Source organism: Idiomarina baltica OS145, from assembly GCF_000152885.1.
In the GTDB taxonomy this organism is placed as follows: domain Bacteria; phylum Pseudomonadota; class Gammaproteobacteria; order Enterobacterales; family Alteromonadaceae; genus Idiomarina; species Idiomarina baltica.
This window is the reverse complement of record NZ_CH672410.1, coordinates 1-56,374: the sequence shown is the minus strand read 5'-3', so window position 1 is coordinate 56,374 and position 56,374 is coordinate 1. Positions and strand designations below refer to the sequence as shown.

46 protein-coding genes and 1 pseudogene are annotated in these 56,374 nt (G+C 49.0%); 10 read left to right on the top strand and 37 right to left on the bottom strand.

The genetic code is table 11. From position 1 onward, the window contains the following. Positions 1–2,890 (top strand): zinc-dependent metalloprotease family protein (locus OS145_RS12540; RefSeq protein ID WP_006956895.1); only part of this gene is annotated, 2,890 nt, incomplete at its 5' end. Positions 2,891–2,923: 33 nt separating this feature from the next. Here the strand turns inward: OS145_RS12540 and OS145_RS12535 are convergent. Beyond that, positions 2,924–3,427, bottom strand: a complete 504-nt coding sequence (locus OS145_RS12535) for a porin family protein (protein WP_242603679.1) — start codon at positions 3,425–3,427, stop codon at positions 2,924–2,926. Positions 3,428–3,561: 134 nt separating this feature from the next. Then, entirely contained in the window at positions 3,562–7,452 is a 3,891-nt protein-coding gene (purL, locus tag OS145_RS12530) for a phosphoribosylformylglycinamidine synthase (protein ID WP_006956897.1), read from the bottom strand. A 146-nt stretch (positions 7,453–7,598) separates the two neighbouring features. On the opposite strand from purL, the gene OS145_RS13450 reads away from it, so the two are divergent. After that, positions 7,599–7,742 (top strand): hypothetical protein, encoded by a 144-nt coding sequence (locus OS145_RS13450; protein ID WP_006956898.1) that lies wholly within the window; start codon positions 7,599–7,601, stop codon positions 7,740–7,742. A 203-nt stretch (positions 7,743–7,945) separates the two neighbouring features. Beyond that, a complete protein-coding gene (rfaH, locus tag OS145_RS12525) occupies positions 7,946–8,443 on the top strand; it encodes a transcription/translation regulatory transformer protein RfaH (protein WP_006956899.1) in 498 nt (165 codons plus the stop codon). Positions 8,444–8,449: 6 nt separating this feature from the next. Here rfaH and mltF read toward each other — a convergent pair whose 3' ends face one another. After that, a complete protein-coding gene (gene mltF / locus OS145_RS12520) occupies positions 8,450–9,823 on the bottom strand; it encodes a membrane-bound lytic murein transglycosylase MltF (RefSeq protein ID WP_006956900.1) in 1,374 nt (457 codons plus the stop codon). Next, complete coding sequence (locus OS145_RS12515; RefSeq protein WP_050750018.1) at positions 9,824–11,086, bottom strand: amidohydrolase; 1,263 nt, start codon at positions 11,084–11,086, stop codon at positions 9,824–9,826. It lies immediately after the preceding gene. A gap of 115 nt (positions 11,087–11,201) precedes the next feature. Between OS145_RS12515 and tadA the strand changes: the two genes are divergently transcribed. Further along, positions 11,202–11,699, top strand: a complete 498-nt coding sequence (tadA, locus tag OS145_RS12510; protein ID WP_207328228.1) for a tRNA adenosine(34) deaminase TadA — start codon at positions 11,202–11,204, stop codon at positions 11,697–11,699. Here the strand turns inward: tadA and OS145_RS12505 are convergent. The 3 genes from OS145_RS12505 to OS145_RS12495 all read right to left on the bottom strand — a co-directional run bounded on the left by OS145_RS12505 (position 11,658) and on the right by OS145_RS12495 (position 19,656). Then, entirely contained in the window at positions 11,658–13,049 is a 1,392-nt protein-coding gene (locus OS145_RS12505; RefSeq protein WP_006956903.1) for a Na+/H+ antiporter NhaC family protein, read from the bottom strand. The genes tadA and OS145_RS12505 overlap by 42 nt on opposite strands. Positions 13,050–13,167: 118 nt before the next feature. Beyond that, positions 13,168–16,323: a TonB-dependent receptor gene (locus OS145_RS12500; protein ID WP_006956904.1), complete on the bottom strand. Its 3,156-nt coding sequence runs from the start codon at positions 16,321–16,323 to the stop codon at positions 13,168–13,170. A gap of 129 nt (positions 16,324–16,452) precedes the next feature. After that, positions 16,453–19,656 (bottom strand): TonB-dependent receptor, encoded by a 3,204-nt coding sequence (locus tag OS145_RS12495; RefSeq protein WP_006956905.1) that lies wholly within the window; start codon positions 19,654–19,656, stop codon positions 16,453–16,455. A gap of 429 nt (positions 19,657–20,085) precedes the next feature. Here OS145_RS12495 and OS145_RS12490 point away from each other — a divergent pair, with 429 nt between their 5' ends. Beyond that, complete coding sequence (locus OS145_RS12490) at positions 20,086–21,279, top strand: endonuclease/exonuclease/phosphatase family protein (RefSeq protein ID WP_006956906.1); 1,194 nt, start codon at positions 20,086–20,088, stop codon at positions 21,277–21,279. 31 nt (positions 21,280–21,310) lie between these two features. Here OS145_RS12490 and OS145_RS12485 read toward each other — a convergent pair whose 3' ends face one another. From OS145_RS12485 to xseA, 5 genes are all read right to left on the bottom strand, one after another. Further along, positions 21,311–21,688 carry a response regulator gene (locus OS145_RS12485; RefSeq protein WP_006956907.1) on the bottom strand — a complete coding sequence of 126 codons (378 nt, stop codon included), beginning with the start codon at positions 21,686–21,688 and terminating at the stop codon, positions 21,311–21,313. 6 nt (positions 21,689–21,694) lie between these two features. Next, a complete protein-coding gene (locus OS145_RS12480) occupies positions 21,695–24,151 on the bottom strand; it encodes an ATP-binding protein (protein ID WP_006956908.1) in 2,457 nt (818 codons plus the stop codon). A 107-nt stretch (positions 24,152–24,258) separates the two neighbouring features. Then, a complete protein-coding gene (gene guaA, locus OS145_RS12475) occupies positions 24,259–25,836 on the bottom strand; it encodes a glutamine-hydrolyzing GMP synthase (protein WP_006956909.1) in 1,578 nt (525 codons plus the stop codon). Positions 25,837–25,905: 69 nt separating this feature from the next. After that, positions 25,906–27,375: an IMP dehydrogenase gene (gene guaB / locus OS145_RS12470; RefSeq protein ID WP_006956910.1), complete on the bottom strand. Its 1,470-nt coding sequence runs from the start codon at positions 27,373–27,375 to the stop codon at positions 25,906–25,908. 67 nt (positions 27,376–27,442) lie between these two features. Continuing rightward, positions 27,443–28,762, bottom strand: coding sequence for an exodeoxyribonuclease VII large subunit (gene xseA / locus OS145_RS12465; protein ID WP_006956911.1), 1,320 nt, complete (start codon positions 28,760–28,762; stop codon positions 27,443–27,445). A gap of 123 nt (positions 28,763–28,885) precedes the next feature. On the opposite strand from xseA, the gene OS145_RS12460 reads away from it, so the two are divergent. Next, a complete protein-coding gene (locus tag OS145_RS12460) occupies positions 28,886–29,836 on the top strand; it encodes an alpha/beta fold hydrolase (protein ID WP_006956912.1) in 951 nt (316 codons plus the stop codon). After that, complete coding sequence (locus OS145_RS12455) at positions 29,833–31,107, top strand: O-acetylhomoserine aminocarboxypropyltransferase/cysteine synthase family protein (protein ID WP_006956913.1); 1,275 nt, start codon at positions 29,833–29,835, stop codon at positions 31,105–31,107. Before OS145_RS12460 ends, OS145_RS12455 begins: the two co-directional genes overlap by 4 nt. Before the next feature lie 30 nt (positions 31,108–31,137). On the opposite strand, the gene OS145_RS12450 is transcribed toward OS145_RS12455, so the two are convergent. The 13 genes from OS145_RS12450 to gspC form a co-directional block, all read right to left on the bottom strand. Continuing rightward, a complete protein-coding gene (locus OS145_RS12450) occupies positions 31,138–31,962 on the bottom strand; it encodes a mechanosensitive ion channel family protein (RefSeq protein WP_006956914.1) in 825 nt (274 codons plus the stop codon). 105 nt (positions 31,963–32,067) lie between these two features. Then, the gene (locus tag OS145_RS12445; RefSeq protein WP_006956915.1) at positions 32,068–32,805 is read right to left on the bottom strand and encodes a type II secretion system protein N; all 738 of its coding nucleotides are present in this window, start codon (positions 32,803–32,805) and stop codon (positions 32,068–32,070) included. Continuing rightward, positions 32,802–33,332 (bottom strand): type II secretion system protein M, encoded by a 531-nt coding sequence (gene gspM / locus OS145_RS12440; RefSeq protein ID WP_006956916.1) that lies wholly within the window; start codon positions 33,330–33,332, stop codon positions 32,802–32,804. The genes OS145_RS12445 and gspM overlap by 4 nt, the downstream gene beginning before the upstream one ends. Next, positions 33,329–34,546, bottom strand: a complete 1,218-nt coding sequence (gene gspL / locus OS145_RS12435; RefSeq protein WP_006956917.1) for a type II secretion system protein GspL — start codon at positions 34,544–34,546, stop codon at positions 33,329–33,331. The genes gspM and gspL overlap by 4 nt, the downstream gene beginning before the upstream one ends. Position 34,547: 1 nt before the next feature. After that, complete coding sequence (gene gspK / locus OS145_RS12430) at positions 34,548–35,516, bottom strand: type II secretion system minor pseudopilin GspK (RefSeq protein WP_006956918.1); 969 nt, start codon at positions 35,514–35,516, stop codon at positions 34,548–34,550. Then, positions 35,509–36,177 carry a type II secretion system minor pseudopilin GspJ gene (gene gspJ / locus OS145_RS12425; RefSeq protein WP_006956919.1) on the bottom strand — a complete coding sequence of 223 codons (669 nt, stop codon included), beginning with the start codon at positions 36,175–36,177 and terminating at the stop codon, positions 35,509–35,511. Before gspJ ends, gspK begins: the two co-directional genes overlap by 8 nt. After that, a complete protein-coding gene (gene gspI / locus OS145_RS12420) occupies positions 36,167–36,568 on the bottom strand; it encodes a type II secretion system minor pseudopilin GspI (RefSeq protein ID WP_006956920.1) in 402 nt (133 codons plus the stop codon). The genes gspJ and gspI overlap by 11 nt, the downstream gene beginning before the upstream one ends. Further along, positions 36,555–37,133, bottom strand: a complete 579-nt coding sequence (gene gspH, locus OS145_RS12415; RefSeq protein ID WP_006956921.1) for a type II secretion system minor pseudopilin GspH — start codon at positions 37,131–37,133, stop codon at positions 36,555–36,557. Before gspH ends, gspI begins: the two co-directional genes overlap by 14 nt. Positions 37,134–37,136: 3 nt before the next feature. Then, complete coding sequence (gene gspG, locus OS145_RS12410) at positions 37,137–37,574, bottom strand: type II secretion system major pseudopilin GspG (protein WP_006956922.1); 438 nt, start codon at positions 37,572–37,574, stop codon at positions 37,137–37,139. A gap of 2 nt (positions 37,575–37,576) precedes the next feature. Then, positions 37,577–38,803 carry a type II secretion system inner membrane protein GspF gene (gspF, locus tag OS145_RS12405; protein ID WP_006956923.1) on the bottom strand — a complete coding sequence of 409 codons (1,227 nt, stop codon included), beginning with the start codon at positions 38,801–38,803 and terminating at the stop codon, positions 37,577–37,579. 3 nt (positions 38,804–38,806) lie between these two features. Further along, positions 38,807–40,288: a type II secretion system ATPase GspE gene (gspE, locus tag OS145_RS12400; RefSeq protein ID WP_006956924.1), complete on the bottom strand. Its 1,482-nt coding sequence runs from the start codon at positions 40,286–40,288 to the stop codon at positions 38,807–38,809. Beyond that, on the bottom strand, positions 40,281–42,368 hold the full coding sequence (gspD, locus tag OS145_RS12395; protein WP_006956925.1) for a type II secretion system secretin GspD: 2,088 nt from the start codon (positions 42,366–42,368) through the stop codon (positions 40,281–40,283). The genes gspE and gspD overlap by 8 nt, the downstream gene beginning before the upstream one ends. Positions 42,369–42,373: 5 nt before the next feature. Continuing rightward, positions 42,374–43,255: a type II secretion system protein GspC gene (gene gspC, locus OS145_RS12390; protein ID WP_165477460.1), complete on the bottom strand. Its 882-nt coding sequence runs from the start codon at positions 43,253–43,255 to the stop codon at positions 42,374–42,376. Between the two features lie 203 nt (positions 43,256–43,458). Between gspC and hslR the strand changes: the two genes are divergently transcribed. Further along, entirely contained in the window at positions 43,459–43,854 is a 396-nt protein-coding gene (gene hslR / locus OS145_RS12385) for a ribosome-associated heat shock protein Hsp15 (protein WP_006956928.1), read from the top strand. Further along, on the top strand, positions 43,851–44,687 hold the full coding sequence (gene hslO / locus OS145_RS12380; RefSeq protein ID WP_006956931.1) for an Hsp33 family molecular chaperone HslO: 837 nt from the start codon (positions 43,851–43,853) through the stop codon (positions 44,685–44,687). The genes hslR and hslO overlap by 4 nt, the downstream gene beginning before the upstream one ends. Before the next feature lie 52 nt (positions 44,688–44,739). Here the strand turns inward: hslO and der are convergent, their stop codons facing one another. The 9 genes from der to ndk all read right to left on the bottom strand — a co-directional run bounded on the left by der (position 44,740) and on the right by ndk (position 53,860). Further along, positions 44,740–46,179 carry a ribosome biogenesis GTPase Der gene (der, locus tag OS145_RS12375; RefSeq protein ID WP_006956933.1) on the bottom strand — a complete coding sequence of 480 codons (1,440 nt, stop codon included), beginning with the start codon at positions 46,177–46,179 and terminating at the stop codon, positions 44,740–44,742. Between the two features lie 13 nt (positions 46,180–46,192). Next, the gene (gene bamB / locus OS145_RS12370; protein ID WP_006956935.1) at positions 46,193–47,431 is read right to left on the bottom strand and encodes an outer membrane protein assembly factor BamB; all 1,239 of its coding nucleotides are present in this window, start codon (positions 47,429–47,431) and stop codon (positions 46,193–46,195) included. Beyond that, on the bottom strand, positions 47,431–48,048 hold the full coding sequence (locus OS145_RS12365; protein ID WP_006956937.1) for a YfgM family protein: 618 nt from the start codon (positions 48,046–48,048) through the stop codon (positions 47,431–47,433). The genes bamB and OS145_RS12365 overlap by 1 nt, the downstream gene beginning before the upstream one ends. Positions 48,049–48,057: 9 nt before the next feature. Beyond that, positions 48,058–49,335: a histidine--tRNA ligase gene (gene hisS, locus OS145_RS12360; protein WP_040488231.1), complete on the bottom strand. Its 1,278-nt coding sequence runs from the start codon at positions 49,333–49,335 to the stop codon at positions 48,058–48,060. 66 nt (positions 49,336–49,401) lie between these two features. Further along, positions 49,402–50,520, bottom strand: coding sequence for a flavodoxin-dependent (E)-4-hydroxy-3-methylbut-2-enyl-diphosphate synthase (gene ispG / locus OS145_RS12355; protein ID WP_040488229.1), 1,119 nt, complete (start codon positions 50,518–50,520; stop codon positions 49,402–49,404). Between the two features lie 20 nt (positions 50,521–50,540). Further along, a complete protein-coding gene (locus OS145_RS12350; protein WP_006956942.1) occupies positions 50,541–51,704 on the bottom strand; it encodes a RodZ domain-containing protein in 1,164 nt (387 codons plus the stop codon). Positions 51,705–51,752: 48 nt separating this feature from the next. Continuing rightward, the gene (locus tag OS145_RS12345; protein WP_116287568.1) at positions 51,753–52,163 is read right to left on the bottom strand and encodes a tetratricopeptide repeat protein; all 411 of its coding nucleotides are present in this window, start codon (positions 52,161–52,163) and stop codon (positions 51,753–51,755) included. A 49-nt stretch (positions 52,164–52,212) separates the two neighbouring features. Then, the gene (gene rlmN, locus OS145_RS12340; protein WP_006956946.1) at positions 52,213–53,349 is read right to left on the bottom strand and encodes a dual-specificity RNA methyltransferase RlmN; all 1,137 of its coding nucleotides are present in this window, start codon (positions 53,347–53,349) and stop codon (positions 52,213–52,215) included. 79 nt (positions 53,350–53,428) lie between these two features. Continuing rightward, a complete protein-coding gene (gene ndk / locus OS145_RS12335; RefSeq protein ID WP_006956949.1) occupies positions 53,429–53,860 on the bottom strand; it encodes a nucleoside-diphosphate kinase in 432 nt (143 codons plus the stop codon). Between the two features lie 164 nt (positions 53,861–54,024). Between ndk and msrA the strand changes: the two genes are divergently transcribed. Continuing rightward, positions 54,025–54,573 (top strand): peptide-methionine (S)-S-oxide reductase MsrA, encoded by a 549-nt coding sequence (gene msrA / locus OS145_RS12330; protein WP_006956951.1) that lies wholly within the window; start codon positions 54,025–54,027, stop codon positions 54,571–54,573. On the opposite strand, the gene OS145_RS12325 is transcribed toward msrA, so the two are convergent. The 3 genes and pseudogenes from OS145_RS12325 to OS145_RS13615 form a co-directional block, all read right to left on the bottom strand. Next, positions 54,559–55,710 carry an IscS subfamily cysteine desulfurase gene (locus tag OS145_RS12325; protein WP_006956953.1) on the bottom strand — a complete coding sequence of 384 codons (1,152 nt, stop codon included), beginning with the start codon at positions 55,708–55,710 and terminating at the stop codon, positions 54,559–54,561. The genes msrA and OS145_RS12325 overlap by 15 nt on opposite strands. Before the next feature lie 15 nt (positions 55,711–55,725). After that, the gene (iscR, locus tag OS145_RS12320; RefSeq protein WP_006956955.1) at positions 55,726–56,193 is read right to left on the bottom strand and encodes a Fe-S cluster assembly transcriptional regulator IscR; all 468 of its coding nucleotides are present in this window, start codon (positions 56,191–56,193) and stop codon (positions 55,726–55,728) included. A gap of 76 nt (positions 56,194–56,269) precedes the next feature. After that, a pseudogene (locus OS145_RS13615) lies at positions 56,270–56,374 on the bottom strand (tRNA (cytosine(32)/uridine(32)-2'-O)-methyltransferase TrmJ); the annotation flags it as partial.

Genomic DNA, 56,374 nt, shown 5'->3' with positions numbered 1-56,374 from the left:
TTTCAGCGTACTATATTACTCGACGGTGGGCGCTCAAGAACACGCGTCTCCCCCCCTTCATACGCGTCTTGCTCAGCAACAACTATCGATTGGCAGTACACTGTCGTTAGATTCGCCCGATCTGACTGGACGACTCGTTGTTGCTGAAGGAAGTCATCCTCAACGAGGCTTTTATGTGCTGAGTAAACACACACGTGATGGAAGGCTTATCCCTTTTGCAGGTACGTTATACCACACTGCCGAACAAACCCTTTACACGGTGCAAAATGATGCCGGGACTTGGATAAAGGTATACCAGTCGGCTAAGGGCACGCACCGAGAAATACTGAATCAGGGGTATCCAGAACCACTACGCATGCCGACAAACACTGCTCAACGGCGCTCCCTCGATACGATTAATTGGCAAAGCGCCGCCTCGGATGAACGTCTTCAACCGACGGCTATCAGTACTGAAGCGCCATCCGACAGTAGTATCGACACACTCATTTTGTTCGATCCTCGCTTACCTGCTTATATGGCAGACAACAATGCGGCATTTGATGCTGACATCGAATATGCGGATGCCGTTACAAACTTCGTTTTTGAACAATCTGAACTTAGTTTAAGTCACCGTATTGTCGGCGCACACCCTATCGTCTTGCCTGCGACTCGCGATGACTTTGTCGGTGCGGCTTCCGAAGACATACTCGATCAGTTGGTCAATAGCGGCGCAGCAAAGCGGCTTCGCGATCAATACAATGCAGACGTTATTCATTATATTGGCGTCAGTGATGCGGTCTGTGGTCAAGCCTATGTTGCTACCGACATTGCCGCCGATAATACGTTTTTTGGTGTATCGCCTGACTTCCATGTGGCATTTACAACATACCAATGCCTAGGTTCGGGCACGTTCCCTCATGAGTTAGGTCATAATATCGGTCTCCTCCATGATCGCTACACGCTCGATAATAATGAGCAGGGCGCCGGGACTCAAATCGACAATCATATACCTTATGGCTATGTTGATCCCGAAGGAGAGTTTTACACCATCATGGCCTACGGCTCGAGCTGTCGAGATATTGCCCCTAACGGAACTTGTAACCGCGAAGCGCTATACTCGAGCCCCGACCTAGATGTTAACGGTACACCCGCCGGCAAATCAGATGCTAACGTTGATGCAGCCAATGCAGCTCACGCCACGACATTAACGACCCCATGGACGCGCCGGTTTCAACAGTGGGACGATTATCGTAATATTGGGCTGAGCGTTGATGGTTCAGCCCTCCAATTACAGTTGCCATCCCAGTCAAACGGTGACTATGTTGTGTTAAACCGCAACTGTTACAGCAACCGCTACTTTACTCAGCAGCAAATTGACAATGGCCAAGTCATAAGTGAATCAACACTTACCGGCACCATTCAACCGGGTAATCTAGGCCTCTGTGTGTTAGCGCCCTCAACCAATAATGGCTATCAATTGATGGGCGAGTTTTCTGCCTCGGTGTTATCTAACGGTTCAAGTAACGAATTTATTTTTACCAACGATAACGTACTCTTTGCAGGCGTCGAACAGACACAATCGTTTACCGTACTATTAAGCGACGACAGTATTCTTAACGCAAATATCGAGCTCGCGACTTACTTTGACGAATCCATGGGTCGTCCGAGTATCAGTGAAGGCATCGCCCAAGCGCGTGAGTGGTTTGACTTCTCGGTATCGGGGAGTGGTGCTGAGCGGACGCTGACTATTACGCCGAAGCGTTCCCAGGCAGCGATTGCGGCTGAATTGGCGGATACCGACCAACGTAATGTGTTTCAGATGCCACTGCGCTTAGTAAACACTAACTTCTCTGAATACAGCGTATCGAGCATGATTTGGTGGGAAGGTCCTACGAGCAACGACACCCCCGTCACAGGTTACCTAACACAAGGCTATGAGATTGTATCGGACGAAGCGGTTAGCCTATCTGCTGAGTTAGTCAATGTACCTACGGATATTACGCCAACCTATTCTATCGGCGGTGATGTCAGCATTGATAACCTAACGGTGACTCAAACCAACCGCACCACCACACCACAAGGTGACGTCATTACTCTCAGCGTTGAAGGTGATGCAACTCGTATCGCCGATACAGGTACAGTAACTATTGTTGCTGACTTAGGTGTTCAAGGTGCACCCGATGTGACGATTCCGATTCGTGCATATAGTAACAACCAGCCTGCGATTTTAAGCTTTACCGCAAGTAGCGACACCATTCTCGAGGATGAGCAGTTTACTTTGACCGTCACGCTGAATGAGCCGAGCGATACTTCGTTCTACGATACCCTGACCGTTGAGCAACGCTTACCAGGCCGCGACAACGTGGTGTTTGAGCCAGCGCGTAGCAATGGCAACGTGTTTGAGTTTGATATTCCGGGGCAAGCGCCAGGTATATATGACTTTGTGGCGACTATTAACGACGGCAACGCCAATTCCGTTATGGAAACCCTGAGTGTCTCCATTGAGGCGATTGAACCGATTGCTGTCGATGCGATGAGCTTCTCGCCTTCCAACGTTCGCGCCGGCGGTGCAACGACTGCAACGATTACAACCTCGGGTACCTTAACGATCGATACAACGGAATGGGCCGTTAGTGATAGCTCCGTCACTATTAGTAACGAGGATCTGACCTCTGCGCGCTTAAGCTTTAGTGAGCAAGGCACTTATACCGTGTCGGTCACCGTCACTGATACTGCCGGTAATACGGATACCTTAGAGGAAACTATCGATGTTGCGGCGGCACCAACGACCACAACGGGTGGTAGTTCAGATGGCGGCAGTAGTGGTGGTAGTACAGGTTGGTTGATGCTGCTGTTACTGGCAGGCTTGGGTGGAGTCAAGCAAGGTTGGATAAAAAAGCGGGGCCGTTAAGCCCCGCAAACCACCTTGCTCGGAGTGGAAACCTTAGAATTTGTAGGTGATACCCACGCGGAATTCGTTGTCGATATCGTCGAAATTGCCACGGAAACCGATATCGGCAGCGAAACGCTGATCGAAGTTGTAACGCACTTTGGCGCCCACTGACGCATAACCGTCTAGTGCTGAGTCGTAGGTTGCATCAAACATGGCTGTTGCTTGCGTGCTTAAGCCGATTTCAGTACCGATACCCACGTAGCCACCCGTGTCATCGGTATTACCAAAATCGTAATGGCTCATGCCGCCTTTCAAGAACAACGGGCTGTTGCTCAACAAATATTGGCCGCCTAAACGCGTACCAAAATCACCAATATCAAACGCCTCACCTTCAATCACCCAATGTGAATCGATTTGACGTGATGCTTTAATATAAAAGTCTGAATCACCAAAATCGTTGTAACCACCGCTGACATAGTTACGGTCTTCTGCGTGTGCAGTGAGCGCAACCGATGCGGCTAAGATACCTGTGAGTGCTATAATACGTTTCATCATACTGCCTCCTGTTGAGTCTTAATTCTATTATGCGGTTCCTCAGATATTTGGCTAGGCTCGCAGGCGTAAATGTTTTGAAAAGGCAAAAAAAAGAGCAAGCTCAATGGCTTGCTCTTTTTTTATTCACCCGCTTGTTAGAAACGCGTACGTGCGTTACGGAACATGCGCATCCATGGGCTATCCTCACCCCACTCATCGGGATGCCAGCTGTTCGCGACAGTGCGGAATACACGCTCGGGGTGCGGCATCATAGCCGTCACCCGGCCATCGCGACTGCTGACCGCGGTAATGCCATTAGGCGAGCCGTTAGGATTGGCAGGGTATTGCTCTGCCACGTCGCCCCAGTTGTCGATATAGCGTAATGCTACCTGACCCGCCTGCTCAAGTTGTGCTTGTTGATCGGCTGCGGCAAATTCGGCACGCCCTTCACCATGAGATACGGCAATCGGCATTTTCGAGCCTTGCATACCGTCAAAGAACGCCGAATTTGTCGCTTGTACTTCAACCAAACTAAAGCGCGCTTCAAACCGTTCGCTGCGGTTGGTGACAAAACGCGGCCAATGTTCAGTACCCGGAATCAGGCTTTTCAGTGTTGAAAGCATCTGACAACCGTTACACACGCCTAACGCTAACGTATTGTCGCGGTTAAAGAACGCTTCGAACTGATCACGAGCGCGTTGATTAAATAAGATGGATTTGGCCCAACCTTCACCGGCACCCAGTACATCGCCGTATGAGAAGCCACCGCAGGCAGCGAGTGCTTGCATCTCATCAAGGGTGACACGCCCTGTTAAAATATCACTCATGTGCACATCGACGGCTTCAAAACCTGCACGGTCAAAGGCGGCGGCCATTTCGTAATGCGAGTTCACACCTTGCTCACGCAAGATAGCCACTTTCGGTGCGCTGCCTTTAGCAATGTAGGGGGCTGCGATATCTTCATGCACATCAAAGCTTAAATCGGCTTGCAAGCCTGGGTCGTCTACCCGTTGTTTCAGCTGAAACTCCTCATCGGCGCAGACTGGGTTATCACGTAACCGCTGCATTTGATGCGTGGTTTCGGCCCACAACGTACGGTAATGCGTGCGCGATGAATCAATAACGGTGTCACCATTAAAGGTCAGTTTAATCTCGTCTCGCTCGGTGGGCTGACCAATGATATGGACCGCGTTCTCAAGCCCTGCTTTTTGGAATGCAGAGAGTACGTGTTCACGCTGATCGGCCGTCACTTGTATGACCGCACCGAGCTCCTCGCTGAACAGTGCCGCTAAGGCTTCATCACCCAAATCGCTCAAGTCGGCTTGGACACCACAGTGACCGGCAAACGCCATCTCAGCCAAGGTCGTCATTAAACCGCCATCGGAGCGGTCGTGATACGCAAGAATACGCCCTTCGGCTATCAGCTGTTGCAGTGTTTCGAAAAATGCTTTGAACTGCGCTGCGTCGTCTAAGTCGGGGGTTTGTTCACCCAGTTGCTTGTACACTTGTGCCAACGCTGAACCACCTAACCGGTTCTTACCTTGACCTAAATCGATAGCAATCAGGTGGGTATCACCTTTATCCAGACGCAGTTGCGGTGTCACGGTGTTACGTACATCGTTGACCCGTGCAAAGGCGGTAATCACCAATGACAGTGGTGCGGTTACGGCTTTGTCTTCGCCTTCCTCTTGCCACTGGGTTTTCATCGACATGGAGTCTTTACCTACCGGAATGGTGATTTCCAATGCAGGGCATAGTTCTTCACCGATGGCTTTTACCGCCTCGTATAAGCCAGCATCCTCACCGGGGTGACCGGCGGCGGCCATCCAGTTTGCGGACAATTTAACGCGTTTTAATTCACCGACATCAGCAGCGGCAAGGTTAGTCAAAGCCTCAGCCACTGCCATGCGCGCAGAAGCGCCATAGTTTAGCAAGGCTAATGGCGTGCGCTCGCCCATCGCCATGGCTTCACCATGATAGGTGTCGTACGAGGCGGCGGTGACCGCCACATCGGCGACCGGTACCTGCCACGGACCGACCATTTGATCGCGCGCGACCAAGCCGGTGACCGAGCGGTCACCAATAGTAATTAAGAACGTCTTCTCGGCGATGCTTGGTAAGCGCATCAAGCGTTCTGCAGCTTCGTTGGCATCGATGCTGTTGAGTTTAAGCGCTTCGCCAGCCGCTTGTTGACGTTTGACATCACGGTGCATTTTGGGTGGCTTACCGAGTAGCACGTCGAGCGGTAGATCAATCGGCTGGTTATTGAATTTCGCATCATTTAATAAGATGGTGAGTTCTTCGGTCGCTTCACCAATTACGGCGTACTCGGCACGCTCGCGCTCACAAATTTGCTCGAAACGCGCCATGTTTTCTGGAGCGATGGCAATCACGTAGCGCTCTTGTGATTCGTTACACCAGATTTCCAGCGGTGTCATACCGGGTTCGTCGTTGGGTATGTCACGTAGTTCGAAGCGGCCGCCCCGCCCCCCGTCGCTGACGAGCTCTGGCATGGCATTGGATAAACCACCCGCGCCTACGTCGTGAATAAAGGCAATGGGGTTATCTGAACCGAGCTGCCAACAGCGATCGATGACCTCTTGGCAACGCCGCTCCATTTCTGGGTTGTCGCGCTGAACGGAAGCAAAATCAAGGTCTTCTGCTGACTCGCCCGATGCCATTGACGACGCAGCGCCGCCCCCCAGACCGATGTTCATCGCAGGACCACCCAGTACCACCAGTTTGGCACCCACGGGGATGTCGTCTTTTTGTACGTGGGCCTCGCGGATATTACCCAAACCACCGGCAATCATAATGGGTTTATGATAACCGCGCACCTCACGACCATTATGACTATTCACGGTTTGCTCATAAGTACGGAAGTAACCGGTTAGCGCTGGGCGACCAAACTCATTGTTAAATGCGGCACCACCGAGCGGACCTTCGAGCATGATATCGAGTGCGCTTACGATACGCGCAGGCTTGCCGTAGTTTTCTTCCCACGGTTGTTTGAAGCCAGGAATGTTTAAGTTAGATACGCTAAAGCCAACCAAACCTGCTTTGGGCTTTGAGCCGATACCGGTGGCGCCTTCATCACGGATTTCACCCCCTGATCCCGTTGCGGCACCGGCGTAAGGAGCAATCGCTGTCGGGTGATTGTGGGTCTCGACCTTCATTAAGATATGAATCGGTTCGTGATTATAACTGTAGGAGGTCGATTCAGGCGCTGGATAAAAGCGCCCTGCTTCATGTCCTTCCATCACCGCGGCGTTGTCTTTGTATGCCGACAACACATAGTCTGGCGTGACCTCAAAGGTGTTTTTGATCATTTTGAAGAGCGATTTAGGCTGTGCCTCGCCATCAATGGTCCAATCCGCGTTGAAGATTTTGTGACGACAGTGTTCAGAGTTTGCCTGCGCAAACATGTACAGCTCGATATCGTTTGGATTACGCCCTAACTTTTTGAAGTTTTCTAATAGATAATCGATTTCGTCATCAGCAAGCGCTAGACCGAGCGATACGTTGGCGTATTCTAGCGCTGAGCGGCCCTCGGCAAGAATATCGACGTTGGATAATGGGGCTGGCTCGGCTTGTTGAAACAGCTTTTCTGCATCACTCATGTGATACAGCACGCTCTCAGTCATGCGATCATGCAAAAGGAGTGCAGCTTGTTTTTGCTCCTCGGCGGATAAGTCACCGTCTAGATAATACGCAACGCCGCGTTCAATACGATGGACTTCTTTAATGTCGCAGTTATGGGCAATGTTGGTTGCTTTTGATGCCCAAGGCGAAATAGTGCCAAGGCGTGGGACGACCAAAATAAGCGTACTGGATTCGCTGGGTGATTGTTGTTGAGCGGTGGGGCCGTAGGTTAGCAGTTGCTTGAGAATGTCGTGATGCGCGTCGGAGAGTGTGTTGCGAAGGTGAATAAAGTGCTGATACTCCGCATATAAACTCTTTATGGGGATCCCCGCATGTTTGAGTTGTTCAAGCTTTTTTGTAATTTTGAACGCCGATAAGGCAGGTGAACCACGAAAGATTTCCACGACAACAGTCTCCAACGCTTGTGTAAAATTTGCGCGGCGATTATATCGAAAAATCCCTCTGCCTGCCATGTTTGACTTTGGCTTTTTAAGTGACAGCTTAGGAAGTGATCTGCTAGGATCAAGTTCCACCTGCAAAGGAGTCTTGTATGTCACAACGCCGAATTAATAAGACCGCCAATGATGCTCGCCGCCGTGCTGTTGTCCGCGCTCGTCGTAAACGAATTATTGAGCGCAGAGAAAAGTGGTTTCGTTTAGTCAAAAAAGAAGGCACACCTAAAATCGAGCGTTAATGTCTCAAGAGCATTAGCATTATCGTAGTGGCTTGATGGATTCAATATGAGCCTTTTAGAATCAATGCTATATTCTAGATGCATTTTTCACGATTTTTGACGTCAACTTTTTACGTTAACTAATATAATCTTTAAAGTTTTGTAAATTTGCTTGTAGTAGCGATAGACTTTTTTGGTCAGATGAAACACATAGGGTTTTGCGTATGGATTCAATGGCAAACGATGGCTGGTATGTTCTAAAGACAAAGCCGCGTCAGGAAGACCGCGCTTTAGAAAACCTAGCTCGTCAAGGGTTCAACAGCTTTGGACCCAAGCTTGCTGTCGAACGTATATTGCGCGGGAAGCGTACTGTTCGCACCGAACCCATGTTTCCTGGGTACATTTTTGTACAATCTGATGAATTAGCGACGCAGTTTTACAAATTGCGAAGCACTTATGGCGTTCATTCGGTCGTACGTTTTGGCGATCGAATACCAAAGCTTCCGCAGTCATGGATAGACTCAATACGGGGCATGGAGGCCTCAGCGGAAACTCAAGCCCCCGAAGTGGGTGACCAGGTCGAGATTACCGAAGGACCGTTCAAGGGTTTTCTTGCGAAAGTCGTTGCGCTTGATGGAGAGTCTCGTTGCTTTGTGCTGCTAGAGTGGATGCAAAAAGAGGTTAAAGCGTCCATGTCGTATAGCGAACTGCAAATTCAGTGAACCCATTCACAATCGTCCTTGCTTATCTAACCATTTTAGCGTGTCATAGAAACGCCTAATGTTACCGACATAGGTGACGGGTTCATCACCGCGTGCAAACCCAAATTTAGTTTGACGATAAAACTGCTTTTGACGCAACAGTGGCAACCGCTTCTTCACATCCAGCCAACGATCGGGGTTGCCCCCTTGCCGCTGTGTTAATACACGCGCATCCTCTAAATGCCCAAAACCAATATTATAGGCAGCTAAGGCGAACCACGTGCGATCGGGCTCGGGGATACGAGCGGGGATACGTTGCAGCATACGTTCAAAGTAGCGCGCGCCACCACGGATACTCTGCTCGGCATTCAAACGACTCTGTACGCCCATCGCTTTAGCTGTTGGTAGAGTCAACATCATCATACCGCGAACGCCCGTCGGTGATACGGCGCGAGGATTCCATAATGACTCCTGATATGAAATAGCGGCAAGTAGACGCCAATCAAGCTTGCCCGAGTGTTGTTTAAATAAATTAATATATTTAGGAAGTTGTTGCTCGACCGCATCAATAAACAACCGCGTCGTGACATAGTTAAACTGTTTGACGTGACCGAAGTGCTTTTCTTTGATGTAAGCTAAGCGACCACTTTCTCGAACTTCGCCAAAATATTCGATAACCGCCGCATACAAAGAGTCATCCGGCATATCTTTCATTGCCCACGCGACTGCCAACTCACGTTGGGCTGTAAAAGCAACACTGAGCCCCGGGTGAGCTCGCCGTTGGATTTCCAATTGATTGCTATCTGCAATGGTATAGTCGATTTCTTCGCGATCGACCATTCGCATTAACTCAACAGCATCATGTTCGCTGGTTGAACGCCATTTTAACTTGGGGAATTCATCCTCAATTGAACGTAAAAACTCTTCATGTGAGCTACCCGTCACGACGACAACTTCACCATCATCGACTTGTGCCCAGTCTCTAGGTCGTTGCCTGGACCCCTGTTTAAAAATAAGCTTGTGGCTTATCTCATCGTAAGGAGGACCAAATCGAAATAAAGCGCGCCGCTGGGCGGTTTCATCGAGCCCCGCAGCAACGATATCAATTTCTCCCCGTTGCAATAGCGTAAAAAGATCGGCGACATCAAAGCGAGGTACTATCTGCAGTTCGACACCCATACGGTTCGCGAAACGCTGCGCTAACTCATACTCAAAGCCTTGCTCGCGCTCATGGTCATAGAAAAAACTCGTCGGATTCATCAGTGTCCCGACACGGATCACTTGCCGTTCTTTCACTATGTCTAGCTGATTGGGTGTCGGTTGGGGTGTACAACCTTGCAACCCTATTAGAAAAGTTGCTAAGAGCACCCCATAACACCACTTTACCGCATTTAACTGCATCTACAATGACTCTAAAGTCCAGTTTACGTAGAGGTTTACACCCGTTTTAAGCGCCTTCTCATCAGCGTAAAAATACGGCGAGTGATTACTCGGCTCTGACGCCATATCACGCCCCTCGGGTGTTACACCCAAAAACACAAACATGCCGGGTACTTCTAACGCATAATAAGAGAAATCTTCAGCGCCTGTGACCAATGGCACTTCTTTAACGTTGTCTGCGCCAGCGATCTCGCGCGTAATAGGCAGCATTTCCTCAACAAGGTCAGGGTTATTAACCGTGACAGGGTAACCTAGATCGATTTTAACGTCCGCTTCAGCGCCATTTGCCTCGGCAATGGTTTCCGCTGTATGCGTCAGACGATTATGGATATCCGAACGGATATCCATATCAAAATTTCTTATGGTGCCGATCAGGGTGACATCATCGGGAATAATATTGTTTCGCACACCGCCCTCGACTATACCGAATGAGAGGACTGCCGGTGCTTTTGTAATATCGGTTTGACGGCTGATAATCGTTTGCGCGCTATTAATAATCTGCGCTGACGTCACAATCGGGTCAACCCCAGCCCACGGACGCGAGCCATGAGTCTGTTTGCCTTTGACGGTAATCTCAAATTTATCCGATGACGCCATTAATGGGCCTTTACGATAACCAATATGACCGGTTGGAAAACCTGCCCAAACGTGAATTCCGAAAACACGCTCAGGTGGGTAGTCAGGGAACACATCACTAAACAGGCCTTGTTTGAGCATCAACTCAGCACCGCCTTCCTCCCCTTCTGGCGCCCCCTCTTCTGCAGGTTGGAAGATAAACAGTACGTTGCCGTTAAGCTCATCGCGCATACTGGCGAGCTTTTCGGCCGCCCCCATTAACATCGCAACGTGCGTGTCATGCCCACAGGCATGCATGACGCCCACTTCCTTGCCGCGATAAGTTGACTTAACCGTGGACTTAAATGGCAGTTCGGTTTTTTCAGTGACTGGTAGGGCATCCATATCTGCGCGTAATGCCACCGTGGGGCCGTCGCCACGGCCTTTTAATAAACCCACCACGCCGGTGTGGGCGATATCGGTTTTCACTTCTAACCCAAGTTCGCGCAAGTGGTTGGCCACCATCTTGGCGGTTTCGTATTCTCGGTTACTCAACTCCGGGTTCGCGTGAATATGACGACGCCAATCAATCACTTTTTGTTCCAGGGTACTGTCAATCATCACCGGTGACTGCTGTTGCGCATACGTTGGAGGTGCCCATACGCTCATCACCGCTGCCGTTGTTAGTGCAAATGCCCAGTGCTTCATTGTTGTTCTCCCCGCGATAGGGTTTGGCCGCAAAATGTGGATGTCATTCATCTTAGTCTGCGCTAAAATCGCTGCCATGACAACTGATGAAATCTACATGCAACGTGCCCTTGAGTTGGCGCATAAAGCCGCTGACGAGGATGAGGTGCCGGTTGGAGCGGTGCTGGTACTTAATGACATGATCGTTGGCGAGGGCTACAACCAAGTCATTACCTTATCAGACCCCAGTGCCCACGCCGAAGCACAAGCGATCCGCGCTGCCGGAAAAAACGTGGATAACTACCGTCTGACTGACTCTACGTTGTACGTCACTTTAGAGCCTTGTGCAATGTGTGCAGGGCTGATCACTCATGCGCGTGTTAAACGTCTAGTCTTTGGTGCTCCCGATCCGCGAACTGGTGCGACAGGCACGGCAATTGAAGTACTCAACCATGTCTCAATGAACCACCGTGTTGAGGTAACGTCTGGCGTGTTAGCCGAGCCCTGTGGCGATATCCTACGCCAATTTTTCAGGGCTCGCCGAAAGAAGGCGTCAACCGATAGCAGCACCGGTGATAGCAAAGGCAACGACTGACGCGCCACCCGCCAGCAACGCATAAGGTAATTGCGTACGAACGTGGTCGATATGCTCGGTGCCTGACGCCATGGAGGCAATAATCGTGGTGTCGGAAATCGGCGACGCATGATCACCGAAAATACCACCCGATATCGCTGCCGCGATAAAAGGAGCCAACGGCAAATTCAACGACATGGCGATAGGGATTGCCAGCGGCAGCATGATGGCAAAGGTACCCCAGCTTGAACCGATAGAGAACCCCGTCAGTGCCGCTAACACGAATATCAGCGGCAATAGCATCCAAACTTGAATACTGCCATCAAGAATCGATGCTAGAAATTCGCCCGTTCCCATATCGCGAGTTAACCCGCCTAAGGTAATCGATAACCATAAAATAATCGCGAGTGGCAAAATGTTCCACGCGCCCTGCAAGGCTGCTTTGATGATGGTGAGTAGCGACGTTTTACGTACCCATTTTGTACCCACGATGGCAATCGCCAGCGCTGTATAGATAGCAATAAACACGCTTAAGGTGCCATCGCCTTTAACCAGCACGCCGTTGCCCGTAATTAATAACATCACCGGTACCATCACCACGAGGCTCAACAGAGAGATTAAAACGACAGCGGTGCCTTTGCCATAGCTTGGCTTACTTTTACCCTCATCACCCCAGTTATGTTTTGATACGCGGTCAGGCTGTGCGTTGCGCTCGAACGCTTTCATTGGGCCAATATTCCAGTCAAACCATGCCACCACTAACGCCAGTAATACGGCAAAAATGGCATAAAAGCTAAAGCCTAAAGACTGAATGAATACCCACAAGGGTTCTTCAACGCCTTGTTTGGCGATCAATGTGAGGTTAAACGCACCCCAGGCATTCAGCGGAATCAAGATACAAATAGCGGCACAGGTGGAATCCACGATGTAGGCGAGTTTTTCGCGCGAAATACCCAAGCGGTCGTAGAGCGGACGCGAGGTCGTACCGGCTATCATAATGGTGACATTGGACTCGATAAAGACCACCACACCCAATATCCAGGTCATCATTCGTGCCCTACGCTTATTTTCGACCCACTGGCGTTGCTCAAGCTTTTGTACGAACTGTTTAAAGGTACCGCCCTTTTCCAGCACACCGAACAAAGCACCGATTCCAAGTGTAAAGAACCAGACCAGCATATTACTGCTATCGGTGAGTGTGCTCCAACTGGACCACCCAGTCCCCTGCGCTATATTTTCAAACGAGGGCCAAAACAGAATGATATTAGCGAGTAAGATACCGCCAATAAGCGCCAATAAAACGCGTCGCGTAACGATAGCAAAAATGATGGCAAGTAGTGAAGGTAGTAAACTGGTCCAGCTCAGTTCCATAGTGGTTTTTATCTAATAAGTGATTGAGCGAGGTTAGCGGAATTAGCGGTAAGCGGCAAGATATGAAAATAAAAAGGCCGCTCAAATGAGCGGCCTTTGACGATGTCTTAGGACATACTTAGAACTTATATTCGAAGCCTACACGTACTGACCACAATGAAGGCGCACCTGCACGTGATTGAACGCGTGGGTCACGGAAACTTTCAAATACGTACTGGCCTTGATCGTTGATGCTCACATCAGCGACCGTCACAGCGCGTGGGAAGCTTGCTTCGTATAATACACCCCAGTCGTCGTTCAACAAGTTACCTAAGTTCTCAACAACGAAAAAGGCTGATGCTTCGTGGTCGTTGCTGAATGCTGGCAGTTGTTGTTCAACACGTAAATCAACTTTGGTCCACCACTTAGAGTTGAATTCGTTACGTGGTGCGATACCACCCGCGTACTCACCCAATCCTTGTGAGTTGATGAAGTCGAAGAACGCTTGTGAGTCGAACGGATTACCGTCCCCATCCATGCCGGCGACAAAGTTAGGATCGTCGATACCGGTCGGTACGTAAAGTAGTTGACGACCTTGGTACGCAACATCACCGAATGCACCGTCAGACATAGTGAACGAGTATGGACGACCTTCGTTGCGCGTAGCAAACAAGGTCATAGTGTTCTCGTAACCCATGATTTCTGAAGTGTACGTTGCACGGAACGTGAAGCGGTGCGGGATCTCGTAGTTAGAGGTCGACACGCCTGGGTTCTGTGGGTTCGCCGTTGCTAAGTTGGTGTAGTTAGAGAACGCCACTGAGCTGGTCATTGGGTTCACGTCTTTCGCACGGTTGTAAGCGTATGCAAAGCTCCAGTCTAAACCGAAGTCATATGACTTGTTCAATGCCAGTGAAACAGTCGTTTGTGAACCTGAATCACCTTTAACATTGGTTAACAAGAAATCGTCGCCTTGGTCACGACCGTCGGTAGAGAGTTCGCTAAATATAGGACGACCATCTGGCGCTGTGCCCGTTTGCTCTAAGCCGAGGTTGTAGATAACGGCTGCGTCTTTCTTCTCAGTGTGTAAGAAGTCAACCAATAACACGTAGTCATTATCGAACGTGTAAGTTGCACCCAACGCGTATTTCCACTCGTTTGGCAATTCGAAGTTTGGATCCATGGTGTTGATTGGACCTTCACCGTTCGCATTAGCGACTTCGTCAAACAGGTTTTGTGGAATGTCGTAGATTGGACGACCTTCGCCTGTGTGAGGAATGTTGAACAAGGTGTTACCGCCCGCGAAGAAGTCACCGAATAGGTTCGCTTCGTACTGAGTAACACCGTTGTTTGAATAGTTGTTAGAGATCCATACGTTCGGGTTACCGCCTGAGTACAAGCCAACGCCACCACGTACTTCTAACTGTGGGCTCACAAACCAGTTGAAACCAAAACGTGGTTGCAGCAAGTCTTGGCCGTCCATGTTTTGCTGGTTAGAGAAACCGTAAAGGTCTTCTACCAATGGGTTGTTTACTGGGTTATCGCTGCTAGTGTACCAGTCATAACGTAATCCATAAGTAAACGTAATATCCATTGGCGCGTAGTAGTACTCGTCCTGTACGTATGCCGTGTTTACAGCGTAAGAGAATTCTGCTGCCGCATCCGTTGGGTTATTCGTACCTGCTGCGCTTTCATAGATTACACGGCTTGGTGTACCGGCTTCAAAATCGTCGATAGAGCCAAAACGGTATTCACCTTCCGCTTCTTGTACGAACAAGTTATAAACGTCGTATTTCTCTTGCTCGATACCTGCGGAGATGATGTGATCACCGGCAAGGTAAGTCCCTTTTAACTTGAAGAACGTCGTGTCATACTTCAATTTGTTTGCGTGACGCGAGTCATCTGCACCTAAGTAGACGGTTGCATCGTTAACGCCGATTTGTACTTCACCGAACTCGGTGCCGCCTAATGGGTTAACGCGTGCGTCTAGCTCTGAGTAACCCACACGTACTTCAGTAGAGAAGTTGTCTGTCCAGTCAGAGAAGAACTCACCAACATATGAAGTGAACTTAGAACCACGCTCATAGAAGTGGTTAGAGAACTCAAGCTCATCTGCGTCGCCGTCTGATTCAGCAATCGAGAAACCATCGTTGTAGTTATAGGTAAATGATGCACGGTGTGCGTCATTGATATACCAATCTAACTTAGCTAAGAACTTCTCGTCCTCCACTGGCAAGCTCGCAGGGAACGTGCCGGGATCGTAGTTGTAGTTGTTGATCGCGATTTGGCGAATACGCTCCGCGTCCGCTGCAGAAACACCTAATACAGGTGATGCTACGCCGGTGCCTTCTGGACCGCGGTCAAAGGTGTCAGAACCTTCGAGCTTTTCATAAGAGGTGAAGAAGAATAGTTTGTCTTCTAAAATAGCGCCGCCGACATTAAAGCCGTAGCGTTTTTCGTTGAATGCGCCAACGTTGATGCTGTCGCCTTCAAGCTTACTGCCTTGTAAAGAGTCGTTGGTGTAATCAAAAAACACTCCACCGAACATTTCATTGTCACCTGATTTGGTGACAGCGTTGATGTTACATGCGGTGAAACCACCGTATTGTACATCGAACGGTGCGAATTCGACTGCAACCTGTTCGATTGCATCATAAGAGAAAGGCATACGCTCTGTTGGATAACCGCTTGAATTCAAGCCAAAGTTATCGTTCATACGCACACCATCAACAGTCAAGCTGTTGAAACGTGGGTTTGCACCACCACACTGGATGTCGCCTGCATTCGTTTCGTTGATGTAGATACGTGGGTCGATACGCACTACGTCTTTTAGGTCACGGTTAGCGGCCGGCGCGTCTTGCAAGTCTGCAAGATTGAAGTTTGCCGCTGGGCTATTACTGCCGTACAACGCATTAGTTGGCGCCGCACCCGTTACACTGATTGTTTCAATATCTTGAGGTTCAAGAACTACATTCACGGTTTCTGAGTCACCTAACGTGAGGTAAACGTTTTCAATGACTTGGCTTTGACCGTTAGGACCTTTAACCATCAACGTGTATGGGCCACCCACTGGCAAGCCTCGTGATGAAAATGTTCCTTGCGCGTTGGTCGTTAAGGTTTTAACTGAGCCAGTGCGTTCATCACGCAACTGAATAGTTGCACCGCTAATGATAGAACCTGATTCTGCGGTTACGACGCCTCGAATGCTTGATGAGGTGTCTTGTGCAAGCGCAGCACCTGATACAGTCATTGCGATGGCAGCGGCCAAAGCGGTGCGCTTAAAAGTTGAGTTAAACATGTGTGTTCATCCCCGTTAGTTCAACACTGTTGTTATGTAATTCAGTCCGTGAAGTGTAATCCGTGATCGTGTCAGTTCTGTGACATGATCAAAAAAAAGCCCCTCAACAAAATTGAGGGGCTCTGAGCCTTAGAACTCGTAGCGTACGCCGAGTTTGACAGACCATGATGATGCGCCAATATCATATTCGTCGTAGTTCTGCGGAGCATAGCCGTTGAACAAGCGTTCGATTTGATATTTACCATCATCAGACAAGCCACCGAAATCATAAAGATCGACTTGTGGATAGCCTAAGCGTTTCTCAACACCCCAGTCACTATTCAATAGGTTTGCAAGGTTATCGATGGTGAAGTACAAGGTACCACGATGACCTTCAGCAAAACCTGGGATTTGCTGCTTAATGCTTAAGTCCAAATTGGTGACCCATGGTTGAGTACCGCTATTGCGATCCATGATGTATCCGCCTGGAGCGATACCAGCACGGTCAAGCACTGCACTCAACTCATCCCAAGAGACTGAGTTGTCCCAGTCGACATTTGGATCGTCTGCACCAGAAGGGATGTAAGCAAGATAAGCTGACTGCGTGTAGAAGTCGCGCGTATCACCGAAATCGCCATCTTGATACATGCTCATGGTGTAGCTAAATGGACGACCTGAGCGACGCTCGTAGAACAAGTTGATGTTAGTTTTGTAACCATCAAAGAATTCTTTTTCGTAACCCACGGTAACTTTGAAGCTGTGCTCAATTTCATAGTCGCCACGAGCCGAGAACGGTTGGTTACGCGATTTAGCTACATAATGCTGGTAGTTACTCTGAGCCTGTGAAGAAGATCCTGGAGAAACCTCTTCGACGTCTTGGTGCGTATAGCTCATGGTCACGTTGAGACCATTATCCCACTGCTTCGCCAATGACTGAGTAAAGATGTAGCTACGGCCATGATCTTCAGCGTTAGTCATCATGATATCGAAATTATCCGAGCGGTTACCGCTGTAGATCGTATCGTAAATGATGCGTTCGCCGTCAGCCGCGGTTCCTGTTGGTTCAAGCGCTGTATTTAACCATACGGCTTCATCTTGCTTACGAATGTATAGCAATGATGTTGTCGCACGGAAATCGTTACCGACCATCGGGATATCGAAGCTGTAGTCAGCAGCCAACTGAGCACGCCAGTCGTTTGGCAGTTCAAAGTTAGGGTCAGTGTAGTTAGTGCTACCTGCGCCTTGCTCTAGCGAGTCCTTGATGGCTTGTGGTACTTGAGTGAAATCCGCTGGATCTGAGCTGTTCGCGAAGTAATCATTGATAAAATCGCTGTTCGCAGATACTAACGTAATACCGTCCTTAGTGAACGGGTTACTGTACCAAACGTTTGGTACTCCGCCATAGAAACGACCTACGCCACCACGTAAAGTAACGTCGTCATTTAAGTAGTACTTAAAGCTCACGCGCGGCAAAATGATGTCCATACCATCAAGGTTTTCTTGGTTACTGAAACCATAGGTATCAACAAAGTTTTGGTTCAACGTCGGTTTGTCATCTGATGACAAACGCTCATAACGAACACCCGCTGTTAACTCAAGATCAGGCGTTGGGTAGAAGGTATCTTCTACGTATAGTGCTGTGGTGTAACGAACCGCATCATACGCAGCGTCTTCTGGATTACCGGTATAAGCGTTCTGGTACGAGAAGTCATAAGTACCGTTGTAGTTACCGATTTCACGGTTTTGGAATCCATCAAAGCTATCGAATTCCCATGCACCTAAACTCTCAGGAACAAACTTGTTGTATAAACGCAGACGCTCATACTCAGCACCGAAAGCAAGCTCATGCTCACCTAATAGGTAGGTCGCATCAAAGTTGAAAGTCAGGTTCTGGTTCTCAACTTTGTTCGCGTGACGATATTGGTCAGCACCGAATTCGTACGCAGGACCGCGGAAGAATTCTTCAACTTTTACTGCGCCAAAGTCAGCGTTGGTGATTGAATCAGACACAACATCTTTATAGGTAATACCCATTTCGGTGATGAAGTTTGCTGACCAGTCACTGTATAGACGTGCGCTGATGTTGCTCATGCGCGTGTGGTAATCATAAATACGTGAGTTAAGTACGACAGTGTTACCGCCACTTGAGTGACCACGGATGTCTGAGTTATCTTGCCACTGATAGGTTAAATCAAGACGGTGATCTTGGTTTACGTTCCAGCTTAACTTAGTTAACCATTTACGGTCTTTATCTTCTGGCGCGCCTGGCAGTGAATCTTGGACGCCGTAAGTGTTTTCCAAAATACTTAGGAACTCTTCGAAGTTCTCACGTGTCGTGTAGAATTCGTTGCTCGCCCCGCTACCCTGGAAGCCGTATTGATAATCGAGTTTACTGTTCCACTCTTCATAGTTGGTGAAGAAGAACAAGGTGTCTTCGATGATCGGGCCGCTTAGCGCCATACCAAAGGTTGAAGTCTTTTGAATCGGCTCAACGTCAACGGTTTCGTATTCACGGAAACCTTGGTCATTACCAGAGGAACCGGTAATACGGTTTAAGCGCTTTGAATCGCCTTTCATGTCAGGTGAAGAGTATTCGTAGAAGAACTCGCCTTCAAACTCGTTAGTACCTGATTTAGTGACTGCGTTAATTGTACCGCCAGAGAAATCGCCTTTCTTACTTGAGAAAGGTGCCACGTCAACTGAGATTTGTTCGATTGAGCTCAATGAAACCGGTGGCTGCTCCGTTGGGTAACCGCCATAGTTTAGACCGAAGTCATCGTTCTGGCCGATACCGTCAACAGTAATGCTGTTTGAGCGTGGGTTACCACCTGCAATCGACATTTCGCCATTACCACGGATAGAAACCAATGGGTTGATACGCGCGATGTCTTTAAGGTCACGACTTAAGCTTGGCATGTTATCGATGGTTTCTTCACCGAAGTTACTGCTCGCGCCACCGCTTTCGGTCATGATAACTGAGCCAGATACTGAAATACGTTCCATGTCGTTATTTTTCAGTTGGCTTGTCACACGTAAGGTATCACCCAAAGCAAGATAAAGATTATCAAGCTCTGCGTCTTGGTATTTGTCTGAATCGATAACGACTGTGTAAGGACCACCTACACGCAGACCTTTCGCAGTAAAGGTACCGTCAGCGCTAGTGACAAACTCGTTCACAGTCCCTGTCGGTTCATGGGTAACGATAACTTTAGTGTTCGCTACTGGGTTTCCTTGTGGGCCTGTGATCACACCGCGCATTGACGATGAGGTCTCTTGAGCCATGACACTCGTCGACATTCCTACTGCTAACGCGATGGCAGCAGAAATACGACTCACCTTGGAGTTGAATTTCATTGAGTTATCCCTGAGGTTGTAATTAAACGTACTAATGGTTTTGGTACAGCAAGCTCACTAGCAAATGAGCTAAATTTTGAGTGCGCATTTATAACGCTGGAATATGACAACTTGATGACACTGAGGGGTGTGCAGAAAAAACTGAGATGGGATGCTGGACGTTCTACTTTACATAAAAACGAGTTAGCAACGCTTAATGAACCACGGTATAACCGTCGGTTTAAGACGGGAAAGCTGACTGCGTGAAAAATTTCACGGCAGCGGCTTAAAACGGGCTGTTTGTGAAGAACATTTAAATTCATTAAGCTTCTGCGACATTTTCGTGTCAGATATGTGACATATTTTAATCAATTTTTATGCGCTTGCCTAGTGTTTAGGGAACCTTTATTCTTCCGTGTTGTCGTATCGTTCCATTTTGCAGGCTTTCAGATGAATTCTATGCGTAGTATCTTTGTATTCTCGTTGCTTTTAATAATGACTTATTCAAACTTCTCTTTAGCGCAAGACTCCGTACGTATCGCGACTTTCAACGTCAGTATGGACTCCAGCAACCACCTTCCCAACTCAGAACTTCCCAACACTCATGCATCGGTGTTACCGCGAGTTTTGCAGGAAAACAATGCCCAAATTCGTGGCATCGCGGAGATTATCCAGCGCGTTCGGCCGGATATTATTCTTCTCAACGAGTTTGACTACGTCCCCCAAGAACAAGGGATTGACGTATTTTTAAACAGTTATTTAGGGGAATCGCAAAATAATCTTAAACCTATTTCGTACCCCTATGTTTACACCGCACCTGTCAATACCGGTTCCCCTTCTGCGTTTGACCTCAACCGGGATGGCAAAGCGACCGGCCGGGGCAATGATGCTTGGGGCTTTGGTTGGTATCCAGGGCAGTACGGTATGGTGATCTTATCAAAGTACCCGATACTGAGAGAACAAATTCGCACTTTCCAACACTTCTTGTGGAAAGACATGCCGGGTCACCATGTCCCTTATGTACACGATGAAGAAGGCAAGCCAACGAATGAGCCATGGTACAGCGATGAGGCTATGGCGCAATACCCGCTGAGCTCAAAGTCTCACTGGGATGTCCCGGTTCAAATAGGTGGTAAAGTTGTACATGTTTTAGCTCAGCATCCAACTCCGCCAGCGTTTGACGGCCCAGAGAACCGCAATGGCATGAAGAACTACGACGAAATTCGTTTCGTGCGTGACTATCTGACCCCCGGCGCTGATAACTACATTTACGATGACCAAGGTCAGCGTGGTGGTATCGCTGCCAATGGCTCTTTTGTAGTACTGGGCGATCTCAACGCGCAAGCCGGTGCGAGCGGCGTGGATGGTGCTATGACTCAGTTATTAGAACATCCGCGTGTCAACGATGTGATGCCAATGAGTGAGGGCGGCGCAAATCACTCACCGGATATTGAGGGATCTAAATATCACACCGCCGCGTGGCGTAAACGGGTAGACTATGTACTGCCTTCTGACGACTTAATTGTGAAAGACGCGGGGATTTTTTGGCCGGTTCAGGGTGAACCAGGTTATGAATTGATGAAAAAACGGGATGCTTCTTCTGACCACCGTCTCGTTTGGCTCGATATCGAACTACCTGAGTGATTGAGGCATAGGCCAAGCACAACGGCTTGGCCTACAAACGCTCATCCAAGTCGCGCAACATGCGCTCGATAATTTCATACCTAAACGGCTTGCTGATAAAGCCCACCATTCCTATTGCGCGGGCTTTTTCTCTTAATTCGGAGTCATCGATAGCACTCACCATGAAGGTGGCGGGGATACTAGGCATCACCTGTTTGAGTTCGCTGTATAGCTCGAGTCCTGACATCTGTGGCATATTCTGATCGATTAACACGCAATCAACGGGCGTCTTTTTTAAAATATTCAATGCATAAACAGGATTCGTTTCTGCGATAACTTGTGGCACACCGATCATTTCAATGAGCTCTTTTAGCACCATTAAATTCGTGGTGTTATCATCGATAACCAGTGCACGCTTTAAACGTTTCATTTCTAATCACCTCATGGGAAACGATATAGTAAACGCACTTCCCTGTTCTAGAGGTTGATAACTGACCTCGCCTCCCATCAGGCGCATCAACTCACGACAAATGGCCAAACCGACTCCAGTTCCCTCCACCGACGTTTGTTCACGTCCAAACCGATTAAATGCTTCAAATAAACGAGCGCGATATAACGGCGGAATCCCCCAACCTTCGTCCTTAACAGTTATTGTGTACACCTCTTCTGTTTGGGCTTCAATCACTTTTACTTTCGAATGTTTAGGACTGTACTTAATCGCATTAGACAACAGGTTAGTGAGTACTTGTTTAAAACGTATCGGATCGGCTTTCAGTTCAATAGCGTTTGGCAATAGCTCGCATTGAACCTGTATTTTTGACGTTTCTAGCGTTTCGCTAAACCAGTCGATCGTCTCAGCAATCAAAAATTGTGGAACGACCTGCTCAATCGTTACTGTAAGTGACTTAGACTCTAGCTTCGACAGCGTTAATATATCATCAACCAAATGATTTAAATGCTCCGCTGCACTGATTAAACGTCTGATTGAATCTCTCTGCCCGACATCCGCTAACTTGAAGCGCAAAATATCTGCAATACCCAGTATGGTCGTCAATGGTGTTTTTATTTCATGCGTAATCGACGACAACAACTTTGATTTAGCACGGTTTGCCTCATTAGCAGCATCCTTGGCAGCCCTGAGGTTTTGCTCGATTGCCTTACGCTCACTAATATCGGTCAGGGTGCCGATAATCAGCGCTTGTCCCGATGCTTCGTCTTCGAGTACCTGGCCGCGACTTTGCACCCACACGTAGCTACCGTCCTTTCGTTGCAATCGGTAGTCAGCGCTCAATGGCCGTTTAGTACGCTGAGCATGCAGTCGTAATGCCTTGACCTTTTCACGGTCGTCGGGATGAATCCAGCTCGAATACTCATCAAGGTTAAACACTCGTTCTGGACGCTGAGATATCTCTTCGAAGTTATCAGTGACTTCGACTCGATTGTGTTCTATTGATTGTGTAATAAGCGACTCACCGCTGCTTTCTAGCGCAAATCTTAATCGCGCTTCATTCTTTCGCAAACTAAATAGGTTGCTGCGTAATTGCTCAGCGACTTGCGTAATTTGTAAAGCGAGCCGATTCAGTTCCGGCGCTTCGAGATCGGGAATCGTAAGTTCGAATTCCTGTCGACCGGTTTGTGCCAACGCATCGGATAACTTTTTCAGATTACGGTTTAATCGCTGACTGAAGCGATATGTGCGACTTTTTACAAATTGAAAATACAGTAAGTAGAAAATCACGAGTCCTGCAAGCAGGATCAGACTGAGCAATTCAGTTTGCCGGTAAATGCTATTGGTACGTGCAAGTAGCTTTTCCTCTTCCACTAATACCAAAACCTGCCAATCCGTTTCTGCGACAGGGTGCCAGGCGGCAATATAAGACATCCCACCCAACGCAATAGCTTCTAAGCTGTCATGATCATGTTGCCAAAGCGACAAAAGATGTTCAGCGCCTTTAATATCTGACAAAGCGGCACTTTGGTAACCGATTTCATCTTGCTTTGCGTGTTTTACTGCAACGCTTTTAGGCACAGTAATATCAAGGCGCTGTTGCGCTCGTTCCGATAAGGCAAGAATCTTCCCCGACTGACTGGCGAGTACCACAAAGCCGTCCCACGGCACGCGCGTGTGAGTTAGATAGTTAACGAGCTTTTCGATGGTGACATCGGCGCCCGCGACTCCTACCAATGAATCGTCCTTATAGACCGGTGCAATCACCGATAACATCCAACCTTGTCCCGCAGGATCGAGGTAAACGGGTGTCCAAACAGGCTTGCGTTCGGGATTGTGTTTTTTATCAGCGAGATAGAAAAAATTAAACTTAGGAATGTTTACGTCGGCCGCGTATTGTGAACCAACATCGATAAACGGATAAATAACGTTGAGGCTATCGTGTGTATTAAAGTAGACCTGCTGTACCCAACTGTCTTCAGCGACCATTTGCCGCATCACTGGAGTTAGTAGATGTAATTGTTCGATACGGTCGAGATTCTGTTGAGGCAATGGTGTCAGCGATGAATAGAAGGCAGCAATCCCATCTTTGCCCAGTGCCTCCTGCGTAAAGGACTGTCCGTTCGCTCCCTGCGTCCACGCTTCATGCCCTTGCCATGTGATCCGTGGGTCATCAAGCACCGCAGCTATCGATTCACGATAAAGAGCCAGTTGGTCCTGTACAGAGGCCAATTGAGCATCCACGACCGTTGCTTGGCGTTTGGCTATTTGCGTTGATTCAGATAAAGCCGTTTCGACGAGTTCTTGTTTGGTTTGCTGTGTTACCCATTGATTGGTCACTACATAAATAGTTATCAGCGCCAGCTCCACCATAATCATGGGTAGCAGTGCATAGCGCCTAAATGCCTGCCAAAGACTCTGACTTAACGAACGGTTTCGATCCATCTTACACCGCTTAACAAATGACTACGAATAAGCGCTACTATGCCGACTTTTTGTTAGTTCGGCAATGGCATAAAAAAGCCCGCGAGTCGCGGGCTTCGATGACTGTGTTATTCCCACTCTATCGTGGCGGGCGGTTTGCCCGAAATATCGTAGGTGACTCGCGAAATACCGTCGACTTCGTTGATGATACGATTCGACACTTTTTCCAATAATTCGTACGGTAAATGTGCCCAACGTGCGGTCATAAAATCGATAGTTTCGACTGCACGCAGTGAAACCACCCAATCATACTTGCGCTGATCGCCCATAACACCGACCGAGCGTACGGGTAAGAACACCGCAAATGCTTGGCTTACTTTGTGATACCAATCGGCTTTGTGCAACTCATCAATAAAGATCGCATCGGCGCGGCGCAACAGGTCACAGTACTCTTTCTTAATCTCGCCCAATACGCGCACACCCAGCCCCGGTCCTGGGAACGGATGACGGTAAAGCATGTTATAAGGCAGACCGAGTTCTAGACCAATTTTGCGTACTTCGTCTTTAAACAGCTCGCGCAATGGTTCAACTAAACCGAGTTTCATATCCTCGGGCAAGCCACCTACGTTGTGATGCGATTTAATGACGTGTGCTTTACCGGTTTTTGAACCTGCTGACTCAATGACATCGGGGTAGATGGTACCTTGCGCGAGCCAGTCGACTTCGGTCAACTGAGACGCTTGCTCATCGAAGATCTCAATAAAGGTATTACCGATAATTTTGCGTTTCTTCTCTGGATCCGCTTCGCCTTTCAGCGCGTCTAAGAAGCGTTGCTCCGCTGCGACGGGAATAATGTTTAAACCAAAGTGGTCACCAAACATTTCCATGACTTGCTCGGCTTCATTTAAACGTAGCAAGCCGTTATCAACAAACACGCAGGTCAGCTGTGAGCCAATTGCACGGTGTAACAACATCGCTGTTACCGATGAATCCACGCCACCGCTTAAGCCCAAAATCACTTTATCGCTACCGACTTGCTCACGAATACGCTCGATCGCGTCTTCGATAATCTGTGCGGGCGTCCATTGTTTTTCGCAACCACAGATACCGCTGACAAAATGCTCAAGCATACGCATGCCCTGACGCGTGTGGGTAACCTCTGGGTGGAACTGAACACCATAAAAACGACGTGATTCATCCGCCATTGCCGCATATGGGCAGTACGAGGTGGTGGCGACGGTATGGAAGCCCTCTGGAATGGCTTCGACTTTATCGCCGTGGCTCATCCACACGTCCAACAATGGCTTGCCGTCTTCGCTGACCGCATCTTCGATCGCTTCAAATAAAGGGCTTTCTGTTACGAGCTCGATTTGGGCATAGCCAAATTCGCGTTCGAGTGAGCCTTGCACTGACCCACCCAATTGATGCGCCATGGTTTGCATGCCATAACACACGCCCAAGACAGGGACACCCGCCTTAAATACATAGTCTGGCGCGCGCGGAGAACCGGCTTCAGTGACGCTCTCGGGTCCGCCCGAAAGGATGATGCCTTTTGGATCGAAGTCTTTAATGTCTTGCTCGTCGACATCCCATGCCCACAGTTCACAGTAAACGCCAATTTCACGGATACGGCGCGCTATTAGTTGGGTGTATTGAGAACCGAAGTCTAAAATCAAAATTCGGTGGTCGTGGATATCTCTGCTCATTGTTGGGTCCCAGTAACAGGTAAAACTAAAAGTAAAAGAGCCGCCTTAGCGGCGGCTCACAAATCGGTATTAAGAACTGCGGTAGTTTGGCGCTTCTTTGGTGATTTGCACATCGTGTACGTGTGATTCACCCATGCCAGCCGCAGTGACTTTGACAAACTGTGGCTTGGTGCGCATCTCTTCGAGATTGGCGCAACCGGTCAAGCCCATCGCCGAACGAACACCGCCCATCTGCTGATGAATAATAGCCGAAATGGGACCTTTGTAAGCGATGCGACCTTCGATACCTTCCGGTACCAATTTTTCAGCTTCATTGCTGTTTTGGAAGTAACGGTCCGACGAACCGTTGCGTTGATTCATCGCGCCAAGGCTACCCATACCACGATATGATTTGTAGTAGCGACCTTGATACAGCTCGACTTCGCCTGGTGACTCTTCGGTGCCGGCTAACATGCTACCCACCATCACACAGTGCGCGCCAGCAACTAAGGCTTTCGCAATGTCGCCAGAAAAGCGGATACCCCCGTCTGCAATCACAGGTACACCGGTACCTTTCAGCGCATCTGCCGCATCGCTAATCGCGGTAATTTGCGGCACGCCACAACCGGTGACGATGCGTGTCGTACAAATAGAACCTGGACCGATACCGACTTTGACGGCGTCTACGCCAGCATCCACCAAGGCTTTCGCACCTGCCGCCGTTGCCACGTTACCGGCAATGATTTGTAAGTTCGGATAGGCTTTCCGGGTTTCTTGGACACGTTTTAACACACCCTCTGAATGGCCGTGAGAGGTATCAATCAGCAATACGTCAACGCCCGCTTCAACTAACAGCTTAATACGCTCTTCGGTACCTGGACCTACACCAACCGCTGCACCTACGCGCAACGAGCCGAGTTCATCTTTACAGGCATTCGGTTTGTTTTCGGCTTTTTCAAAGTCTTTGAGGGTGATCATGCCTTTTAATTTGTAGGCATCATCGACCACGAGAATTTTTTCGATGCGGTGCTTATGCATTAACTGCAAGATTTCATCGCTTTGCGCGGTTTCATGTACCGTAACTAGGCGTGATTTATCGCTCATCACTTCCTTTACCGGCTTAGAATCATCGTCCTCAAAACGTGTATCACGACCGGTCACGATGCCGACCAAGTCGCCGTTTTTCTCGATTACAGGAAAGCCTTGGAAGCCGTGTTCGGCAGTCAATGCTTTAATCTCACCAATGGTGGTGTCGGGGTTCACGGTGACCGGATCATTGACCATGCCACTCTCGTACTTTTTCACTTTGCGTACGTGTGCTGCTTGATCTTCAGGTGTCATATTCTTGTGGATGAACCCTAGGCCGCCTTCTTGCGCCAGCGCGATAGCGAGTGGTGCTTCTGTGACGGTATCCATCGCTGCTGAAACCAACGGGATATTGAGCGTGATGCCACGCGTTAATTGGGTTTTGAGATCCGCTTGATGCGGTAATACGTTTGAGTGCCCTGGGACAAGTAGGACGTCGTCGAAAGTAAGGGCTTCTTGGGCGATTCGCAGCATTTGCAACACTCCGTGACTGGATTCATGTTGCGCGTGGATTTTACTCGATAATGGTTATTTTAGCAACTTATTCTGAACACTTTCTAACGTTAAATTCACCACCTGCCACTTTAACACTGAGCTTTTGCTCTGCTTGCGTCTGCTCAGGCTGCGTAATCACATGACCCTCTTCATCTCGCACAATAGCGTACCCTCTATCAAGCGTATTCAGTGGGCTCACTAAGTTTAATGCATGCAGTAAGGCGCGTTGCCGTTGGTGCTGTTGTTTGAGCCATGCTTCAGCGACTAGCGGTATACGTTGCTGAATCTGCGAGAGCTTTTGTTGAGCGCGCGACAATTCACGTTGCGGGTGGACCTGCTGCAAACGTTGGATAGCATGCTGACGTCGCTGTTGCTGATTAACCAAGGTTCGCTGCTGGGCGCGATACACACGCGCTAATAATTCATCTAAACGCTGGCTTTGTTGTTGCAGCTGTCGTTGCGGATGCTGTTGATTCAGTCGAATTTGTAGTTGTTGTAGTAAACTGTGTTGACGCTCTATGCGGCGCTTTTGGCCGGTCGCCAAACGCTGTTGCAACTGCTGTAAACGATTGACTTGGGCGCTACGATCTTGGGTCACCTGCTCGGCGGCTGCCGACGGTGTCGGCGCTCGCAAATCGGCGATAAAATCACAGATGGTAAAATCAACTTCGTGGCCAATCGCACTGATGACAGGCACCGGGGCATCGAGTAATAGGCGCCCGACTTGCTCATCATTAAAACACCACAGGTCTTCTAACGAGCCACCGCCACGGGTTACTATCAGCACATCAACTTCATTACGCTGAAACGCAGTGTGTAATGCGTTTTTTATTTGCGGTATTGCGGCGTCACCTTGCACGGCGGTCGGGTAAATAATGACGTCGACGCTCGGATCGCGGCGTTTCATCACCGCTAACACATCTTGAATAGCTGCGCCTGTCGGCGACGTGATAACACCAACGCGGCGGATATGTTCGGGTAGTGGCCGCTTGCGCTCTTGCGCGAATAAGCCCTCGGCCGCTAGTTTTACTTTAAGTTGCTCAAACTGCTGCTGCAACAAGCCGATACCGGCCTCTTCCATGTGCTCAACAATGAGTTGGTAGTCGCCGCGCGGCTCGTACACCGTCACCCGACCACGCACCAATACTTGTAAGCCATTTTGCGGGCGTACTTTGGCGCGCTGATTATTACCACGAAACATGGCACAACGTATTTGGGCGCGTTCATCCTTTAAGGTGAGGTACCAATGGCCCGAGTTTGGTGCGGCAAAATTGGAGATTTCGCCCATCAACCATACGTGTCCAAAGCCCTGCTCTATTGCCTTGCGGATATCGCTGTTGAGTTGTGTGACGGTATATATCGACATGGGCAAATCATAGCACAACCGAAGAGCGTGCTACCATATTGCATTTGGACGTCTAAACATCTTGACGGTTAAACGTAAGTATTGCTAAATTGAACTCATCCATTAATCGGCGTTGAGGTCATCATGGTTTTTCCGGTAGGACGCTCCTTTTATACAGAAACACCTTATGGACGGGTGAAAGGTTTTCGCTTCGGTAATAGTGACGCGAAGCCCGAACATACGATTATTGTGCAAGGCGGTATCAGCGCCAGCGGTCAACTGTGGCGCTTAGACGGTCATGGGTGGTGGCAGTCGTTACACCCGCTATTTGCGCCGCACCCTGAGCTGCAAGTGATCAGTTTAGATTATCTCGGCGGTGTCGGTGGTTCTGATACGCCAGAAGAGCCTATCACTCTGTCGCAGCACGCTGAGGCTTATGCCAGCGTATTGCGTTCACTCGGTTTAACACAACCAGGTGCCTGGTTGGGTGGTTCGTTTGGCGGCGTACTCGGTTTGCAGTTGGTTCAGGATGGGCTCATTAAACCCGATGCACTGGTCGTGATTGGCGCGGCTCATCAACCTTCGGTGCAATCGGCAGCACTGCGCCTATTTCAGCAAGCGTTATTGCAACAAGCCGATTGTTCCCAACAAGGCGTCGTGTTGGCGCGGGCACTGGCCATGTTGACTTACCGCAGCGCAGATGAATTTGAGCAGCGCTTTAATGATGGCGATGAAGCTTTTAGCTATTTACTGGCGCAAGGTGAAAAGTTACTTAAGCGGCATGGCCAGCATGCGCAGAGCTTGTTTACCCATTTGACGCCTATTTTAAACGAGTACCGAATCGACCCATCGCGCGTTACGGTGCCGGTGCAACTGGTTGGCTTTGAGTCCGACATTATTGCGCCCCCGCGCTTGATGCATCAGTTAGAGGCGGCGTTACCTGATTGCCGTGGACTCGCCCTGATTGATACACCCTTTGGTCACGACGGCTTTATTAAGAACGTAGCCGACTACGCCGCTGTTGTGCGCCATTTTTTGCCCCAACTAGAGACGACACGGGGTGCTCAATCACCCCTGACCGAGGATATTTTATGAAAGACGAAACGTTAGCGATTCATCATGGTTATACCACCGACGCAACTACCAAGGCGGTTGCTACGCCGATTTATCAGTCGGTCGCTTTTGAGTTTGATAACGCCCAGCATGGGGCCGATCTATTTGATTTGACGGTGCCGGGTAATATTTATTCGCGTATTATGAATCCGACTCATGATGTACTCGAGCAACGCGTTGCCGAGCTCGAACATGGCATCGCTGCACTCGCCGTTGCATCGGGGATGGCTGCGATTGAATATGCGCTGATCACGCTCGCCAGTCAGGGCGATAATATTGTCACTACGCCGCAGCTCTATGGGGGCACCTATACCTTGTTCCGCCACATGCTGCCCTCGTTTGGCATCGAGGTACGCTTTGCTGAAAATGATACGGCAGAAGCGGTTGCTGCGCTCATTGATGACAACACCAAAGCCGTTTATTGTGAAACCATTGGCAACCCCGCGGGTAATGTAGCGGATTTAGAAGGACTCGCTGAGGTCGCTCATGCCCAAGGCGTACCGTTAGTGGTTGATAACACAGTGGCTTCACCGGTGCTCTGTAAACCCATCGATTTTGGCGCCGATATTGTCGTGCACTCGTTAACCAAGTATATCGGTGGCCACGGGACCTCGGTGGGCGGACTGATCGTGGACTCAGGTCGTTTTGACTGGGTTAAGCATAAAGACCGCTTCCCACAGTTTAGTCAGCCGGAGCCCGCGTATCATGGCATTGTCTATACCGAGGCATTTGAGGCTGCTGCTTTTATTGCCCGGGTCAGGACCGTTGCGCTGCGCAATACCGGTGCGGCGATTTCACCGTTTAATGCGTTTTTAATCCTGCAAGGGCTCGAAACGCTCCCGCTACGGATCGAGCGTCATTGCGAAAACGCACTGAAAGTGGCTGAGTATTTGCGTGAGCACCCGCAGGTTGAGTGGGTACGTTTTGCCGGCTTTGAAGATGACGCATATTACCAACGGGTGCAAAAATACATTAATGGCGGTGTTCCTGCTTCGCTGCTGACCTTTGGCATTAAAGGAGGGTTTGAGGCCGGTGTCCGTTTTTACGACGCATTAGCGCTATTCAAACGTTTGGTGAATATTGGCGATGCTAAGAGTTTAGCGTGTCATCCTGCCTCAACCACTCACCGCCAGCTCAATGAGCAAGAACAAGCGGCGGTTGGTGTGACACCTGAGGCGATACGCCTTTGTGTGGGTATCGAACATATTGACGATATTATTGGGGATCTCGAGCAAGCCTTACAGCAAGCATAAAAAACGGGGCCTCGGCCCCGTTTAATCATCTTATTCTTTATCTTCTTTTTTGATATGGACATCCATTTGTGGGAACGGAATACCAATACCTTCTTCATCTAACCGATCTTTAATCTTCTCGAGTAAGTCCCAGCGCGTTGGCCAGTGATCCTCGGTTTTAGTCCACGGACGCACATTAAAGTCCACTGAAGAACTATTGAGTGCTGTAACGGTCACGACAGGCTCTGGATCTTGCAAGATGCGCTCGTCATTTTTGAGCACCTCCATTAATACTTTCTTGGTTTTTTGCAAGTTAGCGCTGTAACTGACACCGATCACTAAATCGATACGACGGATCGGTTCGCGGTTGTAGTTAGTAATAGCGCTGCCAATCACTTGTGAGTTCGGCAGATAGACCACTTTACGATCCGGTGTTTTTAAGATGGTCTGGAAGATATTAATTTCTTCAACCGTACCTGCTGTCCCTGCGGCTTCGACGTACTCACCCGAACGAATAGGACGGAACATGATTAATAATACGCCCGACGCGATGTTCGAGAGTGAACCTTGCAATGCTAAACCGATGGCAAGACCCGCGGCACCTAATATGGCAATAAACGATGTGGTTTCAACACCGATTTGATTCAATGCGACCATCAATGCGGCGATGAAAATCAGTGATTTAACAATGGCTGTTAAAAAGCTGATAACAGCATTGTCGACCTGCCGTTTTTGCATCCCTTTGCGCATGATTGAGGCGAGGATTCGCGTCACTATTGAAGCGGCAAACAGAATAACAATCGCGACAATCACTTTGATCGAATATTCGATCAGCATGTCTTGGTTATTATTAATCCAATCAATTATAGCTTGCATCAAAATGTCCTTTTGTTGGCAACGATACGGATATATATAGCATCTGATTTCTTGAAGATGCGTTCAGATTAACGATTTATTTTGATCTCGGCAAGTTGGCAAACACTAAATTGAGAAACGATAACGTCCCTGATTGTCCGGTCGTCCTAAATAACTCAACATTTTTGCCAGTCCTTCGGGCGTTCTGGGATTGGGTTGCACCGTACCATTCACACGTATTGAACTGGGGCTCACCGTACCCTCGAAATTAAGACCTAAACTGTTCTCTCCCGCCATCGACAGGGCTACTGCCCCGGCTTGTGCACAGCTTAGGCTAAGCGGAAAATCACCCAGCGGCTCCCAGCGGTGATTAACCAGTACGCGAATGTTTGAACCTGACGCGTTTCCTTTTAATGCACTACAAAACTTGGCGCCCGACAGATCATTCAGTGCATAATTTTCTAATGCGATACGCCATTGTCCTTCTGTCTTTAATGGCATATTAAAATTAACCAGTTGCATCAGCGGCGCCAACTCACCTGTCGCACGCAGTTGAGTCAATTCAATCGAACTCAATGACGCACTGCCTGATGCTTGCGCGGCCAGTGGATTATTTTTGCTCGGTACCGTCACAGAAAAGCCGAGTTGACCGGTAATCAGCTGACTTGGTGCCAGTGACCAGCTGACGTTATGAAAAGCGGTATGATTAACCACCGCATAACCAATCCGGCCTTGCCATAACGTGCCCGATACTTGCTCAACATAAATACCCGCTGGCATTGGCAACCAATACACAACCGCAGCGGGAATGTAGGCAATCAGTGCAATGAGATAGACTGGAATTAACCACAACCACTTCTTCATGATTTCTCCGTTACCAACACTTGTCGCACACGTACTTTGCCGAGTTCGTCTAATCGAGCTAAATCGAGTGTCGTCACTTGCAATTGATAGGTTTGTTCAAGCGCATATAACCAGCTCATCGCTTGTTGATACGAGGTTTCATCGACACTGACGATGAGTCCATTGTTTTGCGGCTGCATCCGTGCAATTTGGATCTTATTGCTGGCAGCCGCTTCGTTGACGCGCTGCGACAACGACCCACTGACCTCGGATTGTGCTTGGGTTGCAGACAATGACTGATAGCGTGCCACTTGTTCACGCAGCCAGAGTAACTGTTGCTGTTGCCCCTCTAAGCGCCGTTCTGCTAATTGCTGGGCGCTATAGGTGGGTTGCCAGATGGCAAAGTAGATTATGGCAACGATGATAACGGCACCGAGTCCTTTGACGAGGTTTTGCTCACGTACCGCAAGTTGCGCCCAGCGCTGTTGCGCACTTTGTACTACGGGCGTTTGCGCGATTTTTTGTAGTAATGGTGTAAGACGACTCATGAACGACCTCCTTGATAGGCGATAGTTAAGGTGCCAGCAACACCATCACCACGGTTATTCAGTGCGCCCTGTTGTACCTCAAAACCGAGTTGCTGTGCTTGGTTCTGGAAGGCTTCAAATTGTGAGAAATTCTGTGCCACAGCTTGCATTCGCAACGCACCATCTTGATAACGCAATAACTCGAGGCTCAGTTGTGGTTGTTGCTGAAACGCCGGCGCCAGCTGGTCCAGCATTGCCAATGCCGATGGCATCGCTTGATCATCGATACCTAAGGATTGTAATTGCTGACGCATCTGCGCGCGTAGATTAACGATGCGTGTTTGATTCGGAAACGTCTCTTTGTACAACGCTTCTGCTTGCTGTTGCAGCTGCTCTGCTTGGTGATTTAAATAGGCTGTTTTGACCCAGCTACTCGCCAGCGTCACTGCCAGAGCGATACCTGCCGCCCACGCCAGCGGCTGCCAACGTATTTCAAGGGTTCGTTTGGCTCGCTTGGGTGCATACCGTTGACCGCGAATATCAAGACTGACCCGCTGGTTGGCAAACGCCACCATTGGCAGCTCACTGTTGGCAAACTCGAGCGCTAACGTGCTGTCGTTGAGCGCAATGTCAGAATAAGCCACCACGTGATTGGTTTGTGGGTACTCACTCTGTTTTAATCCGACCACGGCGTCCGCCAATGTTTGCTCAACGGCTAAGCCATCCCAACGCGCCATACGAATGAGCACGTCGTCAGCGATTTGCACACCTGTCCACTGTTGTTCGCTCTCTGGTTCTGGCAGCATCAGGTAGTCAACCGCCCACTCATCGGCTTCAAGATGTGCTGCGGCCAACCATTGCTGCCACTGCTGCATTTCACTATGACGGACAACCGCGACGGGGATCTGGCCTTCTTTAATGCCATTTTCCGCCCAAGCAAAATGCAGGCTATCAATGTCATCTGCCAGTTCATCTTCCAGCGCGTAAGGGATTAGCTTATCGAGGTGACGTTTGCCACTGTTAGGAATGGTGACTTTACGCATCGAAATCGCTTGCCCCGGACACAACAGGGTCACCTGACAGCGCTTTGCCTGCTCGGTCAGCTGCGTCAGTTCAGCTGGATCATTGAGCTCACCACTAGCAATCACTTCGGCACCTGAGGGCTGCCAAATTAGCCAGCTTATTCGTGGCTCGGCATCGGAGGCCGGTAACCTGATGAGTAAGCGTTCTTGCATATCAATCTTCTCCCATGGCTCGGTACACAACACGCGCTTGACCTGCTGTCAGATGTAGCACTGAGCGAGCGGTGGTCTCTAACGACCCCCATTGTATATAAGCTTGTAGTAAAAAGTACTCACTGCTAACAGCGAGTTCATCGAGCGAGCCAGTTTCACCGTCCTGCGCCCCCGTAAGTAAACTATCTTGCAGCAATTCTTCGCGGCTTTCATAGCCCTGTTCAGGGCGTGCCTGAATCAATTGTTTTGCACCATCCAAGGTTAGCTTACCTTGAGTCGCCGCTACCAGCAAAACCGCGCGCTCTTCATCGAGCGTGTTGACGTTAATACGTAACTCTGCGTTACCCGGAACAGCGCACACGTAAGGCTTAATACGTTGCACGACTTCAGCCGTAAAACCTTTAATCATGCGCAGCTCACTGACATCAAATAACAACCCATTGGCGGTTTGATAAGGGTGTGGTAACGCTTCGTAATCGGGGTCTTCGGCACCACTTTGCGACAGTTCACTGTCGCTGTCGAGCCAGTCGGTCAGTGCGCCTGCCAAACTCTCGGCTTGGAAGGCATCAAGCTCTAGGCTCACGAGTAGTTGTTGAAACTGCTTGCGGCGTTTTTCAAGGCTGAGGCCTTGCTGCTCAGTGCCAGCTAAACTGTTGAGGTTGAAACAACTACGTAAATCCTTTACTTGCGCAGCTATCTGTCCGCCTTCCACCGGGAACGGCCCGGCGCGTTGTGCCCAGTTCTGATTGGCATGAACGATGCCGTCATCACGTTCGATTTCCTGTTGCAGCACTTCCTTGAGAACGGCTTCGCCGCTTAGCCACATCCAATAGCTTTGTTCTGATTGTTCAAAGCTGGCCGTGCGCGTCACTTGGCGTTGTAATTGAGTACCCAAGTTCGTTGCAATGACAGCGATGATAGCCATCACCAACAACACGGTAATAAGAGCGACACCTTGCTGCTTACGCATTGTTGTCACCCTCTTTCTTGACCGTTTGTGCAGGCTCAACACCGGTTAAAAAGCGCCGTCTAATTTCGCCGTAGTCTTCACTATTAATCGTTAACTCGATGGCGGCCGGGAAGTCATCCGGTGTTTCCCAGCTAGTGCGCCAGCCGGCCTCAATGCCTTGATTCGATTGCGACTGTTGAGACGAACGATAAAAGCGTACTTGGAAGGACTTTACGCCCTCCAGCAGATCTTGCACTACCGGCTCACCACTGCGATCGTTTACATACGGGTAGGTCATACGCTGTAAAACATTATCTTGCACGCGATAGACCACCGGCTGAAGTTCACTGCGTGGCAACATTAAGCCAGGGTTATCGTAGCCGCTGCGCACAAATCCTAAAACGCCACTTTGTGATTCAATAATGCGTTCGTCGTTGGTAATCAGCTGTTGTGCGACTTCTAAACCATTGGGACGCGTCGGCTTAGGCACCGCTTGGCGCATATCTTGTTGGATAAGCAGCCAAGTGAATTGCAGTTGCTCGATACGTTCGGAGGATTCTTCCGACAAGCTTTTGGTACGCGACATTTGGTCAAGCACCGTGTAACTTGCGAGCCCTATCAAGGTAAAAATAACCATGGTGACCATGATCTCAACTAAGGTGAAACCGCGTTCAGAGCGCATTATCGCCTCCGTCGGTATCGGCTAATTGAGGTTTACGAATATATTGGGTCAGTCGCGCCCATTGGTAATCCTGCTCCCCCTGTGTGACTTCAATAGTCACCGCCACCACATTGGGTGTGACCGTTTCAACCACTTGTTGCCGCCACTGCCACTCAACGCCGCCTTGGCGTTCACTACCGCGCTGATTATCTTTAATCGGCCAAGTGGTTGTTAGATTCAGCTCGGTCAGCCGATTAGCCGCTACGTACTGGGCAAAGGTGCGCTGTTGGATGGTGCTTAAACTATTAAGGTGACCGCTTGCAGCCGACACAGCCGCCAGTGCCGCCATCGCAAAGATGGCGATGGCAACCATGACCTCGATTAATGTAAAACCACGATTATTGCGTTTCATCACTATCTGCTATGCGAGTGGTCCATGCGCTATCAGCAATTAACCAGTAGCTCGGTTCGGTATCAAAGGGCGCGGCAAACTGAATCGAAAATTGTGTCAACTCACCTGTCGGCAGTATCAGTAACTGAGGCATCGGCTGATCTTCGTCGTCATTATCATCAGACGGCGAAAACAGGGTGTTTTCTAACTGCTTTTCTTGCGCAATAAAGGGCGGTTCATCGATGCGCCACTCGAGACTGAGGTTATCTTGGTAATCCTGAGCGGCTAAGCCCTTTTCATTGACCGCTTGCCAACGCCAGCCTTCTTCGGTTTGCTGCCACCTTAAAAACTCATACCCTTCGGTGTTAAGTAACAACCCGAGCGGACGTTGCTCTATCATGGCGCGTTCACGCGCCCACTGGAGCTGGGCTTTCAGTGTGGCGGCGGCGGTTTGTGGCGTGGTTTCATCGCGGGTCATGCTCGGCACAGTAAATACCACCGATGCAGCAATCAAACCCACGATCGCCATCACCACGAGAATCTCAACAAGGGTAAACCCTGATGGCTTGCACGCCGATGAGCGCATTACTTAGTTGGATTCGTTGTCTTGTCCGATCATCCAGTTACCAAAATCATCATCAGTGCCTGGCTGTTGATCGGGACCGGGTGAGAAAATATCGATATCGTCGTACTCACCGGGGTTAAGTAACATATAGTCGTTACCATACGGGTCTTGCGGCAGACGTTGAATATAGCCGCCATTGCGGTAGTTGCGTGGCTGCGGATCAACATTAGGCCGCTCCACCAAGGCTTCTAAACCTTGTTCTGTGGTTGGAAACATGCCGTTATCTAAGTGATATTGCGCTAACGCGTTCTCAAGCGAGACTAAGTCTGCTGTCACTTTCTGTTTATTCGCCTGCTCTTGGCTGCCCAACACATTGGGTAGAATCATGGTAGCGAGAATACCGATAATGGCGATAACCACCATAATTTCGACCAATGAAAAACCTTGATTTTTACGCATCATATTTAAAACCCTATACTCTGGTTCAACTGCAAAATTGGCTGAATAATTGACAATACAATAAAGAATACAATCCCGGCCATCGAAACGATAAGCACCGGCTCAAAGACTTTGAGTGATATTTGCACCAATGATTCAAATTCTCTGTCTTGGTTATCTGCGGTGCGTCGCAACATTTGCTGTAACTCACCGGATTTCTCACCTGCGGCGATCATGTGGAGCATCATTGGTGGAAACAAACCGGTTTCTTGCAATGCCGCACGCAGTGATGCCCCCTCACGTACCCGCGTTGCCGCTTCGTCCACGGCTTCTCTGATCGCACGGTTACCAATCACTGTGGCTGTGATTTTAAGTCCATCGAGTAACGGCACTGCCGATGACGTAAGTATACTCAAGGTACGCGCGAAACGTGCAGTACTGACGCCCCGAATCACTCGACCTAGCAACGGCAACTTTAACAGCCGTTTATGGTATTTAAGCTCATGTTCGGGCTTCTTTAACCATTGCTTAAAGGCAAACACCAACACCACAATTCCGGCTAAGATAAACAAGCCCCAGTTCTGCAAAAACTCCGATAAACCAATCATAAATTGAGTGGTGGGTGGTAACGTCTGTCCGAGGGTAGAAAAGTTGTGCACGATTTGCGGCACAATAGACACTAGCAGAAAGATCACAATACTGATCGCCACTAATGTCAGCATCACTGGATACACCAAGGCTTGCGTCAACTGGCTCTTCATATGCTGGCGTTGTTCGGTGTAATCGGCTAACTCATCCAGGACTTGATCCAAGTGGCCTGACTTTTCACCGGCAGCGACCATCGCTGTGTAGAGCGAATCGAACACGCCGGGATATTCCGCCATCGCCTCCGCGAGACCATAACCTTCGACTACTTTACTGCGCACCGCCATGAGTAGTTGTTTCATGCGTGGCTTTTCACTTTGGTCTGCCACGGCGAGCAAACACTGCTCAATGGGTAAAGCCGAGTTGACCAAAGTGGATAGCTGGCGAGTAATCAGCGCTAAATCTTGTGCTTTGACACGGCGTACACGACGCCAACGACTTTGCTGTTGACCTTTCTTGTGTTCTTGTTCGGCAGCAGGCATAACATCCATGGGGATAAGCCCTTGGTCGCGCAGTTGCTGACGCACCTGACGGATGGTGTCTGCTTCGATGATGCCTTTCTTCTTACGCCCATCTGCCGCCAGCGCATGATACTCAAAAGCCGCCACAGATTACTCCTCGCGCGTCACGCGCAAAACTTCCTCAAGGGTGGTTACGCCATGGCGTACTTTCGCCAAACCATCGCTGCGAATGCTCGGGGTATGCTTACGCACATAGCGTTCAATGGACTGCTCGCCGTGACCGTTATGAATGAGCTCACGTACGTGCTCATCCACTTCGATGAGTTCATGTATGCCCGTACGTCCGCGATAACCTGTCTGGTTGCACTTTTCGCAACCTTGTGCACGGTAAATCGTCAACGCTGAATCAGTCACACCGAGTAACGCGCGCTCTTTTTCGTCGGCCTGATGCGGTTGCTTACAGTCTGGGCACAAGGTCCTTACTAAGCGCTGTGACAACACCGCGAGTAGGCTTGAGGACAACAAGAATGGCTCTACGCCCATATCTTCCAAGCGGGTTATCGCGCCCGCTGCGGTATTGGTGTGCAGCGTCGACAAAACCAAGTGACCGGTTAATGACGCCTGTACCGCAATTTGTGCGGTTTCGATATCGCGGATCTCACCGACCATAACGACATCAGGGTCCTGACGCAAAATCGCACGTAAGCCCCGCGCAAAAGTCATATCAACACGCGGATTAACCTGCGTCTGCCCGATACCATCAATTGCGTATTCGATCGGGTCTTCAACCGTCAAAATGTTGCGGTCTTTCGAGTTAATCTCGGTCAATCCGGCATAGAGCGTGGTCGACTTACCCGAGCCGGTAGGACCGGTAACCAAGATAATACCGTGAGGTTTATGGATCAGCTCGGCGAATACTTCGCGGTTGGCTTCTGTCATACCGAGTTGCTCGAGATTAAGGCGGGCATTGTTTTTATCTAACAAGCGCAGCACTACGCGCTCACCGTGATTCGATGGCATAGTCGAAACCCGCACATCGACGGCGCGTCCGGCAATCAGTAAAGAGATACGTCCGTCTTGTGGCACTCGCTTCTCGGCAATATCCAGCTGCGCCATAACTTTAATACGGGAAACCAACAATGAAGACAGCTTGCGATTAGGTGTCAGCACCTCACGCAGAACGCCATCGATACGAAAGCGAATGGTTAACTGCTTCTCGTAGGTTTCGATGTGAATATCTGATGCACCTTCTTTAATCGCCTCGCTCAACATCGCGTTGATCAGTTTGATAATAGGCGCGTCATCTTCACTTTCTAATAAGTCTTCGGTTTGCGGCAGCTCATCCGCTAATGAGAATAAATCGGACTCATTGCCGATATCTTCCATCAGTTGTTTCGCCTCGGATGAGTCGCGCTGATAGGCTTGGGTCAACAAACGCTCAAATGCTTCGGTATCGTGCCGTTGCAAGGTAAATACCTCGCCTAAACGACGTCGTACCTCAAGTAGCGTTTCCGCTGACGCGCCGTCGCGATGATGCACGACGGGCGGCTCGCCATCTTCAACCACAACACCAAAACGCTTAGCAAAGCTAAAGGGTAAGCGCTTTGTGGCAATATTACTGGCATCAGTCATCTTGCTGCTCTTTTAACTCTTCTTTAATCGCGCCCTTTTCGTTGAGGTACTCCTCAAAGCTCGGCGGCAAGGTTAAATCGCTGTTCCAGTCGTTCATCACTGGTGTTTCTTTATCAGGCATCAGTGCCACACCACGAGACCGACGATCGAGTTGTAGTGCTCGCATGTAGTTGTATTTTTGCTTACTGATATCAGAGAGCTTACTACCGTTACGAACGATAGTTGGCCGGATAAATACCATCAAGTTGCGCTTTTGTGTGGATGTTGAGGTTGAACTGAACAACCGACCGATAAAAGGAATATCGCCAAGTAATGGAATCTTCGATACCGATTCTTGGACATCCTCATCTATCAAACCGCCGAGAACGATAGTTTCGCCGTCCTCAGCCATCACGGTGGTCTTTAACTCGCGTTTGTTCACGATAACATCGACCGATGTTGCGCCACTTAGACTCGAGACTTCTTGTTCTATTACCATTTGTACGGCATTACCCTCGTTAATTTGCGGGGTGACCTTGAGCTTAATACCGATTTCTTGGCGATCCACTGTTTGGAATGGGCTTTGGTTATCATTGCCGAGTGTGGAGCCTGTGATCGTTGGTACTTCCTGACCGACTAGAAAACTGGCTTCTTCGTTATCAACTGTAACAATACTTGGCGTGGCTAGGATATTAGAGTTGGTATCTTGTGAGACAGCTTGAACAACCGCCGCCCAATCATTTTGGATTGTTCCAAACATCATTCCGTTTACGTTGCCAAGCAAGTTCGCTAGAAGCTCTAAATTGCCACGCTCTTCGGGATTGGTCGTTGTCACTGTTTGACCATTATCGTTGACGGTAGTCACCGATGTACCCTCGCGCGGGCGAGCCTGGTAAGCTGCTGCGGCTAAACTACCGATCGGAACTTGGTTACCCGTATTGTATTGAACTAAGCCGCCATTTTCACTGATCCATTGGATACCAAAATCGACATTATCGCCTTCTAATACCTCAACGATAATCGCCTCGACTTGCACTTGCGCTCGACGAATATCGAGATCACGGATTACGTTCTCAAGCGCTGCTAACATGTCGGGTTCAGCGGTTATTACCACCGTGTTAGTGGATTCATGCGCACTGATACTGATGCTGTTATCAGCACGGTTTCGTACTGAATTCTGGCCCGTTTGTTTCGCTTCTTCCGCTTTGATCGACTGACTGACGTTTTGTAATACTTCGACCATTTCCTCGGCGCGCGCATACTTGAGGTAGTAAACGCGGGTGTTACCCTCAGTTTTAAGGTCTTGGTCGAGTTGCTTTATCAATTTAACAACCCGAGAACGTGCGCGCGGCTCACCGCTGACAATAACGCTGTTACTGCGTTCATCGGCGACAATTTTCGGAATCAATAATGCAGGTGTGCCATCGGCATTCGCTTTTTCAAATAAATTTTGCGCAATCCCTACCAGTTCACGTGCCGAAGCATACTGCAGTTCCACGATGTCGACATCCTGGTCACCGGCTTTATCAACACGTTCGATAATTTGCACCAAACGAGAAATCGTCTCGGCACGACCTGTCATCATGATGACATTGGAGGGGTCATAGCTTACCACCATACCGCCGCCCGTTTGGTCGTTTAACTGACGTAATAACGGTGCCAACTCACGTACTGAGACGTTTTCTACCGGCACCACCCGAGTGATCATGGTGTCGCCTTGTTCGTTTTGGTCACCCGCAACCACCGGCAAAGGCGCATGTTGAGCATCTTTGTCTCGGATAACTTTAATCACCCCCGAATCCATCTGCACCGCAGCAAAGCCATACACTTCTAGGACATTCAAAAAGAATTGATAATACTGATCTTCGTTCATTACATCGTAGCTACGCACATCGATGGTGCCACGCACATTCGGATCGATAATAATGGTTTTACCCAAGTTACGACCGACCACCTGTATAAACTCAGTAATATCCGTATTTTTAAAACTAGCGGCGTATTCTTGCGCAATTGACGGCGCAGGCATCGTCATTGATACCGAACCGACTGCAATGGCCAGCGCACTCAACCATGTTTTTGGACCAAAACGGGTAACTGTCATAATTATTATTCCTGCTGGTTAGGAAGCTGCAGACTCAGCTCGATACGCTCGCCGTTACGTAGCACCGTCACATTTGCTTCGGTTGCGTCCTGTAATTGGCTGCTCAACTCTGAGGCTTGTTGCATATCGGTCAAGTCATAACCGTTGATTGCGACGGCTAAATCGCCTTCCTGAAAGCCTGCTTGATAAAATATATCGGCCTGATTACCAGGCGAAAGGCGGTAGCCTTGTAAGCTACCTTGCTCTAAAACGGGTGTGATAGAAACGTAGTCTAATAGTTGACCCGGATCTTGTTTAACTCGTTGCAATGCGTTCGCGGTCTCTTTCGGTTCATTAGCGTCAGTTTTACCACTACTTTCGACAACTAACGATAATGCTGGACGGTCTTCACCAATGTCCTCTAATTGCAATGTTTCTAAACGCCCACCGTTATCGAGAATGACACGATCGGCAAGGATTTGTTCCACACTGACACGGCTTCGCCCTATCGTATCACCGACAATGTAGGTCGATTGCTTACCCGCCTGCTCAATAATAGCCGCTGACCGCTCGGGTCGCGAACTGGCAGAGACTCCGACTAAACGCACGTTCAATGACGTTTTAGGTGCGTTTGCATAATCATTACCATGCGTTTGGGTGCCGGCCTGCTGACGGCCAAAAATAGGCAATTGCTGTAACTGAGCGAGATCGACACTTTGGTTGTCGCGACTTTGTGAACGCACGTCTACGTCTGGACGTTGCTGAGTCTCTGGCGTGGGCGTAACAAACCACCACGTTGCTTGCGCAGCAACAATGACGACCCATATCCACAAAAGCACCGTTACTAAGGTGATCGAGCGGGATATCCACTGACTCGCGTTCTGGGTTGATGGCGTTAGGCTTATCAATTTAATTCACTTTTATCGTTGTTGTTTTACCGAAGCAATGCACTACATCCGTATAGGAATTTGATACAATATACGCAACTTGATGGCTAGCGCTAGTCTCGCATCGTCGAATTATAGTAATTTGATGTTTTTGCATTGTAGCGTAGGCACGAGTAGTCAACAATCGATTAACACTAATTTTATAATATTTTCGTGACGATTTTATGACACAAGACAGTGGTGTAAGGCTCGACAAATGGCTCTGGGCAGCGCGCTTTTATAAAACGCGGGCGCTTGCACGTCAGATGGTTCAATCTGGCAAAGTACACGTTGCAGGTAAACGCAGTAAGCCCTCTAAGCTCGTGCAGATAGGTGATCGAATTACCTTACGACAAGGCTTTGACAGCAAAGAGGTCGAAGTATTGGGGCTGAGCGAGCAACGACGGGGAGCGCCTGAGGCACAATCACTTTACCAAGAGTCTGAAGCGAGTATAGAGAAACGCGAGCAGAATGCTGAGGCGCGTAAGTTGAATGCGCTTTACAACCCACATCCCGACAAACGTCCGGATAAGAAACAACGCCGGCAACTGATTAAAATGAAAGATGGTGGTAATACATGACAACCCAGCTTGACTATCCAACCGATCAACTCGCGCGCTACAGCTTTGCAGAGCAAGATGTACGCGGCGAGATGGTGCAATTGACCAGTAGTTACCAAAGCTTAATTAAAGGACATCAGTATCATCCGGCGGTACAACAGTTGCTTGGTGAAATGATGGCGGCCGTTTCGTTGCTGACTGCGACACTCAAGTTTGAAGGTCATATTGCGGTGCAACTGCAAGGCGATGGACCGGTTAATTTTGTCGCTGTTAATGGTAACCATGCATTAGAACTACGCGGTATTGCTCGGGTGCGCGCTGATATTGGTGAAACTGATTTACGCAGCCTGATTGGCCGCGGGCAACTGATTATTACCTTGACTCCGCAAGATGGCGAGCGCTATCAGGGCGTTGTCAGTGCCGACGCCGATTCACTCGCAGAGGTTATTCAAGACTACTTCGAACAGTCTGAACAGTTGTCGACCCGCGTTTGGCTATTCGCCGATGGAGAGCATGCTGCGGGTATGTTTTTACAACGCATGCCTGCCTCGGGGAAAGACATGGTTGGCTTTGAGCACTTGGCGACCTTGACCGAGACCGTGACCGCACAAGAATTGTTTACACTTCCGGCTGAACAACTGCTGCATCGTCTGTATCACGAAGAAACCGTACATATGTATCCATCGCAACCGGTTAGCTTTGTATGTGGCTGTTCGAAAGAGCGCACATTAGAGGCATTGGCGTCAGTCCCTGTTGACGAGCTTAAACAGATCCTTGAGCAGGATGGCGAGATTGTCATGACCTGCGACTACTGTCTGACGGAATATGTTTTTAAAGACGAAGACTTCGCGTAGCCGCGCGGCTACGTATGGATAAAAAAAGAGGTCCTGAGGACCTCTTTTTGTGCTATTTGCTCTTCTTAACAAACTTCATCAACCGACGACGTTTGCGTTGCTGCGATAGCGTCAGGTTGTTCTTCTTACCGGCATACGGGTTTTTCGGCTCTCGGAACTCAACTTTAATCGGTGTTCCCATGACCCCAAGCGCCTTACGGAAATAGTTCGTTAAATAGCGCTGATAAGAACCTGGCAAGCGAGTAACCTGATTACCGTGGATCACGATACGCGGTGGGTTATAACCCCCAGCATGCGCATATTTCAGTTTCACTCGACGCCCCCCAACCAATGGCGGCTGATGCTCTTCTTGTGCCATCTCCATAATCTTGGTCAACTTAGAGGTCGACACACGTTGCGTCGCACTCTTATAAGCTTCTTCAACGGACTCAAATAAGTGACCAACGCCCGTACCATGTAGCGCTGAGATAAAGTGCAAACGGGCGAAGTCGACAAAGCCTAGGCGACGATCGAGTTCCCGTTTAATTTCATCCTTATGGTCTTGCTGCAAACCATCCCATTTATTGACAGCGATCACGATCGAACGACCGGCGTTCAGCGCAAAACCAATCAGGTTAAGATCTTGGTCGCTGATGGTTTCCCGTGCATCAATAACCGCTAAAACTACGTTGGCATCTTCGATTGCCTGCAGGGTCTTAACCACTGAGTATTTTTCAATCGCTTCATCAATACGCCCCCGACGCCGCACACCCGCGGTATCGATCAAGACATATTCTCGTCCATCGCGCTCCATGGGGATGTAGACTGAATCACGCGTAGTGCCAGGCATATCAAACACCACCACTCTATCTTCACCAAGAATACGGTTAGTGAGTGTTGACTTACCTACATTTGGCCGCCCAACAATAGCAAGCTTTAACGGTAACGCATCGTAATCAATTTCGTCGTGCTCCAGATCTTCGCTATCCGGCTCATCCGGCACGATAACGTCTGGGTAGTCGTCGGCTAACGGCTTAAAGCATGAATCCAACAAATGTTCAACACCGCGCCCGTGTGCCGCCGCGATGCCATAGAGGTTACCTAGTGCCAGCGAATAAAAGTCTGCCATTGCAGAATCCGCATCGATTCCATCAATCTTGTTAGCAACTAAGTAAACTTTTTTCTTTTGTTTACGCAGATGAGTCGCGATCGCTTGATCACCTACGGTGACGCCGTCGCGTGCATCGACCAAAAACAAGACAACATCAGCCTCTTCAATCGCTTGCAGCGATTGTTTAGCCATCACCTCGTCAATACCCTCTTCATCACCGTGAATACCGCCGGTATCGACAACTATGAACTGATAACCGTCGTAATTGGCTTGGCCATACTTACGATCACGGGTCAAGCCCGGGAAGTCTGCTACCAGCGCATCCCGAGTTCGAGTTAAACGATTAAATAATGTAGATTTGCCTACATTGGGTCGACCTACTAAGGCCACGACAGGTAACATGTATAGCGATTTCCTAATTTACCTCGATAGCGTATAAGTCGCCATCGCGGGTTTGTACGTAAAGAGTGTTGCCGTCGGATACTGGCTGCGCGTAAATTCCATCTCCGCCCAATTCCATACGACCAACTATTTCTCCCGAGTTTGCCGAGAGTATGTGGAGGTAACCCTCAAAGTCACCAAGAGCTAAATAATTACCTACTTTCTTAGGTCCGGTGAGTGCTCTTCCAAACAGCTCGTTATTGCTCCACTGCTCAATACCACCTTGAATATCCAGCCCAAACACGTGACTATCCGCATCGGTTAAATAGATGCTACCCGTGTCGACTAAGAGATTTTCATAAGAACTGTAATCACGCTTCCAACGCACTTCACCCGAACGCAACTCTAGCGCAACGAGTTCGCCGTTATAAGCGATCATATAAATCACACCGCCCACGACCACTGGGTTGGCATCAATATCTGCTAACGACTCTAGCTCAGTGGCACCGGTCGGCTCGCCCACCGTTTGCGTCCAAGCTTGCTGACCGCTAGTGCCAATTAAGACCGAAGCTTTGCCTGATGCATCACCTAAAATCACACCACCGCTTACGATCGTTGGTGCCGAAGCGCCGCGTAAAGTTAGGGTGGGTGTCTGATATTCGAAAGTCCAGTTCTGTTCACCGGTGTCAGCCGAGAGGCTAATCACTTTGCCGCCGGTTGTGTGCACCACAACCATACCATCACCCACGGCTGGGTCAGATGTGACCTCATTGCCCACTTCAGCATGCCAAACAAGTTTGCCTGTTTCGGTATCTAGTGCGACAACATCACCGTTTTCGGTGCCCAAAAACAACTTATTATATTGAGCGACTAAGCCACCGGCGATACGAGCCGGGAAGGGTGAAGCAAACAAGCCTCCAAACCAGCTATCGTCTGAACCTTCGTTAATTTCTATCAGGCTATGTAAATTAACTTGCCACAAGGTTTCACCGCTTTCTTTATCAAACGCCTTAACAAGCCCCTGTCTATCGGCGGCAAATACCTTGCCATAGGCTACCGTTGGGTTGAGCCTTGAAAAATAATCGCCGATGCCATCGCCGACCGAACGTTCCCACTTGATCCGTGTATCGACCTGTTGGCTGACTGGTTGTAACGGAGCGACTTTGATTTCTTCGTCGTCATCACCGAAAAGAGAACACGCCGACAATGAAAGCCCTGCTAAGGCAATCAGGCTGGTACGAAATAAAGATTTCATCGCTGTTTTAGACTGCATTATGACTTCGCCAAGCTGTTGAGTTTGAGTTCTACCGCTGGAGACAGAGTCGAACCGTCGCTGTTGAGTGCTTTTTCATAAGCTTCACGTGCTTTTGCCGTATCGCCTTGAGCAACGTATACATCGCCCTTAATTTCATTAGCGAATGCCAAATACGCTTTTGGTAGTTCAACGTTAAGAACATCGAGCGCAGGCTGATATTGCGCTTGTGCTGCCAACACACGCGCCAGACGAACACGCGCAATCGCTGCTAGATTATCATCAGCACCACCATCAATCACGGATTGGAACGATGTGACCGCTGTTGCTAAATCACCTTCATCCGCGGCAAAACGACCGAGCTGCAACGCTGCTAGATAACCGTATTGCGAATTTTGATGCGATTTAATGAAGTTTTGTGCATTACTTATCGCACCTTCTTCACCCGCATTGAGCTGGCTCACGACCGCTTCGTAGCCGCGTGATGCGGTGTTTTGCGCTTCGATGGTCGCTTTATCATAATAGCGCCAACCAAAGAACAAGCCTAAGCCAATGATCGCACCTGCGATGATGCCTTTACCGTGTTCGGCCCAAAACTCTTTAATTCGTTCTACTTGTTGTTCTTCTGTTTGATCCACAGGACACCCCTATTCTTGTGTCAATGGTTTGAGCGCAACGACCAGTTCGCCCCAACCAAGTGTTTGTTGGTCATCAGTCGTCCGCAAGGGTTTGACCGTTAACTGATTATTTTCTAATTCATTCTCGCCTAAAATCAGCGCCACTTCAGCGCCGGATTTATCAGCTTTCTTAATTTGCTTTTTCATTGCACCGCCGCCGCTGTGCACCACGATGCGCAGGTCCGGTAGTTCATTTCTCAGCTTTTCGGCAACAGCTTGGGCGTTAAGTTCCGCAGCTTCACCTAAAGGCATTAAATAGGCATCAACGGCACGTCGCGGTGCAAGTTTCTCTTGTTCTTGGAGCAGCAGAACTAAACGTTCCATGCCCATGGCAAAGCCAACAGCCGGTGTTGCCTTACCACCTAATTGCTCAACCAGGCCATCGTAACGGCCACCCGCACACACGGTACCTTGCGCGCCTAAAGCGGTAGTGACCCATTCGAACACGGTGCGGTTATAGTAATCAAGACCACGCACAAGACGTTCGTTGAATACATAGGGAATCCCTGCTGCATCGAGGCGAGCTTTTAACTCATCAAAATGTTGCTTGGATTCTTCGTCCCAGTAGTCCGATAACTTAGGTGCCTGTTCTAACAGTTGCTGCGTATTGCCATCTTTCGAATCCAAAATACGTAGCGGGTTAGTGTCGAGTCGGCGTTGACTGTCTTCGTCTAATTCGCTCTTATATTGCTCTAAATAGTCACGCAGCGCATCACGATAGCGTGCCCGCGCTTCATTTGAACCAAGCGAGTTAAGTTGCAACTCAACTTGATCGGCCATACCCAGAGCTTTCCAAAGTCGAGCTGATAAGAGAATCACTTCAGCATCGGCATCGGCACCTTCAAGGCCAAAAGTTTCAATACCAAATTGATGAAATTGGCGATAACGCCCTTTTTGTGGACGCTCGTAGCGAAACATGGGGCCCATGTACCACAAACGTTGAATCTGATTGTACAGCAAACCATGTTGGTTACCGGCTCGCACACAGCTCGCCGTGCCCTCGGGACGCAGAGTCACACTCTCACCGTTCCGATCGTCAAAGGTGTACATTTCTTTCTCAACGATATCGGTCACTTCACCAATCGAACGCTTGAACAGTGCCGTGCTCTCAAGCACTGGCATGCGTATTTCTTGATAGCCATAGCTTGCGGCAACTTGACGGATTATCGCCTCGACCTGTTGCCAAGCAGCTGTCTGCTCTGGTAACAGGTCGTTCATTCCTCGAATTGCTTGGATGGTCTTTGCCACGGTTACTCTTCCGTTTAGCCTACAAAATAAGCGCGTATTATAGAGTCTTTACGACGGCGGGTAAAATCAGTTGTCGATTTCTTTTACATCAATGCGATGCTTTTTTATATATTCTACGCGATCACGGATTTGAGCTTCCAATTGATCCACGAGATCATTGTTATCGAGACGCAGCTTTTGGCGCTCACCACCAATATACAAGCCACTCTTGCTTTTGGCACCGGCAAGACCGACTTCTGAAATCAATGCTTCACCGGGACCATTGACCACACAGCCAATCACAGAAACATCCATCGGCTCGGTGATGTCCTCGAGTCGCTGCTCCAATGCATTCACCGTAGAAATCACGTCAAACTCTTGCCGTGAACAGCTGGGGCAGGCAATAAAGTTGATTCCGCGCGAGCGAATACGCAGCGATTTCAACATATCGAAACCCACTTTGATTTCTTCGACAGGGTCCGCGGCAAGTGACACGCGTAATGTGTCGCCAATGCCTTCTGCTAACAGCATGCCTAAACCAATGGACGACTTCACCGAACCACTGCGAAGGCCACCGGCTTCGGTAATACCTAAATGTAAGGGTTGATCGATTTGCTTCGCTAAAAGACGGTACGATTCTACCGCTAAGAACACATCGGATGCTTTAACACTGACTTTAAAATCTTGAAAGTCTAAACGGTCCAAGATATCAACATGTCGCATAGCCGATTCAACGAGCGCTTCCGGTGTCGGTTCACCATACTTCTCTTGCAATTCACGCTCTAACGAACCGCCGTTCACACCGATACGAATCGGAATATTTTTGTCGCGCGCGGCGTCTACAACTGCGCGAATACGATCTTCACGACCGATATTGCCCGGGTTAATTCGTAAACAATCAACGCCGTATTCAGCCACTTTAAGCGCGATGCGGTAATCGAAGTGAATATCGGCAACAAGGGGAACAGGGCTTTGTTGCTTAATCAGCTTAAACGCCTCTGCTGCATCCATCGTTGGCACAGAGACACGAACAATATCAGCACCAGCGGCTGCAATACGTTTTATCTGTTCAACAGTCGCTTGAACATCCGTCGTTTCAGTATTCGTCATTGACTGAACAGCAATGGGCGCATTGTCTCCAATCGGCACATTACCTACATAGATCCGACGGGAAGGTCTGCGCTTAATTGGATTTTCGTGCATCATAACGGCTTACACTCGGTCTTTTAATTACTTGAAGGAATCGTTAATCGTGCGACACGATCTTGACGATAATTTGATAAGTCTAACGCATTACCTGCATAGGTAATAGTCACGGCGGCGGGCTTGCAGATGGTCGCCGAAAACGGCGCTTTACCAGGTACCGGCATACGATAGCCCTGTGCTTTTGTACCAATCGCTTGCACTTCACCATCGGCGTCTTCAACTTTTACCCAGCACTCTTCGCTGAACTCCATCACCAAATCGGCGGCTAGTGCGGTATTGTCTGCTTCATCTTCATCGCCGCCAGATACTGAGTTAGCGTCGCTGCTCGCCGACACTGTTGGCTCAGGTTCTGACGCAGTATTTTGCTCTGCGGTACGTGTTTCACGCGGTTCGTTCGCATCACTTTCTTGCGCCACCTCCGACATCGCTTCGGATGTGACTTGTTGGTTTGATGACGTTTCTGGCATCTCTGCGACAGGTTGCTCAATCGTGTCTGGGCTCATTTCATCCTGTTGGGCAGGATCATTAATACTTAATGAAGTACTTGCATCGGCAGCACTGACTTCAGATTCAAGCAATGGCTGTTCGCTCGAAGTGGCTTCTTGCGCCTGATTTGATTGACGCAGAGTCGGTGTATCTGTGCTGTCCTCTTGTTGCGCTGAGTCGGTTTGTTCAGTAACCGCTTGTTCGACATCATTGCTCAACTTCGAGAAGCTCAAATCACTGTCTTGCCACCACCAAATTACCAACGCGATGACGACCACAACCACTAGCCAAGTGATCATCATCAATCGGTTATCGCTCTCTTGATGTTTTACTCGACGCGAAAAGCTTTGCATCGGCGTGCTTTCAGGTTCTCGGATATTCAGGGATTTGTAAGCTTCATCAATTTTGCTTTGATCAACACCTAACAATTTGGCGTAAGCACGGAGGTAGCCTTTGACAAAGGTGGTCGTTGAAAAGGTGTCATAGTCATCTGCTTCAATCAGTTCAATGACCTGTAAACGCAAACGTAAACGATCAGCGGCCTCGCGAGGCGTCATCGATTTTGCCTCACGCGCTTCTTTAAGAATGTGTCCCGGACCTGCAATGGGGCGACGTGATTGCTCTTGCGACGACATTAGTTCTTCATTATTTGAGTCTGCGCTTGAGTTGTTATTTGCAGATGAATTATCGGCAGTCATGATCTTTGGATCGTTCCCTAGTTTAACTAAAGTTGAGCGAATTACATTCTAGTGATGTTGTGCACAGTGATTTTGCTGGCTCGCTTGCGCGCCTAATCGTTGGGCTTGCGCAAATGCACGCTGAGCGGCTTGCTGCTGACCTGATAGACACAGCGCTACGGCATAGTTGTTGTGCAGAACTCCGCTCATAGGTTGCCATGATAATGCTTCTTGGTAAAGTAGCAACGCAGAATTGACACGTTCTTTACGTAAATACCAGTGTCCTAGGGCTAACACAGTGTCTACTCGCTTTGGGTCTGCCAAAAATGCCTGTTTAAAGTGCCGTTCGGCGTGGTCAAGCTGGTTCTGGGCTAAATAAGCCATTCCCGCTCTCAAATGGGCATCCACTACCGTTTCATCAGTGGAAACAGAACAGGCCGTTAAAGCAAATCCTATCGCTCCTAGGATAAACCTATGCATTGAAGTTACTCCTTACTTAGTCACTCAAGGCATAGGTATTCATCACTGTCTAGTCTGACTTAACCTGAATAGCATCACCGCCGCGCTGCGCTTGCTGACGTTTTAGGATACGCTTAGTGCGGTCGATAACATCGCCTACGAGCTGACCGCATGCGGCATCAATATCGTCGCCTCGAGTTTTACGAACCATAACAGTAAAACCATAGTCCATTAATACTTTAGCGAAACGGTCAATGCGCGAATTACTCGAACGACCATAGTCGGAACCTGGGAATGGATTAAACGGAATCAGGTTGATTTTGCTCGGTGTATCTTTAAGCGTACGAGCGAGCTCATGCGCTTGGTCCATCGAGTCGTTTACGTGATCGAGCATGACATACTCAACCGTCACTTTATGCTGAGCTTTTGACTGCTCAACGTATTTACGACTCGACGCTAAAAACTGTTCGATGTTGTACTTTTTGTTAATCGGTACGATTTCATTGCGCAGCTCGTCGTTAGGCGCATGCAACGAAATAGCGAGCATTACATCGATTTGCTCGCGTAGCTTGTCCAATGCCGGTACCACGCCTGAGGTACTCAAGGTAACTCGACGTTTAGACAAACCAAAACCGTAATCATCCATCATGAGGTCCATCGCTGGCACCACATTGTTGAGATTGAGCAGCGGTTCGCCCATGCCCATCATGACCACGTTAGTCACAGGTTTGATACCTGTTTTACCATAGGCTCCTAGTAGCTGATTAACACGCCACACCTGACCAATGATTTCCGCTACGTTGAGGTTACGGTTGAAACCTTGTTGGCCCGTTGAGCAGAAAGTGCACTCAAGAGCACAGCCTACCTGTGATGAAACGCACAAGGTGGCGCGGTCACGTTCTGGGATCCAAACAGTTTCAACATCTTGACCATCAAACAATGTCATGACGAATTTAATCGTGCCATCGCTCGATTGCTGCTGCTCGCGAATTTCTGGTGCGCGAATTTCAGCACATTGTTTGAGCTTCTCGCGTAGTCCTTTGTTGAGATTGGTCATCTCATCAAAGTCGTCGACACAAAAGTGATAGAGCCATTTCATGACCTGATCGGCACGGAACGGTTTTTCGCCCATCTCTTTGAAAAAGGCTTTCATTCCATCGCGGTTCAGGTTTAGAAGATTCACTTTTTTATCGATAGCGTTGGTCATAAATTTCCTGTATCTAAAAAGTACCGTGCGCCAAAGGGCGCACGATTTTATTCGTTAAACGATCAGTCTTGCGTAAGACTTATCGAGTACGTGGGCAGATCTCTTCATCGCTGAAGAAGTACGCGATTTCGCGTGCTGCAGTTTCAGCTGCGTCAGAACCATGTACTGCGTTCTCGTCGATAGTTTCAGCATAGTCTGCGCGAAGCGTGCCTGCCAATGCGTCTGCTGGGTTCGTTGCACCCATGATTTCACGGTTTTTCAGGATAGCTTCTTCGCCTTCCAATACTTGAACTACGATTGGACCTGAAGTCATGAATTCAACTAACGCGCCAAAAAAAGGACGCTCGCTGTGCTCTGCATAGAAGCCTTCAGCTTGTTCTTTGCTCAAGTGCATCATTTTTGACGCTACGATACGCAGACCTGCGCTTTCGAAACGATTATAGATTGCGCCGATTAAGTTTTTCGCAACCGCGTCGGGCTTAATAATTGATAAAGTGCGCTCTAAAGCCATCTTTTTTACTCCAAAATGGGTATTTAACCAGAGGTGAAAATTTCCGCGCGAATTATACGTTAGATCTCGGAAAAAATCGAATATCTATTGATTGTTTTTTAACTCGTTCTCAGCTACTATCGAAAAACGTTTAGCCTTATAGACGTCCAAAAGGAGTCCGTCAGATGTCGAATACGACCCAGTTCCAAAAAGCTACCCTAGGCGGTGGATGTTTTTGGTGTATTGAATCCGCATTTAATCAGCTTAAAGGCATTGAATCGGCGCAGTCAGGTTACACTGGCGGCACAACCGAGAATCCGACCTACAAACAGGTCTGCAATGGCGATACCGGTCATGCGGAAGTTGTACAGTTAACTTTTGATCCGTCGATTATTAGTTATCGTCAGATTTTAGAAATCTTTTTTACCTTGCACGATCCCACCCAAGTGAATCGTCAAGGTAACGATGTGGGCACACAATACCGCACTTCTATCTTTTATCATGATGACGAGCAACAACAGATCGCGCTTGAACTCATTGATGAACTCGAAAATGATGTGGTGTTTGAAGATCCGATTGTGACAGAAGTTGCACCGCTCGACACCTTTTACAGTGCCGAGGATTACCATGATGATTACTTTAATCGCAATCCGGAGAACCCGTATTGCCAAGCGGTTATTTCACCTAAGCTGGCAAAATTCCGTAAAACCTTCGCTGAATTACTGCGCAGCTAACACGCGATAGGTGTTCAGTACATGGTCCGCGGCATATTCCATTTCCTGCAAGGTGGTGTCGCGGCCCAAACTAAACCTGAGCGATGCATGTGCCAGTTCATCGGATAAACCAATCGCGCGCAGCACATAAGAAGGCTCTACACTCGCGGATGTACAGGCTGACCCAGAAGAAATCGCTAAGTCCTTTAACGACATCAGCAATAACTCACCTTCTACATTAGCAAAGCGTAAATTCATGATATTGGGTACGCGTTGCGATACATCACCATTCAATTTAATGCCAGGCTCCGCTAATAATTTATCGAGAAACAACTGGCTCAACGCACGGTAATGTTCACGATCATCGCCTAAGCGTTGACGGGCAAGCTGCGCCGCTTCGCCTAAACCAACAATCTGATGGGTCGCCAAGGTACCCGAACGCATGCCGCGTTCATGCCCGCCCCCATGCATTTCAGCCTCAAGTTGTACTTTAGGTTTACGACGCACATAGAGCGCACCTATTCCTTTTGGCCCATACATTTTGTGTGCCGATATAGAAAGCAAGTCTACACCAAGTTGTTCTACATCAAGTGGCAGTTTACCGGCACTTTGCGCGGCATCGACATGCAGAAGTACGTTGTGTTCCCGACAACATGCACTGATCGCTGGGATATCTTGAATAACACCCAGCTCATTGTTTACATGCATCACACTAACTAATACCGTATCCTCGCGCATCGCTTGTTGTAATGCTTGGCTATCTATCAAGCCGTCTTTATCAACCGATAAAAACGTCACATCAAAACCTTCGCGCTCAAGCTGCAGTGCCGGATCAATAACGGCTTTGTGCTCTGTCGCCACCGTAATTAGGTGTTTTCCCTTATTACGCGCCTGATGCATGACACCTTTTAATGCTAAATTATCCGATTCTGTCGCACCCGAGGTGAAAACGATTTCACGCGGGTCGGCGTTGATTAAATCCGCAACTTGATTTCGCGCGATGTCTACTGCCTCCTCCGCCTGCCAACCGAGGCGGTGCGAGCGCGATGCCGGATTGGCAAAAACGCCATCCGCTGTTAAGTACTTCATCATGGCATCTGCGACGGATTTGTCCACGGGCGTGGTTGCCGCATAATCAAGATAGATAGGCCGTTTCAAAACAACTCTCCGCTATTACAGCACATTGAGCTCTATTTTCTGGTTGTTGTCACCCACTTGGCGGTTGCCAATTTGTGCCACCTCTTTAGTGGCCATCAGTTCGGCGAGGGTAATGCCGTCCAGAAATTGTGCGATACGATCACTGAGCCCTTCCCAGAGTGAATGGGTCAGGCACTGCTCACCGTTGTGACAATTACCTTTGCCTTGGCATTTGGTCGCGTCGATAGACTCGTCAACGGCATCGATCACCGCACCGACAGAGATTGAGTCGGCATCTCGCCCAAGGCGATAGCCACCTCCAGGTCCTCGCACGCTATGAACCAATCCCCGCTTACGTAAGCGAGCAAAGAGTTGCTCGAGATAGGATAACGAAATGCCTTGGCGATCTGAGATATCTGCTAGGGGCACGGGTGCTTGCTTTGCAAACATCGCGACGTCGAGCATCGCTGTCACTGCATAGCGACCTTTTGAAGTCAGGCGCATCAATCTCCCCCTCTAATAACTCAGTGTGATCGTTCTCCTAATTAGTGTACTTTTCCGACTAAATTAGTCAAGTATTCTACGAGTCCGAATTTTTCGTCTGTTTATCCACTGAAGCAAGAATGCCGCGTAAAATATTAAGCTCATTTTCTTCTGGTCGCGCGCGATTAAATAAGCGTCGCAA

Excerpts from the sequence above, each read along its gene's own strand:
- OS145_RS12535 (WP_242603679.1), bottom strand. The coding sequence starts at position 3,427 with ATGATGAAACGTATTATAGCACTCACAGGTATCTTAGCCGCATCGGTT.
- OS145_RS13450 (WP_006956898.1), top strand. The coding sequence starts at position 7,599 with ATGTCACAACGCCGAATTAATAAGACCGCCAATGATGCTCGCCGCCGT.
- rfaH (WP_006956899.1), top strand. The coding sequence starts at position 7,946 with ATGGATTCAATGGCAAACGATGGCTGGTATGTTCTAAAGACAAAGCCG.
- mltF (WP_006956900.1), bottom strand. The coding sequence starts at position 9,823 with ATGCAGTTAAATGCGGTAAAGTGGTGTTATGGGGTGCTCTTAGCAACT.
- OS145_RS12515 (WP_050750018.1), bottom strand. The coding sequence starts at position 11,086 with ATGAGCGTATGGGCACCTCCAACGTATGCGCAACAGCAGTCACCGGTG.
- tadA (WP_207328228.1), top strand. The coding sequence starts at position 11,202 with ATGACAACTGATGAAATCTACATGCAACGTGCCCTTGAGTTGGCGCAT.
- OS145_RS12505 (WP_006956903.1), bottom strand. The coding sequence starts at position 13,049 with ATGGAACTGAGCTGGACCAGTTTACTACCTTCACTACTTGCCATCATT.
- OS145_RS12500 (WP_006956904.1), bottom strand. The coding sequence starts at position 16,323 with ATGTTTAACTCAACTTTTAAGCGCACCGCTTTGGCCGCTGCCATCGCA.
- OS145_RS12495 (WP_006956905.1), bottom strand. The coding sequence starts at position 19,656 with ATGAAATTCAACTCCAAGGTGAGTCGTATTTCTGCTGCCATCGCGTTA.
- OS145_RS12490 (WP_006956906.1), top strand. The coding sequence starts at position 20,086 with ATGAATTCTATGCGTAGTATCTTTGTATTCTCGTTGCTTTTAATAATG.
- OS145_RS12485 (WP_006956907.1), bottom strand. The coding sequence starts at position 21,688 with ATGAAACGTTTAAAGCGTGCACTGGTTATCGATGATAACACCACGAAT.
- OS145_RS12480 (WP_006956908.1), bottom strand. The coding sequence starts at position 24,151 with ATGGATCGAAACCGTTCGTTAAGTCAGAGTCTTTGGCAGGCATTTAGG.
- guaA (WP_006956909.1), bottom strand. The coding sequence starts at position 25,836 with ATGAGCAGAGATATCCACGACCACCGAATTTTGATTTTAGACTTCGGT.
- guaB (WP_006956910.1), bottom strand. The coding sequence starts at position 27,375 with ATGCTGCGAATCGCCCAAGAAGCCCTTACTTTCGACGACGTCCTACTT.
- xseA (WP_006956911.1), bottom strand. The coding sequence starts at position 28,762 with ATGTCGATATATACCGTCACACAACTCAACAGCGATATCCGCAAGGCA.
- OS145_RS12460 (WP_006956912.1), top strand. The coding sequence starts at position 28,886 with ATGGTTTTTCCGGTAGGACGCTCCTTTTATACAGAAACACCTTATGGA.
- OS145_RS12455 (WP_006956913.1), top strand. The coding sequence starts at position 29,833 with ATGAAAGACGAAACGTTAGCGATTCATCATGGTTATACCACCGACGCA.
- OS145_RS12450 (WP_006956914.1), bottom strand. The coding sequence starts at position 31,962 with ATGCAAGCTATAATTGATTGGATTAATAATAACCAAGACATGCTGATC.
- OS145_RS12445 (WP_006956915.1), bottom strand. The coding sequence starts at position 32,805 with ATGAAGAAGTGGTTGTGGTTAATTCCAGTCTATCTCATTGCACTGATT.
- gspM (WP_006956916.1), bottom strand. The coding sequence starts at position 33,332 with ATGAGTCGTCTTACACCATTACTACAAAAAATCGCGCAAACGCCCGTA.
- gspL (WP_006956917.1), bottom strand. The coding sequence starts at position 34,546 with ATGCAAGAACGCTTACTCATCAGGTTACCGGCCTCCGATGCCGAGCCA.
- gspK (WP_006956918.1), bottom strand. The coding sequence starts at position 35,516 with ATGCGTAAGCAGCAAGGTGTCGCTCTTATTACCGTGTTGTTGGTGATG.
- gspJ (WP_006956919.1), bottom strand. The coding sequence starts at position 36,177 with ATGCGCTCTGAACGCGGTTTCACCTTAGTTGAGATCATGGTCACCATG.
- gspI (WP_006956920.1), bottom strand. The coding sequence starts at position 36,568 with ATGAAACGCAATAATCGTGGTTTTACATTAATCGAGGTCATGGTTGCC.
- gspH (WP_006956921.1), bottom strand. The coding sequence starts at position 37,133 with ATGCGCTCATCGGCGTGCAAGCCATCAGGGTTTACCCTTGTTGAGATT.
- gspG (WP_006956922.1), bottom strand. The coding sequence starts at position 37,574 with ATGATGCGTAAAAATCAAGGTTTTTCATTGGTCGAAATTATGGTGGTT.
- gspE (WP_006956924.1), bottom strand. The coding sequence starts at position 40,288 with ATGACTGATGCCAGTAATATTGCCACAAAGCGCTTACCCTTTAGCTTT.
- gspD (WP_006956925.1), bottom strand. The coding sequence starts at position 42,368 with ATGACAGTTACCCGTTTTGGTCCAAAAACATGGTTGAGTGCGCTGGCC.
- hslR (WP_006956928.1), top strand. The coding sequence starts at position 43,459 with ATGACACAAGACAGTGGTGTAAGGCTCGACAAATGGCTCTGGGCAGCG.
- hslO (WP_006956931.1), top strand. The coding sequence starts at position 43,851 with ATGACAACCCAGCTTGACTATCCAACCGATCAACTCGCGCGCTACAGC.
- der (WP_006956933.1), bottom strand. The coding sequence starts at position 46,179 with ATGTTACCTGTCGTGGCCTTAGTAGGTCGACCCAATGTAGGCAAATCT.
- bamB (WP_006956935.1), bottom strand. The coding sequence starts at position 47,431 with ATGCAGTCTAAAACAGCGATGAAATCTTTATTTCGTACCAGCCTGATT.
- ispG (WP_040488229.1), bottom strand. The coding sequence starts at position 50,520 with ATGATGCACGAAAATCCAATTAAGCGCAGACCTTCCCGTCGGATCTAT.
- OS145_RS12350 (WP_006956942.1), bottom strand. The coding sequence starts at position 51,704 with ATGACTGCCGATAATTCATCTGCAAATAACAACTCAAGCGCAGACTCA.
- OS145_RS12345 (WP_116287568.1), bottom strand. The coding sequence starts at position 52,163 with ATGCATAGGTTTATCCTAGGAGCGATAGGATTTGCTTTAACGGCCTGT.
- rlmN (WP_006956946.1), bottom strand. The coding sequence starts at position 53,349 with ATGACCAACGCTATCGATAAAAAAGTGAATCTTCTAAACCTGAACCGC.
- ndk (WP_006956949.1), bottom strand. The coding sequence starts at position 53,860 with ATGGCTTTAGAGCGCACTTTATCAATTATTAAGCCCGACGCGGTTGCG.
- msrA (WP_006956951.1), top strand. The coding sequence starts at position 54,025 with ATGTCGAATACGACCCAGTTCCAAAAAGCTACCCTAGGCGGTGGATGT.
- iscR (WP_006956955.1), bottom strand. The coding sequence starts at position 56,193 with ATGCGCCTGACTTCAAAAGGTCGCTATGCAGTGACAGCGATGCTCGAC.